Here is a 47,671-nt window from a genome sequence, read left to right as displayed (position 1 = left end):
CGTAGGGGGGGGGGGGGGGGGGGGGGGGGGGGGGGGGGGGGGGATGGAAGACAGATTAAAAATAAGTTTATCAAATTTGTGAAGCTAGGAGAATATGCTCCTGTCATTAAGGATTTGAAGTTAGACGAAACGATTCCCAAATACGCAACCAATTTAGCCTTTCTAAGTCGAGCAAAAAGAGCAGATGAAATAGAATCTAAAATCATCTATTCGATCCTTCGCAAGCAGCCGAAAAGAGCAGACCATTATTTTTTCTTGAATATCATTAACCAGGAAGATCCCTATACATTCAAGTATGCGGTAGAAGAGGTGGTTCCCGGAACCATTTATAGTGTGAATTTTTATTTAGGGTTTAAGATTGAGCGTCGTATCAATGATTATTTTGATAGTGTTCTGGCGGATTTGATGGAACAAGGCATGATCCCTTCGAGAAGTGCGCATCCCTCCCTTCGAAGTCATAATATCCCCCCAGATCTTCGGTACGTGATTATCGATAATACCTATATCAACGATACCCTACTTACCGTGAAGGAGAAGATTACACTCAATATTTATAATTTTGTAAAATCGATTGGGAGTGATGATTTCAAAGCGTGGGGAGTCTCTCCACACAACGCGGTAGTCGAGTCTGCGCCTCTTTTGAATCAAATGGTACGAATTAAAAAGATAAGCCAAATCAATTCAAAAAATCTTTAAAATAGGAACGAGAGCCTAAACCTTTCAGTTGGTTTTGAAGCCGGCTCCTTAGAGCTACTCTCAATTTAATTTAATAGATTTGTAGACAATTATTATTAATGGACGCAAAGCAAACAGACTCGAACAAACAAGTTATCAAAGAAGTTTTAAAACAATATCTTCAAGATAAAGGGTTTCGAAATACGCCGGAACGTTATACGATCTTAGAGGAGATTTACAATATGGATCACCACTTTAATGTGGATGATTTGTATTTGCTAATGATGCAGAAAAAGTACCATGTGTCCAAGGCTACAATTTACAATACCATTGAAATCTTTTTAGACGCTGGACTTATTCGAAAGCATCAGTTTGGAGAGAAGACTTTAACGTCTTCTTCCTATGAGAAGTCTTATTTTGACAAACAACATGACCATCTTGTCATATACAAACAGAATTCTGACCGCGAAATTGCTGAAATAATCGAGTTTTGTGACCCACGTATTCAGGGGATTAAAGAGGCCATTGAAGAAGCTTTTGGAGTTGCCATTGACTCACATTCTCTCTATTTCTACGGTAGGAAAAAAGAATAATGCAAAAAGGGCTCCTTTTTATTTTACTTATCTGTGCCCAGTTCTTTTCTGCGCAGATTACTACCCAGCCAAAGACTCCTTTGGTGAAAGACCCTTTTTTTACCAAGCCCTCGCGGCAAACGGTGAGTACCGAGAATGTGCAGCTTGTCCATTCGGATCGTTTTCAGGTAGACCAAAAGAAATTTGAGGGCAATCCTTTTTTTACGGGGAATGTCAAGTTTTCCCACAAAGGATCTATTCTGACAGCGGATGAGGTCATCTTGTATCAGGACGAAAATTTCGTAAAAGCCATTGGTAATGTTCGTCTTGAGAACGCAGACGGATCCGTGATTACCGCTAAGGAAATGGAGTACGATGGGAATACGGAGAGAGGAATCGCAAGAAAAAATGTGGTTTTGACGGATCCGAAACAAACTATCAAGACGGAAACTCTTTACTATGATCGTCGAATTAACCAGGCCTATTTTAATACCGGAGGTACGATTATTAGTGACCAAAGTATCATGTATACCAATGCTGCCACCTACGATGTATCTACAAAAATCATTGATTTCACTGGGAATGTGAAAATTGACAATCCTGAGTATACGGTAGAGGGAAGCAATATCAAACAATATCAAAACACCAATACGGCTGAGTTTTTTGGACCTACCCGTGTGATTAATAAGGAAAACCCTTCTAATTATGTGTACACAGAGCAGGGAAGGTATTTAATGAACAGCAAGGAAGTTTATCTAAATAAAAATTCGAGAATCCATTACAATGGAAAAGTCCTTACGGGGGACACCATGTATTATAATCAATTGACAGGTTTTGGACGTGCGAAAGAGAATGTAACGCTGGACGATCCACAAGAGAATCGCTATATCAAAGGAGGGTATGGAGAAATATACGAAAAGAAGGACTCGGCAATGGTTACCGAAAGCCCGTACGCGGTTAAGATTTTAAAAGAGGATTCCATGTATTTTTCCGCAGATCGAATTTTAGCTTATCAAAAATTAGATTCCACCGGCATTAAAAAAAGTTATTTACGCGCCTTCCATAAGGGACGAATGTTTAAGTCGAATGCGCAGGCAAGAGCTGACTCGATCTCATTTGATGAAACGGACGGAGTTCTTCATCTGAATGGAAATCCGATCCTATGGAGTGGGGCTAAACAAGTGACAGGTGATAAGATTGAGGCTTATTTCAATACCCAAAGCGAAGAAATTGACTCCATAAAGGTCCTTGGAAATGGATTTGCGATTAGCAAAGCAGATTCTCTAAATCTAAAAGATGAGTTCAACCAAATTAAAGGACGAATCCTTACCGTGTACTACGAAAATAATGAGGTGAAATTGGCACAAGCGTTAGGCAACGCCCAAGCCATTACCTATGCGGATTCTGAGGATGAAAAGACCAAAGAGATGGAACGTCTAGGCGTTGTGCTTTCTACGTGTGGAACCATTGAAGTATTGTTTGCAGATAGACAGGTTCAGGTGATTTCCTGCAATGTAGGAGCGAGATCTGACACCTATCCCATGTCCTTTATTTCAAAGGAGAAGCGGTTTTTTCCTGACTTTAATTGGAACACAAAAGATCGATTAAAAACGTGGAAGGATATCTTTGTGGATTCTCCGAACTACGAGCCTATTCAATACGAATCGGATGATTCTCTCTATGAACAGGCACAACTACGCCGACGAGACGAAAATGCGAAAAACCAACCCAAGGTGGAGAAGCGCACTCGTAAATAAGTCTGCTGAATGATTCGTCTCCTAATTTCAGAATTTTCATAGTCATTTTTAGAGCAATATTTCCGAAATTTGCATCATGCAAAAAGAATTTTTCAAGTACCAAGCACAAACAACTCCTTTTGCCTCTGGCTTTGAGGTGGAGCGCGCCGAAGGTTCCTATATTTACGACACAAACGAAAATAAATACCTTGATTTTGTGGCGGGTGTTTCTGCCAATACCTTAGGACATTCTCATCCCAAAATTGTCGAGGCCATCAAAACGCAAGCGGATAAATATTTGCATGTCATGGTCTACGGGGAGTATGCACAGCAAATGCCGGTTCAACTATGCGAACTCCTTGCACACTCCACGCCAGAACCTCTAGAAGTGACCTATTTGGTCAATTCTGGAGCTGAAGCAATAGAAGGTAGCTTAAAACTTGCCAAGCGCTACACGGGAAGAGAAGAAATTGTTTCTTTCAAAAATTCATATCATGGGAATACCCACGGAGCGCTTTCTGTTTCTGGGAATGAATATCACAAAAGAGAGTTTAGACCCTTACTCCCACTCGTGCAGTTTATTGAATTTAACCGCCTAGAAGATCTCACTAAAATCACGGAAAGCACCGCCTGTGTTTTACTTGAAACGATTCAAGGAGCTGCGGGATTTTTGCTGCCAGAGCCCGCGTATTTGAGACAATTAAAAGAGCGCTGCGAAGAAGTGGGTGCCCTTTTGATCCTAGATGAAATCCAGCCTGGATTTGGACGTACGGGGAAGCTTTTTAGTTTTGAACATTATGGAATTGTGCCAGATATCCTTGCTATGGGCAAAGGAATGGGAGGAGGAGTGCCGGTTGGGGCCTTTATGAGTTCAAAAGAAATCATGAAGTCTCTTACGCATTCTCCGAAACTTGGACATATTACCACCTTTGGAGGAAATCCTCTTATTGCCGCGGCATGCCATGCAACGTTAAGTGAAGTTCTCACCAGTGGTCTGATGGATGAGGTGCACTCCAAAGAATCGCTATTTCGAAGTCTGCTCGTGCACCCAAAAATTAAAAATGTAAACGGGCGTGGACTTATGCTCGCAGTCAATTTACAAGATCCCGACTTTACCCTACGTGTTGCGAAAACTTGTATGGAACTTGGACTCATCGTTTTTTGGCAATTGTATCGCAATGAGTACCTTAGGATTTCTCCACCCTTAACGATTTCAGAAAGTGAAATTAAAGAGGGCTGTAAGATCCTACTTCAAGCTCTTGATCAAACGGCAGATTCAACCCTATAAAAATCATCTTTTTTCTATTGTGTAAATAAGAAATTAATTTATATATTGCGGCACATTAGAAAACATAGAATATGGCCAAGCAGAAAGTGCAGTATGAATATCCAATGCACTGTCTTTCCGAAATTTTGTACGAATACCTTGCGAGTGCTGAAGGGCTTTCCGAGTGGTTTGCAGATGAAGTGATTGAAAGAGGGGATGATTTTTATTTTAGTTGGGGTGGCGGTCCTGCAGAGAAGGCTACGCTAATAAGATATAAACCAGAGAGTTTCGTACGTTTCCGTTGGGAAGAAGATGAGGATACAAAGAACTATTTCGAGATGACCATTGTCATTGACGAGATCACTGAAGATTTGGCTTTGAATATCACGGATTTCTGCGAGAAAGGAGACGAGGATGAGAATCGCCTTTATTGGGAGAACTTAATCGAAAATTTGCAGATCAAATTAGGAGCTGCATAAGAATATATTTTTCCTTCACTGAGTTGCAGAGGAAGTAAGAAATGAGATGAACGAGTGATTCGTTCATTTTTTTTTGGTCTATTCTTTCGGTAAACCTCTTTAAAATGCTTAATTTTGTTCGCTTTATTTAGATAAATATGAATGATATGGGTCTTTCTACGTCCACGCCTTCGCGTGCTTTTTTATACGGAGATGCAGTAAGTGTTTCTTTTTTTGTGCGAAATTCAAAACTTGTCTTTGCAGAAGAGAGTTATTTTTTTCTGATGGCCTCGATGCGAAAAATGCGAATGAGAATTCCTTTAAGTTATACGCTTGAATTTTTCCAGGAACTCTTTCAAAACGAATTGCTCAAGGAAGATTCTAAAGAAGGCATTATTCATTTTATGGTCTACCGCGAAACGGGTGATGGGCCCCTTGAAAAGGCAGATGTAAAATATTGGTTTGGCTTTTCACCGCTTCCGGAGCTGATCTCGCTTCAACAGCCCCTTAAGATGGATCTGATTAAAGAGATTAATGTAAATACAAATCTCTTAAGCAACATTCGAGTCCATTGCAGCGAGAACATTTATGGGCAAATTTACGCTCTTGAAAATGACTTAGACGATGTGATTTTATTAAATCCCAACAAACGCATTGCACGCTCTACTTTAGGCAATCTATTGCTATTGAATGACGAAGTGATACGGGTGCCTAAACAGACTGAAGGGGCGTATATCTCTCCTTTAATGGAGGCCTTTGTAACTTTTATCCATAAAAACAATCTTGCTCAAATTGAACAGGCAGAACTGGTCGCATTTGAAAGTCAGAAAGCAGAAGAAATTCTTATGATTTCAGAAGAGAAAGGAATTTTCAGTGTAGGCAAGATTCGAAACAAGGAATTTTCAAATCTGCGCTTTAAAGAATGGATTCAGAAATGGAAAGAATCGATGCTTGACTAAAGGATAAATGTTTTATTTCATGGCAGTACTTTGCGTTCGTCCTTAATTGACAAACCCAACAAACAACCGTTTAGTAAGTCATTTGCCGGGTTTTTAAACTTTGCTTAAAAGTCTCTCAAAGAAGTCTCAAAACGGATACTTACTCTGATTTTTATACTACAAAGTAAGCCATATTTTCTCTTAAAAAGTCCCCATAGGATTGCTAAAAAAATGTTAATGTTTAGTAAGTCAATTCATGGAGATGTCCTCAGGTGCATTGGCCCACAAAAGGTAATCTCCTCCTAGCTTTTGCATCAGTTTTTTCCACAAATTATCGTCGTATCTGGCGGTGTAATCTAAATTAGGCACATCGACAGGAGTCCAAGCTTTGCGCGCAATTTCAGATTCGAGTTGTCCAGCAAACCATCCGGAATATCCTGCGAAGAACTTGATATTGAGTAAGTCGATTTCTTCATCGAGAACTCCTTTAATAATAGATTTATAGTTTTCAGTGGCATAGTAGTTCTCGTTAATCCAGATACTGTCCTCTTGTTCTGTTTGTCCTTTAATGATAAAGAATTTTCGATCCGGTTCCACAGGACCCCCCTCGAACCAGACTGAATTTTTCGTGACCTCTGAGGAATCCGTTATGAAAAATGATTCGTCTTTTTTCTTGTTTAATATTAGCCCAAATGCCCCGTCAGAGGTATGTTCTAGTAAGAGGACCAAAGATCGAGAAAAAACATCCCCGCTTAGATCGGGCGTGGAAATTAATATTTTACCTTTGTAGGAGTAACTCATAGTCAAATGTAAAAAATAATATGGAAAATCTACACGATTGGCGTCAGAATTATAAAAGATCCGAGCTGTTGGAGACTGAATTAGAAAAGAACCCTATGCAGCAATTCAAGACTTGGTTTTTGGAAGCGCAAAGCCTTGAGAGTCTTTCGGAGCCTAATGCTATGGCTGTATCGAGTCTTGAATCGGATGGGACCCTTAGGACTCGAATGGTCTTACTTAAAGAGTATACCTGGGAGGGATTTGTGTTCTACACGAATTACAACAGTAGGAAAGGACATGCCATACAGGAGCATCCTCAAATAAGTCTGCATTTTTTTTGGCCGGCAATGGAAAGGCAAGTGCTAATTAGTGCAAGGGCAGAAAAAGTAGCGGAAAGTCAAAGTGATGGCTATTTTTCTCAACGACCCAAAGGAAGTCAATTGGGGGCTTTGGTATCGAATCAGAGCTCCGTTATTCCGGATCGGGATTACTTGGAGAACCAAATGCACAAGTTGGAACAGCAGTATGAAGGAAAGCAAGTGGAAAGGCCTAGCTATTGGGGTGGGTATTTAGCAAAACCTTATGAAATGGAATTCTGGCAAGGACGTCCTAACCGATTGCATGATCGTATTCTTTACCGGCTAGATGAGCATTGCGATTGGGTACAAGAACGATTAGCCCCCTAAATTCTTATAGAATTAAAACAAAAAGAAGCGAACCCCGAAAGAGTTCGCTTCTTTGCTTTGAATCGAAATTGATTATTTCTTCTTTTGACCAGAAACCGCAGTGGCTAAATCCGCTCCTGCTTTGAATTTTGCTACTTTTTTCGCTGCAATTTTGATCGGTTTTTTTGTTGCAGGGTTGATTCCTTGTCTTGCAGCTCTTTCCGCTACAGAAAATGTACCGAAACCTACTAGGGAAACTTTCCCATCCTTTTTCTTAAGGGTAGATTGTACATTAGACATGAATGATTCTAAGGCTGCTTTCGCAGACACTTTTGTAATTCCGGCATCTTTTGCCATCGCGTCGATTAGTTCAGACTTGTTCATAACGATATTTTGTTTTAAAGTTAGTTGTTACTAGAGCAAATATAATACAATTTTCATATTGTGCAAATTTTTTTGAAAAATTTCATCAAAATTGTATTTTTCGCATGGTAAAGAATGAAACTTGATAATTCAAGCCTCCCTGCTAAATGCGTGTTTTATGGTACTAAAATTATGCCAAAGACCCTATTGTTCAGTGTTTTCAATATTACTTGTGATTGGATATTTGAATTGCGAATTATTAAATATAGGGCATACTATGAAGCTATTTTTCCTAAAGTTTGTGATAATCCTAACAAAATAAGATAATTTATGCAGTATGGGTAATGTTAGCTTCTCTTATTTGCCTTGTATTCAATTGGTTATTTTTAAAAGGTTTTTAGAATTAAATTAATAAATTTGCGGCTATGTTAATTGAACTATTTAAATCGAAAATTCATCGCGTGAGGGTTACGGCCTCCGATCTCGATTATATTGGGAGTATTACGATAGACGAAGCACTTTTGGTAGCTTCGGGTATCATAGTCGGAGAACGAGTCTACATTGTAAATGTAAACAACGGAGAGCGCTTTGATACTTATGTGATCAAAGGGAAAAGGAATTCCGGTGAGATTTGTCTTAATGGTCCTGCAGCCAGAAAAGTACAGAAGAACGATATAGTGATCATCATTGCCTATGCGCAAATGACACCGGAGGAAGCAAAGACTTTTCAGCCTAAGATTATTTTTCCAAACGAACAGAACAATCTGTTAACCTAAACGAACAGACAAGTTGGAAACGAAAAGAAAAACTCCGCTATTAAAAACCTTGGTGACCATCGGTATCTCTGTGGCAGTCGCTGTTTTTTTTCTTTGGCTTGCCTTTCGAGGTCTTGATATTCACGCGATTCAAGGGTATTTTGCTGAAGCTAATTATTTGTGGGTTTTATTTGCCGCCGTGTTTGGACTGTTGGCGTATTGGATTCGAGCCATCCGATGGAATCTCCTCCTTGAGCCAATGGGGTATAGAATCTCCAATTCCAATGCCTTGTGGACAATTTCTTTTGGTTATTTAATGAACCTTACGGTGCCTAGAAGTGGAGAACTAGCACGTTCCACCGCACTGTACGGAGTAGAAAAGGTACCCGTGGACCAGTCCTTTGGTACCATTATACTTGAGCGAGTAATCGATCTGCTTTGCATGATGCTTTTCCTGTGTTTAGCCCTGATTTTAAAATACGATGCAATTCAATCGTTTTTCAACTATGCATTTAGCCAGCAAGGTGCAGAATCTAGCTCAAGCGGCTACTGGATCCTGGTGATCGGCTTGATCTTGGTTTCTGGAGCAGTTTTGTTTTTCAGTCTTCGCAGTAAATTGCAAGCAATTGCATTTTTCAGCAAATTGTATGGGATCGTAGATGGACTTATCGAGGGCATGACAAGTATTTTTCGCCTGAGAAGACCAGGACTCTTTCTTCTTTATTCTCTTGCAATTTGGATTTGCTATTATCTCGCCGCGTACATTGTGTGTTTTGCGTTACCAGAAACGGCAGGGTTTTCGCCCGCCGACGGACTCTTTATTATCGTGATTGGGACCCTTGGGATGATTGTTCCTGCCAGCGGTGGGATCGGTGCTTTTCACCTCGCCGTAAAATTGGGTATTGGGGCCTTGTTTGTAAGTGCGGGAGGTTCCTTCGAGAAAGGTGCAGAAATTGGATTAGCGTACGCGTTTATATCCCATACCCTTCAACTCGTGATTATGGCTGTAATGGGTTTCATTTCCATTCCTTTGCTGGCGAAAGCGAGAAGCAAAAGTCCAGCGCTAGCAAAATAGAATTCTACTACCACTGGACTTTCGTTCTAGTTCGTTCCAAATGCTCTTTTTAGTAGGCTTTCTACTTTAGGTTCTCGACCTCGAAACCTTTTGTATAAGACCATCGGGTCAATGGAGCCTCCTGCAGAAAGCAGTTTTTTGTATTTTGCTGCCGTTTCTGGGTCAAACAATCCTTTTTCTTTGAAGAGATCAAAGGCATCGGCTTCGAGAACTTCTGCCCACTTGTAAGAGTAGTACCCTGCGGCATATCCGCCTTGGAAAATATGCGCAAATGCAGGGCTCATAGCCGTTTTCTCGTGCGTTGGGTACAGGTTTGTGCCTAGCGTTGCATTGGTTTCAAATGTTTTGACATCGTCTACCGGACTCGAAAGCGAATGGTAGGCAAGATCTAAAAGTCCAAATCCTACTTGTCGCAAAGTTTGATAGCCCTCCATAAAACTTTTGCTTTTGGCTAGCTTCTGGATTTGATCTAAAGGAAGGGGTTCCCCTGTCTTATAATGTTTGGCAAACGATTGAAGAAATTCCGGTTCATAACAATAGTTTTCCAAGAATTGAGAAGGAAGTTCTACAAAATCCCATTTGACTGAGGTTCCCGACAAATTAGGGTAATGGGTGTCGGCCAGAATGCCGTGAATCGCATGCCCAAATTCATGAAAAAGTGTAGTGAGTTCTTGAAAGGTAAGTAAGCTAGGAGTCGTTTGTGTAGGTTTTGTGAAATTGCAGACCACAGAAATGTGTGGCCTTTGCTCTCTAGCTCCCTTTTTAAATTGACTCTTGTAACTCGTCATCCAAGCGCCAGAGCGCTTTTCCTTACGAGGGTGAAAATCTGTATAAAGGATTGCTTTTTCTTTTCCGTTTTCGCTAACTAGATACGTTTGAACATCGGGATGGTACAGCGGAATGTCTTTTATGAGTTCAATTTTAAGTCCAAACAGACGATGAGCAAGATCAAATACGGCCTCAAGCGAACTTTGTAAGGGGAAGTAATCACGAAGCTCTTCTTCGTTTATTTCCAATTCCTTTTGTCTTCTTTTCTCGACATAGTAGGCGTGATCCCATGCTTCCAGAGGCTCAATTCCATCCTCTTTCGCATAGGATTTTAAAATTTCAATTTCTTTTTCAGCATACGGTGTTGCCTTGGTTAGCAGCTCGTGCAAAAAGCTTGAAACTTCTTTTGGGCTTTTCGCCATACGTTCCTCAAGAACGTATTGGGCAAACGAATCATACCCTAAGAGTTTAGCTTTCTCTTCTCGTAAGGCGGTTATTTCCTTGATTAAGCTTTGGTTGTCGTAAATTCCATCGTCAAATGATTTGGCTGAATTGGCAAAATAGAGTTCTTTTCTTAATTCACGGTCTTTTAGGTAAGTCATCGCAGGTACATAACTTGGGTACTGCAGGGTTATCGTATATCCTGTTTCTTCTCGTTCCTTAGCTTCAATCGCATAGGGCTCAATTTGACTTTTCGACAAGCCTTCAAGAGCAGATTCTTCTTGAAGATTCTTTGAGTAGGCATGGGTTGAGGCCAATAGGTTTTCCCCAAATTTTAGGGACTTTTGCCCAAGATCTTTGTTGATGTTTTCGAGCTTCTTTTTATCTGAGTGGGATAAGAGCGCTCCCCCTCGAACAAAGTCCTTGTAGGTTTTGTCCAAGAGCGTGGTCTGTTCTGGGTCAAGCGTAAGCGTTTGCTTTGCATCATAGACAGTTTGAATTCGCTTAAACAACGTTTCGTTATGCGATATTTTAGCAGAAAACTCTGTGAGTAGGACAGAGACGCTCTGAGCGGTCTTCTGCAGTTCTTCAGAGGTCTGAGCGGAATTTAAATTAAAAAAGATTGAGGAAATCACCTCAAGTTTTTCCCCACTGAAGCTAAGCGCCTCGAGCGTGTTGGAAAACGTAGGAGATTCCGGGTTTTGCGCAATTTGATCAATTTCTTTTTCTGCAATTTTTACCTCGGCTTGAAACGCAGGTAAGAAATCACTGGTTTCAATTAAATCAAAAGGTGCGGTCTCATATGGGGTTTTGAATATTTCTAGTAAAGGATTTGTCATAAGTTCGATTCATTTGGATCAAATTTAAGAAAATATTGACAGGAATCCTTCCGATTTAAATCCAAATTCAAATTTTAGGAGGGGCAAGGAGCTAGTTAAGGAGGGGAGGATCCCCGAGAAAAATTAACCAAGAGAACCTTAACAAAAAGCGAACCTTATTTGTTGAATACAATCTGTCGGAAGGGTTTGCACAAAATTGGTTAAATTCACAAGTTCAAACCTAAAGTAAAAACGATGAAATATACAGAAGGAATGCTTCAAAAAGAGGCACTAAAAGGAAAAGTAATTCTTGTGACAGGAGGAGGGAGTGGCCTTGGAAAGGCGATGAGTAGGTATTTTCTAACCCTGGGAGCGAAAGTCATAATTACTTCCCGTAACTTAGAAAAACTGGAGAAGACAGCCCTTGAACTTGAGCACGAAACGGGTGGAAACGTTCTCGCCTTAAAATGCGATGTCCGAAATTACGACGAAGTGGAGAAAATGCAACAGGACGCTGTGAAAGGCTTTGGACAAATTGATGTCCTGGTCAACAATGCAGCGGGTAACTTTATTTCTCCTACAGAGCGCCTTACCCACAGCGCATTTGATTCGATAGTAGACATCGTGCTCAAAGGCACCAAAAACTGCACCTTATCGGTTGGAAAGTATTGGATTGAGAATAAGATCCCCGGAACCGTATTAAATATTGTCACCACCTATGCATGGACAGGATCGGCGTATGTCGTACCATCTGCCTGCGCGAAAGCAGGCGTTCTTGCGATGACTCGAAGCCTGGCGGTGGAATGGGCAAAATACCAAATTCGCTTTAATGCAATTGCACCGGGCCCTTTCCCGACCCAAGGGGCTTGGGAACGTCTACTTCCCGGAGATTTAGCGGATAAATTTGATATGCGTAAAAAAGTTCCGCTTCGTAGGGTAGGAGAACATCAAGAGCTTGCTAATTTAGCGGCCTATTTGGTTTCCGATTATTCAGCCTATATGAATGGGGAAGTGGTCACTTTGGATGGAGGAGAGTGGCTCCAAGGAGCAGGTGAGTTCAATATGCTGGAACAATTGCCTACCGAAATGTGGGACATGTTAGAAGCGATGGTGAAGGCGAAAAAGAACGGATAAGGATTTCTAGGATAAGGATTTGGTGAAATTCGGCAAAATTCACTTAATTTGTAATGCGATAAATAACATTAAAACTATGATAATTCAACCAAGAACAAGAGGGTTTATTTGTCTGACTGCGCATCCAGAGGGAGCTTTGGAAACGCTTAAGAATCAGATTAAGTACGTGAAGTCGAAGGGTAAAATTGAAGGGGGACCCAAAAAAGTTTTGGTCATTGGGGCTTCCACTGGATTTGGAATTGCCTCACGCGTGACGGCCGCATTCGGCTCGGATGCAGCGACCATTGGTGTGTTCTTTGAAAAACCAGCCTCTGAAGGAAAGTTAGGAACAGCAGGTTGGTACAATACAGCCGCCTTTGAACAGGAAGCGAAGAAGGCAGGTCTTTACGCCAAGAGTATTAACGGCGATGCATTTTCCGATGAAATCAAAAAACAAACCATTGATTTGATCAAGAAGGATTTAGGGCAGGTCGATTTGGTAGTCTATAGTCTAGCCTCTCCAAGACGTACCCATCCCAAGTCAGGAGTAAGTTACTCCTCTGTACTTAAGCCCATCGGAGCTCCTTTTACTAATAAAACGGTTGATTTTCATACAGGAGTCGTAACTGATATTACCATTGCACCCGTGGAAGACTCAGTAGATATTGACAATACAGTTGCTGTCATGGGAGGAGAAGATTGGAAATTCTGGATGGAAGATTTAAATGCAGCAGGCGTTTTAGCCGAAGGGGTGAAAACGGTTGCTTATTCTTATATAGGTCCTGAACTTACGTATCCAATTTACCGCAACGGAACCATTGGACAGGCGAAAAACGATTTAGAAGCAAGCGTCGAGTATCTTAACGAACTTCTGAAGAATCTTAACGGTAGTTCTTATGTTTCTGTGAACAAAGCTTTAGTTACGCAGTCTAGTTCTGCAATTCCTGTGGTACCACTTTACATTTCATTACTCTTCAAAGCGATGAAAGAGAAAGGGGTTCATGAGGGAACCATTGAGCAAATTCAAAGGTTATTTGCCGAAAGACTTTATACAAAGGACGGCGTGGTACCTTTAGATTCTGAGGGCCGCATTCGAATCGATGATTTAGAAATGGCAAGTGATATCCAAGACGAGGTCGCAAAACGTTGGGCAGAGGTTAGCACCGAAAACCTAAGTGAGATTAGCGACATTGAAGGATACCGAACTGATTTTTTCAATTTGTTTGGATTTGAAGTGCCAGGCATAGATTACGAGCAAGACACGAACGAAAATGTTGCGATTCCAAGCATATCGGAAGCTTAAATTAACCCAAAAACTTCTCCCTAGCGGAGAAGTTTTTCCTTAAGGCATAACTTATGAGATACAGATTTTTATGGACTTTTCTTCTGGTGGCGAATCTAACATGGGCGCAAGAACTAGAGGTCATGACGTATAATATTCGGCTTTCGATAGAGTCCGATGCAGAAAATGCATGGTCAAAACGCGCAGCAGATCTTGTGGATCTATTGAATTATTATGAGCCGGATATACTAGGCGTGCAAGAAGCTTTACCTGAACAAATGGATTACATCCAAAAAGGCCTCCCTTCCTATCGCTATGTGGGTGTGGGTCGTGACGATGGAAAGAGAAAAGGAGAATTTTCAGCGCTCTTTTATGATGCCTCCAAATTTAAACTTTTGCAAAGCGGTACATTTTGGCTGTCGCCCACACCAAAGGTTCCCTCCAAAGGATGGGATGCGGCGTATCCCAGAATTTGTTCCTACGGACTCTTTAAGTCTAAAGAGCATGGGAAGTCATTTTGGGCATTGAATGTCCATTTTGATCATGTCGGAAATACCGCTCGTGAGGAATCGGCAAAGTTGATTCTTGAAAAGATTCGTCAATTGAATACGAAGGGATATCCTGTAGTGTTAACCGGTGATTTTAATCTAGAAAGTGATACGGCTCCCATTGCGCTGCTTTCAAAAGAACTCAGTGATTCTTTTCTTCACTCTGAGAAAAAGCCCTACGGTCCTGAAGGAACCTTTACAGGCTTTGATACGAAGGAGCCTGCAAAGGTGAGAATCGATTATATCTTCTCTCGAGGGTTTAAAACTTTAAACTACCGAGTAATTGAGGATCGAAGAGAGAATTTCTTATATCCCTCCGACCATTTTCCGGTGGTAAGCACACTTCTTTTTTCAGGGAAATAAACCCATTAAAAAACGCTCGAAATGGTTCGAGCGTTTTTTGTTGAGCAAGTTGCATTACTGTTCGGTAGGTCGAAAGATAAGACCACTTTCTTCAAAATAATCGAGCGTGATTCTCTCCCCGTCCTTAATGGTGCCCGCAAGGAGTTCTTTGGAAAGTCGATTCAAAACTTCCTGCTGCAATACTCGTTTTAGAGGTCTTGCACCAAACGCAGGATCGTACCCTTTGTTTAAGATGTAATCCACTGCATCCTCGGTTGCCGTAAGGTATATACCTTTTCGCTCCAAAATTTGATTCAGCCCTCTAAGTTGATACTGAACAATTTTTCCAATTTCTTGTCGGTTCAGAGGTTGGAAAAGAACGATCTCGTCAATCCGATTCAAGAATTCAGGCCTTAACGTTTGTTTTAAAAGGCTAAAGACTTCGTCTTTGGTTTTCTCAAGCACTTGCTCGTGGTTTTGTTGATCTAGCGTGGCAAAGTTTTCTTGAATGAGGGGCGAACCTAAATTCGAAGTCATGATGATAATCGCATTTTTAAAGTTAACCACCCGTCCTTTGTTGTCGGTAAGTCTTCCATCATCCAGTACTTGCAAAAGAGTATTAAAGACGTCAGGGTGCGCTTTTTCAATTTCATCAAGGAGTACGACAGAGTAGGGTCTTCTTCTCACAGCCTCTGTAAGCTGACCGCCTTCGTCGTAGCCGACGTAGCCTGGAGGCGCTCCCACGAGTCTTGACACCGAATGGCGCTCTTGGTACTCACTCATGTCAATTCTTGTCAAGTTACTTTCGTCATCAAAGAGTAATTCGGCCAGAGCTTTGGCTAATTCTGTTTTCCCAACCCCGGTAGAACCTAAGAAAAGAAAACTTCCGATTGGTCTTTTTTCATCGTTAAGTCCTGCTCTGTTTCTACGAATGGCATCCGCAACGGCCTCAATGGCTTCGTGTTGTCCTACCACACGCTTGTGCAGTTCGTCCTCTAGGTGCAAAAGTTTTTCTCGTTCGCTTTGCAAAAGTTTTGTCACAGGAATGCCGGTCCACTTGGAAATCACCTCGGAGATGTTTTCTGCTGTCACTTCCTCTTTAATGAGTTCATTTTGGTGGTTTTGCATTTCGAGCTCCAAGGTTTTAAGTTCCTCTTCTTTTTCTCGCAATTGACCGTATTGAATCTCCGCGACTTTTCCGTAGTCTCCAACCCGAGCCGCACGTTCGGCTTCTAATTTCAAGGTTTCAATTTCTTTTTTGATACCTGTGAGATCTTCGGATTTTTGTTTCTCTGCCAACCATTTTGCATTGATTTCGTTACGTTCATCGCTTAGCTTAGCAATGTCCTCTTTCAAGTGTTGAATTTGTATCTCATTACTCTCTCTAGAAATGGCTGCAAGTTCAATTTCCATTTGCATTAGTTTTCTGTCTAAGACATCCAACTGCTCAGGTTTTGAATTGATTTCCATTCGCAGCTTTGCAGAGGCTTCATCAATTAAATCGATAGCCTTGTCCGGTAGAAATCGATCCGAAATATACCGCTGAGATTGTTCGACAGCGGCAATAATCGCTTCGTCTTTAATTCGAACCTTATGATGGGCTTCGTATTTGTCTTTAATCCCTCTCAGAATGGAGATAGCCGACTCGGTGTCCGGTTCTTGAACAAGAACTTTTTGAAACCTTCGCTCTAAGGCTTTGTCTTTTTCAAAGTGCTTTTGGTACTCGTTAAGGGTGGTGGCTCCCACAGCTCTTAATTCTCCTCTTGCCAGTGCAGGCTTAAGTATATTGGCGGCGTCCATAGCGCCTTCGCCACCCCCTGCGCCAACAAGTGTGTGAATCTCATCGATGAACAGAATGATCTGTCCGTCAGACTTAGTGACTTCGTTTACCACATTTTTGAGTCTTTCTTCAAATTCTCCCTTGTATTTTGCACCCGCGATTAACGCGCCCATATCCAGCGAAAATAGGGTTTTGTCCATCAAGTTTTCAGGTACATCGCCGTTGATGATTCGGTGAGCAATCCCTTCGGCAATGGCTGTTTTACCTACGCCAGGTTCCCCAATGAGAATCGGGTTGTTTTTGGTTCTTCGCGAAAGTATTTGAAGGACTCTTCTTATTTCTTCGTCTCGTCCAATTACCGGGTCTAATTTGCCTTCGCTGGCTAGCTGGTTTAAATTTTTCGCGTATTTGCTTAGACTTTGGTAGGAATCTTCCGCACTTGCGGAATTGGCCGTGGTGCCTTTTCTTAATTCTTTAATGGCACCTTCGAGAAGAGATTTTCGAACGCCCATGTCTTTTAGTAAACTTGAGACACTGGAATTCACCTCCAAAAGGGCTAACCATAAATGTTCTAGGGTCGCAAATTCGTCTCCCATTTTTTTGGCAAGGTTGGCCGCCTCCATCAAGATTTTTGTCGTCGTATTAGAAAGGTATTGACTGCCTCCTTCCACTTTCGCAATCGATTCTAAGCTTTCTCTATTTCTTTGTTTCAAAAGAGTTAATTCCACTTCTGATTTTTTCATAAGAAAAGAAGAAATGGAATCCTCGATTTGCAAAATGCCCTCAAGCAAATGCTGAGGCTCTATACTTTGGTGTCCAAATTCCATCGCGATCTGCTGCGCCTTTTGAATCGCTTCTTGGGATTTGACGGTAAATTGGTTTAAATTCATTTGGTATTGGTGTTGTTTGCAAAGACTCCATCAAAAAGCGTTCAAATTAAATAATGTGGTCATTTTTACCGTATTTTAAAATTGATTTGCAAGTTTTTAGGCCATTTTTACCGAAATTTCCTTGTAATTATTTTCCGTAAACAGCCTGAGATTCTCTGTATTGCCACCACCCTGTTTTGCCAAAATGGATGCAGAGAATCCACAGATCGAGCTGGTGGTTGAAGACATTCACAGTCGATTGACCGTCTGTTTTCTATGCCCATCGCTTGTGGAAGCAGGAGCAAAGTAGAAATCTTTATTTCGTATAAAAAGCTGACTGTAAGGAGGTTGTTTTGAAACGGGCAGATTAGGTTTTTTTTTTATATTTGTTTAGTTCCTCAAAGGAACTGAATTTACCTATTATGCATCATTTTCATTCTCTAAAAGTGACCCAAGTGTCACGGCAGGCAAACGACTGCATTCACCTATCGCTTGAAGTGCCAAGTTCACTTGCGCCTCTTTATCGATTCAAACAAGGTCAATACCTGACCCTTCGAATTCTTCAAGACGGGGAGGATCTTCGTCGATCCTATTCGATTGTCAATGCACCGTCTGAAAACAACTCGGAGCTCGAAGTTCTTATCAAACATTTAGATGAGGGGAGAGTTTCTGGGTTTTTGAATACGCATCTAAAAGTAGGTGATTCCTTGGAAGTTATGCCTCCTTTAGGGCATTTTTATACCCATTATCATCCGAGCAACCAGAAGCATTATATTGGGATTGCTGCGGGAAGTGGAATTTCACCGGTGCTTTCCAATTTGAAAGAAGCACTTTATCAAGAGCCTGAATCGCGTGCATTCCTTTTTTTTAGCAACAGAAGCTATGATCATATTTTATTTAAAGAACAACTTGAGCAGCTAGAAAAGCAATTTGAAGGTCGGCTAAAAGTAGTTTACCTTCTGTCTCGAGAGCGTCACTTGGAGGGCGAATTGTTCGAGGGTCGGATCACCTCCTCAAAATTAGGAGCGCTGCTTGAAAAATACGACGAGATTCCAATTTCTGAGAGTACCTATTTTCTTTGTGGACCCAGTGAAATGATTAAAGACATTTCTACCTATTTAAAAACGGAGAAGAAAGTACCTTCCTTGCAAGTGCTTTATGAATACTATACACCTCCTGACGAAGAAGGGAGTTCAGAGATGAGTGAGGAATTCAAAGCCATTGCTAATATTGAGAGTATGGTCACCGTTATTATAGATGACGATGAGTATTCCTTTCATCTTAATTCAAAGAAAAACAGTATCTTAGACCAGGCTTTAAAAGATCAACTGCCCGTGCCGTTCGCGTGTAAAGGAGGCGTTTGTTGCACTTGCAAAGCCCAGGTATTGGAAGGGGAAGTCTTTATGGAAAAGAATTTCGCCCTTACCGAGCAAGAGGTGGAAAACGGGTTTGTTCTCACCTGTCAAGCGCATCCCGTCACAAACGTTGTGATGTTAAATTACGACGTGTAGTAAGTTTAACGATAAAAGAAGTCTAATCATGAGCGAGTGGAAATTTGCATCCCTAATTGAAGTGGATAAAGAATACAAAGTCGAGGGGTTGAATATTTGGAACCATTATTGGCATTGCACCGATAGAAAAATTGAAGTTTGGGGTCCTACCGAAGGGCAGCCTTACTTTTTTAATGAATACGAGATACGAGGAGATTACAAAACCATCACCTTTGTCGTGGGCGAGTTTGTCGACGGAAAATTGGGTTTGTACGTGAAGGACGATTGGAGTATCGCGTAATAAAATGAAACGAAGATGGATTTAGAACGATTTGTACATTATGTACAGGAAGAAAATAAAGTGGAACCCAAGGATGTCATGCCGGAAGATTATCGCAAATTACTCGTGCGGCAAATTTCGCAACATGCGCATTCGGAAGTGGTGGGAATGCTGCCAGAGGCCAATTGGATATCCCGGGCACCTAGCTTACGACGAAAAATGGCACTTTTGGCCAAAATTCAAGACGAGGCAGGTCATGGACTATATCTTTATGCAGCAAGCGAAACTCTAAACGATGGCTCCCTTCGAGCAGACAGGGATTCTACTTATTTGGACATGCTTAGTGGGAAAGCAAAATACTCGAGTATTTTTAATTATCCAACTTTAAGTTGGGCGGATATAGGCGCCATTGGTTGGCTGGTAGACGGTGCAGCCATCATGAATCAAGTCATGCTGATGGGGAATTCCTATGGTCCCTACGCAAGAGCCATGGTCAGGATTTGTAAGGAGGAATCTTTTCACCAAAGACAAGGCTATGAAATCTTAATGACTTTATGCCGAGGAACCAAGGAGCAAAAGCAAATGGCCCAAGAGGCGCTGAATCGCTTTTGGTGGCCCGCGCTAATGATGTTTGGACCAAACGATAAGGATTCGACAAATTCACAAAAATCAATGAATTACCGCGTGAAACGCGAAAGCAACGATGATTTAAGGCAGCGTTTTGTCGATGTCACGGTGCCCCAGGCTGAATTCTTAGGTCTTGTGATTCCGGATCCGTCCCTTTGCCTAAACGAAGAGTCAGGGCATTATGAATTTTCTGAATTGCCTTGGGATGAATTTACGGAAGTCTTAATGGGCAATGGACCGTGCAACAAAAAGCGCCTAGAAACCAAACAAAAAGCATGGAATGAGAATGCGTGGCTGCGAGAAGCCGCGAGCGAGTTTTCAAAAAAGCAGAACAGCTAGTAATATCAATATTGAAAAAAGTTTACGATGAGTCAGTTAGATGTATGGGAAGTGTTTATTCAAACCAAGCCCGGACTTTCGCATAAACACGCCGGCACCGTACAGGCGGCAAGCGTGGAAATGGCATTGCAAAATGCGCGCGATGTATATACAAGAAGAAAAGAAGGGACTTCCCTATGGGTGGTTCCAAGTAAGTATGTTTTTACCAGTGAAGGCGTAGACAAAGAATCCTTTTTCGATCCTGCAGACGATAAATTATACCGTCATCCGACCTTTTATCAAATCCCGAACGATGTAAAAAACATGTAATTACGTAAGAATGAGGGATTTTAACCCTTCGAATTCTTACGCTAAATGAAAACAATGAAGAACTATTTATTAAAGCTTGCAGACGATACCCTTATCATGGGACAAAGACTCGCCGAATGGTGTGGGAAGGGTCCCTATTTGGAAGAGGACATTGCCCTGACAAATATTGCCCTGGACTATTTAGGACAAAGCAATCATCTTTACTCGTACGCGTCGGAACTCAATGGAAACGGAAAGACTCCGGATGACCTCGCTTTTTTGAGATATGAGAGCCAGTATCTAAACGCTCAGTTCGTAGAGCTTCCCAATGGCGACTACGCACAAACGATTTTGAAGGTTTATTTTTTTGCTCTGTATCAGAAAGAACTCTATACGGCTCTTTTGTCAAGCGAAGACGCCAGCTTAGCTGGAATCGCTGAGAAATCCCTGAAAGAAGTCCGCTACCATTATTCTCACGCCCGTATGTGGCTCGAGATTATGCAACAGGGAACCTCAGAAAGTAAGAAACGATTGGCTCAGGCGCTAGAGAATCTTTGGGAATATACGGGAGGACTGTTTGATGAGACGCAAGGAGAACAAAATCTTTCTGATTTGAACTTAGCGGCCGATCGCCACAAATTGAAATCCAATTGGTCGCTTGAACTTGCTAAGGATTTTAGTACATTGGGACTGGAGGTTCCGGAGAATGAATTTATGCAAAAAGGAAGTCGGAAGGGAGTCCATACGGAGCATTTCGGCTATATCTTATGTGAACTCCAATACATGCAAAGAGCCTATCCGGGTTGTGAATGGTAATCCACCTTAAATGAAGTTTGAATCCATGAAGATGACGCCCCAACATATTACGACTCTACTTGAGGAGATTCCAGATCCAGAAATTCCGGTGATTAGTATTGTCGATCTGGGAATCGTTCGGCGCGTTTCAATTTCCTCGGACACGCACGTAGAAATAGAGATTACCCCCACCTATTCCGCCTGTCCAGCGATGTTTACCATTAAGGAGGATATTGAAGCTTTGTTTAAGTGTCATGGAATCTTAGCGGAGGTGAAAAATGTCATCTCGCCCGCTTGGACTACGGATTGGATTAGCGACCGAGGACGAGAAAAATTATTAGAATATGGAATTCTTCCACCTGAAAAAGGAGCTGAATTATCTCATTTGCATACAAGCAAACCTTGTCCAAGATGCTCTTCGAGAAATACCGAGCAACTCAGTCGATATGGATCGACCTTGTGCAAAGCGACCTATCAATGTTTAGATTGCTTAGAGCCATTTGATTATTTTAAATGCCATTAGCGAGACCTTGTACGGGATCGGATTCCTTCAAGTTGAGCTACAAATATTAAATTTCATTACTATGACATTTTCACAAATTAGAACTGAGACTCATTTTGAAGGGAAGCTTTTGCTTTTGGTCTTAGACCAGCCGCAAAGCTATAACAGTCTTACCATGCAAATGCTTCAAGAACTTAAGCATGCGGTCCAAGAAGCCAGCAAAAGCGATCAGATTCGTTGCATTGCCGTCAAGGGAGAGGGAAAAGCATTTTGTGCTGGGCAAAACTTAAAAGAAGCATTAAGTTTTGGTGACATAAAAAACGAAAGAAGCGTTCAGCGCTTTATAATTGAATATTACAATCCACTTGTCAAAGAAATTGCGCAGTGCAAAAAGCCGATTGTGGCTCTTGTGGATGGTGCTGCCGTAGGTGCTGGAGCCAGTTTGTCTATCCTATGTGATTTTTCACTTTGTAGCAAAGCGGCCTATTTTTCCTTTGCTTTTGTGAAAATCGGGTTAATACCTGATACAGCAGCCACCTATTATTTGCCCAAACTGGTAGGTCCACAGATGGCTAGTTATTTAGCCTTTACAGGTAAAAAAATAGATGCAGATTACGCACTTAGCTTAGGGCTCACACAAGAAGTTTTTGAAGAGGACGAGTTTGAACTGAAATCCATGGAAATTTTAGAGTCCCTTTGCAATCTTCCAACCAAAGCAATTGGGCTTACAAAAAAGGCATTTCATGAATCCTTTGAGAATAAATTAAAAGAACAATTAGACGTAGAGGGTATTTTGCAACAAGTCGCGGCCGAGTCCGAGGATTTTAGTGAAGGAGTCAACGCATTTATAAACAAAAGAGAACCTGATTTTAAAGGAAGGTAAAAGGTAAGAATGAGGAAATTTGAAAAAGTGGGCGTCGTCGGCGCAGGGGCCATGGGAATTGGAATTGTACAGGTAGCTCTTGCCGCAGGGAGTAAAGTTTTTATGTACGACACGAGTCCAGATCAAATGCAAAAATCCATCGAAGGATTGGATCGTCAATTAGGCCGTATGGTCGAAAAAGGCAAGCTAGAAGAAGAGAGCAAAAAGCAAATGCTCCAAAGACTTCAGCAAGTATCTGAATTGTCCGAATTAAAATCTTGTGACCTGATCATCGAAGCGATTGTGGAGAATGCGCAGATCAAAAAAGAAGTTTTCAAAACACTGGAACATGAAGTGGCTACCTCCTGCATACTCGCAAGCAATACCTCCTCGATTTCCATTACCTCCTTAAGTTCGGTTTTGCAACATCCAGAGAGGTTTGTAGGTATCCATTTTTTCAACCCTGCTCCTCTAATGCCACTCGTGGAAATTATACCGGGTTTACTAACCGAGCCCACGCTAGCGGATGAGCTCGTTGAGACCTTAAGAAGTTGGGGGAAGGAGCCTGTGATTGCAAAAGATCTTCCGGGTTTCATTGTCAACCGCATTGCAAGACCTTTTTACGGAGAGGCCCTTCGCCTTGTGGAAGAAAACCTCGCAACGCCAGAGGAAATCGACTTTGTTATGAAGTCCAAAGGAGGATTTCGAATGGGACCTTTTGAACTGATGGATTTAATCGGGATTGATGTGAATTTTGCCGTGACGCAAAGTGTTTATCAGGATTTCTTTTACGATCCAAAATACAAACCCTCACTCTTGCAACAGCGCATGAGTGAAGCCAAGCGCTTAGGTCGCAAAACAGGAAGAGGCTTTTATTCATATCCACGAGAAGAGTCTTCATCGACCCTAAGTCTGGAGGGCTCAAAGGCAGAGGCTATCTTTCTTCGTATTTTGTCCATGCTCGTAAATGAAGCCCTTGAAGCCAAGCGTCTTCAAGTAGCAAGCGATGAAGATTTGGAACTGGCTATGCTTCGCGGCGTGAACTATCCCAAAGGACTCCTCGCTTGGGGAAAAGAAATTGGGTATAAAACCTTGCACGATACTCTTAATCAATTGTACATTCGGTATCAAGAAGAACGTTACCGTTCGAGTCCCTTGCTTCAAGATCTTGCAAAATTACACTAACACTTCCTTACACTTTTCACTATGTCAAGTTCATTAGAAAATGCTACGAAAATGCTCGCTCAAGATTTCTTTTCCCAATGGTTGGGGATTGAACTCCTAGAAGTGCGAGATCATTATTGCCTACTTGAAATGCCAATTCGAAGCGAGATGATTAACGGACTTCGTACCGTGCATGGAGGCGTTACTTTTTCTCTTGCTGACAGTGCTCTTGCTCTTTCGTCCAACAATTTGAACGAAGCAAGTGTTGCACTTAGTTGCCATATTAATTTTACGCAACAAGTAAAGCTCGGGGATGTGCTTAGAGCAGAAAGTAGGCAAATTCACGAAACAAGAAAGACGGGTATCTATGAAATTGAAGTAAAAAACCAAAACCAAGTACTCGTGGCGAGTTTTCGAGGAACCGTGTATAAAATTGGAAAGAAAGTTTCAGAATTATAAGAAGAGAAAAAATGAAATTAAAAAATTATATCAAAGACCAATGGGTTGAGGGAGCAGGCGAAGGTATTGAACTTCTTAGCGCTGTGGATGGTGAATTAATCGCAATTTCCGATACGGATGGGATTGATTTTGAAGAGGCCTTGGAGTTTTCACGCCATGCCGGATACCGAAATTTGTCTCGATTAAGTTTTTACCAAAGAGGAGAAATGCTGAAAAAGATTGCAATCTATCTTTTGGATCGCAAGAAAAAGTATTATGAACTGTCCTACAAGACCGGAGCCACCCATGCGGATTCTTGGGTAGACATTGAAGGCGGTATTGGAACCTTTTTCACCTATTCAGGGCTTGCTAAGAGAATGCTGCCCAATACACCTTTTTGGGTAGATGGAGAAGTGCAAAAGACTTCTGCCAATGGGACTCATTTAGGAACCCATATTTTAACTCCAAGTGAAGGGGTTTCGGTTCAGATCAATGCGTACAATTTCCCCGTTTGGGGAATGCTGGAAAAACTCTCAACTTCTCTTTTGGCGGGAGTTCCGAGTGTAGTAAAACCTGCAACACCGGGTTGTTATTTAACCCATGCGGTTTTCTCAGATATAATTGAAAGTGGAGTCCTCCCTAAGGGAGCCTTGCAGCTCGTTTGTGGAGAGCCGGGTGCTATTTTAGAGCATGTTCAAGACGGAGACAGTGTTCTCTTTACGGGATCCGCCTCGACTGGGAAATACCTAAAGACTCTGCCGAGTATCTCTAGGCAGGCGGTAAGGTTTAATATGGAGGCCGATAGTTTAAATTGTTCGGTTCTTGGTTTGGACGCACAAGTAGGAACTCCAGAGTTTGAATTGTTTATTAAAGAGGTTCAAAGAGAAATGACGACCAAGGCCGGTCAAAAATGTACGGCCGTGAGACGAATTTTAGTTCCTGAGGAGCAACTTAAGTCCGTTCAAGAAGCCCTTACTCAGTCTCTTGATCGAGTCAAAATTGGAAACCCTCTGAACCGAGAAACGAGAATGGGAGCCCTAGTTGGAAAAGAGCAAAGACGCGAGGTTGAATCTCGAATTGAGCTCTTAAAAGAAAAAACAGAATTAATCTACGACGGAAAGCACAGTTTGCTAGATGCTGATTTTGATACGGGTGCATTTATGACTCCGAAAGTTTTCCTTAATGTAGATCCTTTTACAAATACGATTTCCCATGAAGTAGAAGCCTTTGGACCGGTTTCAACCCTCATGCCTTACAAGGATATCGACGAGGCGGTATCGCTAGCGAAAATGGGAAAAGGTAGTTTGGTGGGTTCCGTGGTCTCTCATAGCGAATCTTTTGTTAGTGAGATGGCTGTAAAAATGGCTTCGTCCCATGGACGAATCTATGTTTTGGATCGGGACAATGCAAAAGAGGCGACCGGACACGGATCTCCGCTTCCGACACTAAACCATGGAGGACCGGGCCGAGCGGGAGGAGGAGAAGAACTAGGAGGTTTGAATGGACTCCACTTTTTCCTTCAAAAAACGGCAATTCAAGGATCTCCGGATATGCTTCGTGCAATTACCAAAATCCATGCACCAGGAGCAAAACGAATGATGAGCGACAAGCATCCCTTTCAAAACTATTTTGAAGAGGTTCAGATTGGCGATTCTTTAGAAACTCAGGGCCGAACTGTGACTCAGGCCGATATTGTCAATTTTGCAAACGTATCCTGGGATCATTTTTACGCTCATACGGATCAAACAAGTTTGAGCGGAACGATCTTCGATCAAACCGTGGCGCACGGGTATTTTATTTTATCTGCAGCAGCAGGACTTTTCGTATCAGGGAAAAAAGGGCCGGTCATTGCCAATTATGGACTTGAGAATGCAAATTTCTTTAAGCCGGTGTACGCAGGAGATACCATCCAAGTGTATTTGACGGCTAAAGAAAAGGTTAACAGAGGCGTAAAAGGCCGAAATGTTCCGTCAGGAGTCGTTAAATGGCTTGTGGAAGTCGTGAATCAAAGAGAGGAAGTTGTTTGTGTAGCCACAATTTTAACTTTGGTGGCCAAAAAATCGCCGTTTGTTTCTCTGAATCGCGATGCAATCAAAGAGTTACTATCGGGTCTTTCTCCAGAGCGTGAGCCTTTATGGGGGGAAATGAAAGCCCAGCACATGTTAGAACATCTGGAAGAATTTTTAAGAATGTCAACCGGTGAAATTATAGCAGGAGATACGTCAGAATCCGAGGAAATGATTGAGGAGTTAAGAGATTGGCTTTACCGATTTAGTCCGATTCGTAAAGGCCTTAAATACCCGGGACTTCCACCAGAAGGTCTTGCTGAATTGAAATACAAAAACCTAGAACAGGCTAAAGAGAAATTTATGGAGGCTTTTACGGCGTATCAAATTTATTACAAAGAAAATCCTCAGGCGGAAAAGGGGCATCCGAAATTTGGACTCCTTAATAAGGAAATGTGGGAGCTTTTCCATCAAAAGCATTTCACTCATCATTTTTCCCAATTTGGACTCATTCCTGAAATTGAAATTCTATAGTCTCATTTTGAGAAATAAGTTATATATTACGTCTTAAATCAATTTATTTATGACTCAATCGATCACTTTTAAAGCTTACTTAGTTAGTTTCCTTTTGTGTTTTTGTTTTGCAGCTGCGCAGAAACCCTCGCTTAAAACCAACTACATTTATGTAGATGGGCAGAATTTGTATACACCAGACCATCAGAAGTTTTTAATTCAAGGAACCAATGTGGGAAACTGGCTGAACCCAGAAGGCTATATGTTTTTCTTTGAACAAGTGTCTTCTTACCGCCTAATTAATCAGGCCTTTAGTGAAATGGTAGGTCCTGAATTCACGAAAGAATTTTGGCTAAAATTCAAAAAGAATTACATCACTCAAGAGGATATTAAATACATTAAATCCACAGGAATGAATACCGTTCGTGTGCCCTTCCATTACAAGCAATTTACCGACGAGGATTATCTGGGACTGACGGGGAAGCAAGATGGTTTTGAAATTTTGGATGAGGTAATCCAATGGTGCAAGCAAAATGACCTCTATGTAATTTTAGATATGCACGTGGCTCCAGGGGGACAAACAGGAGATAATATAGACGATAGTTACGGGTATCCTTGGTTGTTTACTGAAAAAGCGTATCAAGATCAATTCGTAGACATCTGGAAGCAAATTGCCGCACGCTACCAAAACGAGACCAGCATTCTGGGCTATGATTTATTAAATGAACCTATTGCCCATTACTTCGAAAAGGATTATGGAGTCTTGAACACGGCGCTTGAACCTCTATACAAAAGAGCCGCTGCAGAAATTAGAAAAGTGGATAAGAACCATATTTTAATTCTGGGAGGCGCTCAGTGGAACAGTAATTTTTCAGTTTTTAAAGATTGGAAGTTTGACCGCAATTTAGTGTATACGCCCCATCGTTATTGGAGTGGAACGGACAAGAAAGACATTCAGGATTTTCTTGATTTCAGAGAGAAAGTGAACTTGCCCATGTTTATGGGAGAGACCGGAGAGAACACAGACGAATGGGTAGAGAAATTTCGAATCACACTTGAAGAGAACAATATAGGATGGACGTTTTGGCCCTATAAAAAGATGGTTCCCAAAGCAGGGATGGTGTACATTCCAAAACCGAAAGACTGGGACTTGATCGTAGAGTACACGAAAAAAGACAGAAGTTCCTTTGAGAAAATTCGCGAGGCAAGACCTGACCAAGAAAAGGTGAAAGCAGCGCTTAACGAACTTCTCGAGAATATGAAATTTAAAAATAACGTAAAACTGGAGGGCTATACTAAAGCACTCGGGATGAAACCCTAGAAATATGAAGCAAGAACCAAAAGGAACTGTTGAGGTTGAAATCAAAAATTCAATTGCCACAATTACATTTGCCACTGAGAAAAGCAACTCCTTACCTGGAGAGATTCTGCAAAACCTAGCCGAGGAAGTTTTAGAAGCAGCGTCCAAAAAGGAGGTAAAGGCAATATTGATTCAATCGGGGGGAGAGAAAGCATTTTGTGCAGGGGCTAGTTTTGAAGACCTACTTGCCGTGGAGGACTTAGAAAGTTCAAAACGGTTCTTCGAAGGATTTGCTAAAGTCCTTGATGCGATGCGTAATTGCGGGAAAATCACGGTGGTTCGTGTGCAAGGAAAAACCACAGGGGGGGGGGTAGGCATCGCTTGTGGAGCTGATTATTGTTTTGCCACGAAACAGGCAAGTTTTGCTCTGACCGAAATCAATTTGGGAATTGGACCTTTTGTGATTGGACCTTATGTGGAAAGAAAAATAGGGAAGTCCCAGTTTGCTGCGATGGCGATTGATGCAGAATTTCGAGATGCGCAGTGGGGACTCTTGCATGGTGTTTACCACAAGATCTTCGATACGATCGAGCAAATGGATATGCATCTGAAAGGATTTTTAGAAACTTTAGCCTCTCGAAGCCCAGAGGCACTTTCGTTAATCAAGAAAGTTTCCTGGGAAAATACTGAGCATTTTAAAGACTTAACGCCTGAGCGGGTTCAGATGAGCGCTTCTTTAATCCTAGAACCCAGCGCTAAACAAAGTATCGAAGCCATTAAGATGCGTTTAAGAAAATAGACATAAACCCAATAGAGGCCAACCTATTATGTACAAGGAGTTAACGCATAAACGCTAGAAAGTTTAAAGCTCATTTTAATTGCAATTAAAATGAGCTTTATTATAAATTAAATTCTTCTCTCTTCTTAATATGCTCTGTGCCAATCGGGTTGTAAGGAAAAGAAGGAATTTGATGCGTACGCATTAGATTGGAACAATTTTAGTTGTATCTTATTTAAGACCTATTTCAGTGTCCTCTCATGGGGGCTGTTTAGGGAGAAGTAGTCAACTAATCAAGTGAGAGAATGAAGAAATTTTGGATAGTAATTCCCATTTTCCTTTGGTCCTGTACCAAAGAATCAAAAATTGAAAGCACTTCTACTATGAAGGTAGATTCCACATCCATTTCGGACTCGGCTCAGGTTGAGGATTCGCTTTTAAAATTACCCGATTCTATTGTGAACAAGGCAGACGATGTACAGAGAGTTCTAGCAACGGGAGTCAATAGAGAGGAAACAGATCGACAAATAATTCGTTCTGCGGATGCGAAAATGCTTCCATTTACAATAGGGGATCAAATTAAAAATGACAACCAACAGTTTGTTTTAAAACTAGCCCATATGCCTAAAGGCAAATTGAAAGTTCAGATTCAGACAAAAGAGAAGGATATGAACATTCGAGTCAACCAAGTTCGGTATCCTGACGGAACCCTCGATGGTCCTTTTGGACGGACAGCGGAGCTCGAAATTGCTAGTGAAGGTGAGGTTTGGTTAATGGTAGGAAAAAGCAATATGGCTTCTAGTTCACCACAAGGGAATTTTACAATTCACGTGGAGAACGAAACTCCCTAGAGGTTCAAATTTATAAAGAGGAGTGGCCCTTATTTTTTAGCTTTGTGCCGTTTTTTACTTTATTTTTGCATTTAATATTAAAAACATTTTTGTTATGAAATCATCTATTATATCCGCACTTGTAATCAGCGCAACTTTGGTGAGTTGCTCAACGGTTTCCTCGGTGCTGCAGAATACGCTGCCTTTTAATTCTTCTTTTACAGTCTCTAAAGGGTCCCCAGTGGCAACTCAGTTGTCGGCAGTAGGGGCAGGAACTGGACTGAACCAAATTATGGGAGTGAGTCAGAATGTAAAAGACATTCGTGCCAATACAGCAAAAGTCTCTGTCTCCGCCGGAGATCAGGGGATGGGAGTATTTAAATCCGTCTCCGTTTATTTAATTTCTGGCAACAAAGAAGTATTGGTAGCTTCAAGAGATCAGATCTCTGACAATATTGGAACGACCTTAAGCCTTGATATTGCCAATAAGAATTTAGATGCGATTATGAAATCGGGTGGAACCATTCAACAAAGAATTGTGTATGTACTGAAAAGCAGTCCTACAAGTGATTTGAACATGAAGAGCTCACTTACCTTTAGTAGTGTTCCCGTAACGAACTAAGATTTTAGATGTTAATCGAAAGAAGCAGCCCCCACATTTTGGGGGCTGCTTCGTATTTAAAGATTATTGTTTTGTTTTCGAATCCATGACAATGGTCACTGGGCCGTCATTGAGCAGAGATACCTTCATGTCTGCACCAAATTCTCCGCTTTCAATTTTGAGCCCCGTTTTCTCTAGCTCGGATTGGAAATAGGCGAAGAGGGGTTTAGCAAGTGGAGGTTTCGCAGCATTAATAAAGGAAGGACGATTGCCTTTTTTGTATTCAGCGATGAGTGTGAATTGGCTCACACACAGGATTTCTCCCTCGATTTGTAAAATAGAGAGATTCATAAGGCCTTGGTCATCTGAAAAGATCCTCAAGTTTTTAATTTTGTTGACAAGATAATCCGCATCCTTTTCATTGTCAGATTCATCAATACCTACCAAAAGTAGAAGTCCTTGTTTAATGGCACCAATAATCTGATCGTTAACTTTCACTTCTGCATGGGAGACTCTTTGTATGACGATTTTCATTTTACAATTTAATTAAATAAGGTTAAGGATTCGTTGTCTGCATTGTATTGGTATCGGTATAATTTAGGATATACACTGGTTCCGGATAGGGGTTCGGCTGAAAATAAATTCCACTGTGCATGGTCTGCGGGACAAAGCAATTTGGAATTGTCCTCCACCACGAGCGTGGTGTGGTTCCCCGGACAAATATGGGGTGGATTTCGGTCGTAAACTCTAAATCCCCCGCTCGTTTTTACGACAATTAATCCACTACTTCCGGATTGCTGTTCACTAACATATACCCATCCTCCCACATTTCTTAGCGTTTGATAATTGGGGTGGTTTAGGCTAATGGTGACTTGAATGGTCGCACTCGGAAAGCAAGGGATTGGGTTCTCTGAATCTCTACAAGACTGCAGAACTAATAAACTGATAATCAGAAATGAGATCCCTTTAAATCTGATTTTGATTCTTGGAATTAGAAAAAAATACATTATATTTGTTCTTTAATACGAATGAAAAATATTGTCCGGGCTGATGGTCGGATAATTTTTTTTTATCATTTTCAAAAATATAAAATTATGGCAACATACGTTACAAAAGAAGGCTTGAATAAAATGAAGGTAGAGCTGGAACAGTTAGAAAGTGTTGAAAGACCACGTGTTACGCAACAAATAGCGGAAGCGCGTGATAAAGGAGATTTGTCCGAAAATGCAGAATACGATGCAGCCAAAGAAGCGCAAGGCATGCTCGAGATGAAAATCTCAAAATTGAAAGACTTAATCGTTAGTTCAAAAGTTATTGACGAGACCCAATTAGATACCTCAAAGGTTTCCATTCTAACAACGGTTCGCTTATTCAATAAAGCGACGAAGAAAGAACAAAAATTCACCTTTGTGCCGGATAACGAAAGTGACCTAAAAACAGGTCGTATTTCGGTAAGTACACCGATTGCCAAAGGACTTTTAGGAAAGAAAGTGGGTGAAAGCGCACTGATTCAATTGCCAAATGGCAACGAACTTTCATTTGAGGTTTTAGAAATTACTTTGTAAATTGTAGCCTCAAAACGAATTTTAGGCTTAAGATCATTTTATGAGTTCCATTTTCACCAAGATAATCAACCGCGAAATTCCTGCCTACATTGTGGCAGAAGATGAGCATCACATTGCATTTTTAGATGCCATGCCACTTGTTGAAGGTCATACCTTAGTCATTCCTAAAAAAGAGGTCGATTTGATTTTTGATCTGGACAGCGAAAGTTATAAGGCTCTATGGAGTTTTTCTCAAGAGGTTGCAAAAAAAGTAGGCAAGGCAATTGACTGCGTACGAGTAGGAGTAGCGGTGGTTGGACTTGAAGTTCCCCACGCGCATATTCATTTAGTACCTTTGAATCAAATGTCCGATCTAAATTTCATGAACGAAAGGTTGCAATTATCTGCGGAGCAATACAAAAAGATGCAACAGCAAATTAAAGAAGCTTAATACAGATCGCTTCTCGATTAATTTCTAAGAAATCAAGCGAAATTTAGTTTCGAGAACCGAGTCTGGTTGTGGAATGCAGTCGGACGAGAAACAAAAACAAGGCGAGGCGTTGCTCTAGTGAGTCTAGGACCCTTGATGCCACACTCATTGAAAAACTCAGGGGGTAGGCAGTTCACACAACTAATCTTAAATAGATATAAAATTAATGAACCCGAACCAATGTTCATTCTGTGGAAGAAAACGAAGTGAAGTCCAAGTGCTAATTGCAGGACAAGATGGTTATATATGTGAAAGCTGTATTGAACAGGCCCATTCTATTGTAAAGGAGTCGGTTCATGGTGGCGGGACTTTTTCCACGACGAGTCTCGACGACTTAAAAAAACCAAAAGAAATCAAACTGTTTTTAGATCAATACGTAATTGGGCAAGACCAAGCGAAAAAGCAGCTTTCCATTGCCGTGTACAACCATTACAAAAGATTGCTCCATGCTGAGCAAAAGGACCGTGAGGTTGAGATCGAGAAGTCTAATATTATTATGGTTGGCGAAACAGGGACTGGAAAAACCCTATTGGCAAAAACCATTGCAAAAGAACTAAACGTTCCTTTTTGTATTGTGGATGCCACCATCCTTACAGAAGCAGGATATGTGGGAGAAGACATCGAGAGTATACTATCTAGATTACTAATGGTAGCGGATTACGATGTAGAAAAAGCAGAGAAAGGAATTGTGTTTATCGATGAGATTGATAAAATTGCAAGAAAATCAGACAATGCAAGCATCACTCGTGATGTTTCTGGTGAAGGCGTCCAACAGGGTCTGTTAAAGTTACTAGAGGGTAGTATTGTGAATGTACCGCCGCAAGGGGGTAGAAAGCATCCGGATCAAAAGTACATCCAAATCAATACTCAAAATATACTGTTTATTGCGGGAGGTGCGTTTGATGGAATTAAAGACATTATTGAAAGGCGACTTAATAAACAAGCGATTGGGTTTAGTTTGGATAAGCTTTCCAAATCAGAGGAAGATGAATATATTTTAAGTCAATTGACTGCTCTAGATTTAAGACGTTTCGGTCTGATTCCTGAACTTCTGGGTCGATTCCCTATCATTACGAATTTGGATAAACTTACCAAAGAAACAATGATTCGAATCATGAAAGAACCAAAAAGTTCCATTGTGAATCAATATGTAGAACTATTTAAAATGGACGGTATCGCTTTAGACTTTACAGACGGTGCTATAGAGCGCATCGTGGAGGAAACCATGGAGAAGGGACTCGGAGCGAGAGGACTTCGCGGAACGACAGAAAAAGTGTTAGAAGACTATATGTTCTCTATTGGCGAGCAAAAAACAATCAAATTGACCAAAAGCAACGTCCTTAAAGAAAAACCAGCTCGAAAGAAAGCCTAGAGAAATATCTACGCCTATTTATTTTTAGCTCATCTATTAAACTTACGGAGGAATCCGTAAGTTTTTTTGTATTTTTAACCCATGAAACAATTTGGATTACTCGTTGCTATTTTTGCGACTTCAATAGCCTATGGGCAATTTAATGTGAAAGTAAGCGCAAGTGGAGACTTTGCGCCTAAAGAAGCCTATTTTTACACAGTCAATGGCTCAAAAGATGTCCTCGTTTCCAAAGTAGTAAAAAGCGGAAATAACTGGATTCTTAAGTATCCGAACCACTATGTAGGAATGATGAAGGCCTATTTTCCAGAGATTAATTTTACCTTGAATTTTATTTCTGAGAATAAGGACGTGAGTATGAATTTGGATCCTGTGAAAGGACGCCTTCCCCAAGTTGTTTATGAAGACGCGCCTAACCAAGCGATGAGTCAAATTCTTAATTACCAGCGCAAGATCGAAAGTATTCTGCCGGCTCTTCTCCAAATGCAAGGGTTTTACACTTCGAATGAACCATTTTATAAGGCCATTAGTAGCGAAATTATCACCCTTTCGAAAGGGAAACCGGATGTAACGAATTTTCCATTCGTAAATTATTATTCAGAGAATTATGATCGATATGTGGACGATGCTCCTCAAGAAGGGAAAGCGGATGCGCAGCAGATTGTTCAGTTTTTTGTCAACTCAAATGAACTACTCGAAACTTCCACTTTAATGCGTCCCGTGCTTGTTAATTATTTGAATCTGTTTGATGCAAAGGGTGCAGAGAAAGCAATTGATGATTTATTAGCTGCACTTGATATTGAAAGCCCAAGAGGCCAAACGGTCCTATCCGAAGTGATTGATATCTTTGGAGCCTACAATATGCTAGATATGAAAGAAGTGTTTTTGGCGAAGGCGAAAAATCTGAAATGTACTTTGAATGAAAGACTTTCCTCTACACTTGAAATCAACCAAAATACAGCGATTGGGTCTGTAATGGAAGACTATAAATTTAATTCCCCGACGCATACCCAGGCAAAATCGATTCACGATTTAAAAGCAAAAAGGAAAGTAATTGTCTTTTGGTCCTCGAGTTGCCAGCATTGTGAAACCGATCTTCCTAAATTTATACCTTATTATAAGAAGTTCCAAGAGAATAATTTTGAAATCATTGGACTTTCACTTGACACAGAAGACAAAGCCTACCAGTCAAGAGCCACAGCTTATCCATGGGTAAACGATACAGAATTAAGAGGATGGTACAGTAGTTTTGCGGAAAAATACAATGTTTCTGCAACGCCAACTTACTTTGTATTAGACGAAAACAATAAGATAATTGGTAAGCCTGATTACGCGATGGATGTTGTTGAATTTTTAGGGGTAAATTAGTTTGCGATTTTTCAAAATATGCTTATATTTGCACCACTCAAATGGCGAGGTAGCTCAGTTGGTTAGAGCGCAGGATTCATAACCCTGAGGTCACGGGTTCAATTCCCGTCTTCGCTACTTAAAAGGACAATTGGAATTGATTTTCACTTGTCCTTTTTTTTTGAAGTGAATTTTTAGTACAAATTAAATTTTACAGGGAATTACAGAGTTTTACGTATCTGGAGTAAACTCTGGAGCGCTTTTAGCATAAATTTTCGCTTACCTCTTTTGCTATTTCGATGCCTACCGATACACGCTGGCTAGTTTAGGCAAACGCTCCGCGGTATTGTTTTTCATATCCAACATTTCTCAATTTCAAATTAGCCTTCAAATCACAGTCTCTTACAAACGATCCCTTTCGTTACCATTTCTATTTATTTCAATTGATTTTCACAAAACATCTCAGCAAAGATTAGGATTTGTAGATTATTTTTTTTGTAAGTAAGTTGTACTAAAATTATCAATTTTACTATCCATAATTTTAATTAAGCTTATTATTGTAATTTAGATCGATATTGGATTTAGTAATTCCTACTTAGAACAATTACGTAATCATTAACTAATTTGTAAATTCATTAGTAATTATTATTCATTTTAAAATTTAAAGTGCTACTATTGCATACACAAACCTCAAAATAATTTAATGATATGAAAAACAAAGCATCACTTTTAATGCTCTCCACTGCTCTGCTAGTGGGCTGTACAACTGAACGTGAGGAGCAAAATCCTATGCCTTTGGATGCATCATCCAGCGCCAAAGTTCTGGACGCACCGACAGGAAACGTTGTTGATAATTCAAGTCGCCCAATTGCGGGACAGTACATTGTCGTGCTTCATGATGGAGTACTTAACAAAAGTGGAATTTCCTTTGCGAAATCGAAAAATGAAAAACGAGCCAATTACCTTCAAAAAACGGGAGAACTCACCGCTAGTATGAAGAAAAGTAATGGGCTGAAATTAGGAATTGACAACGGTAAAATCACCACGTCATTCGGTTACGCACTCGAAGGTTTTGTTGCAAAAAACTTAACTGATGCTGAAGTTCAATCCTTAAGAAATGACCCACGTGTAAAAAGCGTTGAGCAAGATTATCTAATTGCCCTTGGAAAGCCAACTAAACCTGGAGGTGGCGAAACAACACCGACCGGTCAAGAAACGCCATGGGGGATTACCCGTATTGGAGGTTTCGGTGATGGCACCGGGAAAACGGCTTGGGTAATCGATTCTGGGATCGATTTAGACCACCCAGATCTAAACGTGGACACAAATCGAAGCGTATCGTTCACTGGGGATAATGATCCGAACGACGGGAACGGTCACGGCACTCACGTGGCTGGAACCATCGCTGCACTAAATAACAATATTGGAGTCGTGGGTGTCGCCGCAGGGGCAAATGTCGTAGCTCTTAAGGTGCTTGGAAATGACGGAAGTGGAAGTTTCTCATGGACGGTCCAAGCTTTGGATTTTGTAGCCGCAAGCGGATCGGCCGGTGATGTGATTAACATGAGCTTAGGGCCAAATTCACGGTACACTGATAATGCGGTGGACAATGCTACCGTAAATGTAGCTTCAAAAGGAATTAAAGTTGCAATCGCTGCCGGGAACAGCTATGACGACGCCAACTACTATTCTCCAGCCAGAGCCACACACGCCAACATTTACACAATTTCAGCCAGCACGCCGAACGATTACTGGGCTTACTTCTCAAACTACGGTACAGTAGTAGATTACGCAGCACCGGGGTACAACATCAAATCCACTTGGTTAAACGGCAGCTACAATACCATTAGTGGGACTTCGATGGCCTCTCCTCACGCTGCAGGAATGCTTTTATTAGGCACACCAAAAGCAGGAGGTGCGGTTAAATCAGCCTATTGGGAATATACCAAAAAAGGAGGAGGGACCTTAACGGGTAACTATTCTGGAACGAATACATATTCTCTATCAATTTACCGAGGGGACCAAGACGGTAAAATAGATCAAATCATGGTACGATAACATTCATATTAATTCTAGAGAAGGGAGATGGCTTTAGGCCATCTCCCTTTATTTATAATCTACGAAGGCAATTGTTTCAATATTACAACGTGGAATCTTGAATTTGAAGAGTCCATCACTGCAATTAACAGGCAGCTTGAATATTTGAACTTTTGGTTTTAGCCAATATATATACCGTATAGATCCTCTGCGAAATGGACTACTAAACTAAATTCTTCAGAATTGTAAAATCGTTTTTGATCCGATTGGGTTGTTAATCCCAAATCTCCTTTTCTGTATTGGCTTAAAGTAATTCACTAAGTTGTTCTAAAAGTGACATTTAATAATAATTCTACTGTCAAATACACTGGAGGATGCTTATTGAACAGGCGTCATAGAGCGGAACTCAGTGCAATATGGAATTTCTAAAATAATTTATTAAAATATTGTAAACTGAAAATATTTTATTATCTTTACCTCGCTTTTGAAGGCTAGTCTAGAGAAAGCAATAAATTTTTTTTCATCATTTGTGTTTTTAGAATCGTATCGTAAGGTACGATTCTTTTGTTTTAGGGCTCTAGGCTCCTGTACTTCACTAGGAGATTTAGGAAGTAACTGTAGGTGATTCGTCCTTCTTGCTGGTTTGATTTTAGAAATAGATCGTTGGTCCATTGAAAGAAATCATCCGAGATTCCTTCGTGTTCAACATTGAATTTATTAGCCGCATCGGCGTCTCTTCGCATACCCTCAGAATACATTTTGATTTTTTCTTCAACAAATTTAGGATCGTGGGAAGAAAGACTCCAAAGCAGATTGCGTAGCACGAAATAATTAGTGCTGTATTTTAAATCCAAATTTTTTGAATCACGCCCTAGTAGGTAACCAACGAAATTTGCTTCTTGCTCACGGGCGTAGCCTAGTTGGTGTGCACTTTCATGCGCAAGAGTAAAGGGAATCGTGGTGTTCGGAAGTTTGGCGTTGTACTGCGCTTCCGCTGTAAAAGGATTGTAATAACCAAGGATACCGGTATAACTCATTAGTGAACCAAATAAGCTTGGCTTGAAAAGGAGAACATTAGTAGGATCTTTGGGGGGTAAGAAGGCAGGAAGAACTCTTTGTTTGCTTAGAATTTCAATTTGGATGGAGTGGAGGTTGGTTATTTTAAAAACGCCTGAGCTATCTTCACTTACTTGATTTCGTAGATCCACGCATTTTTCTAAGTACTCGTTTGCCAACTGTTTTAATTCGGTCACGGTGGGCTCAGAAAGTTCACTATCACTATAGATAGGCTTTTGAAAATAAAGTTGTCCCCAAAAGATCTGGTAAATTAAATAGAGGCAATTCAGTAAGAGTAATAGCCGAGAAAAGGTTTGGATCCTTGATTCTTTCGAAAAGAGCTTACTTATTAGATAGAATAGATAAATTCCTAGCAATATATAAAGGACATCTCCTAAGGAAAAGGGAAAGACATTGAAGAGCCGCTGGTGACCTTCTTTTTGCCATTCGAAAAGTTCGTGCACTACGCCATTTGCCCAACTAACCTGAGATAAGGTATAGAACAAAAGAAATTGGGCTAGTAAAGTACTGGCCCAAATTCGTATTGATCTATATTTTGCTTTGGTCTGCATTGCTTACCACACGAGAGCACTTGCCCCCAAAATGGCGGCGTCTGCTTCATTTAAATTGCTTAATTCAATTCGTACTTTGTTTTTAAATACTTGCAGTAAATTGTCTTCCATTGCCTGTTTAGTAGGTTGAAGTAGCAGGTCTCCCGCTTTGGTTAGTCCTCCGAAAAGAACAATGACTTCCGGTGCTGAAAACAAAATAAAAGTAGCTAAAGCTTCTCCCAGAATGGTTCCAGTGAAATGGAATACTTCATTTGCGAGTTCATCTCCTTGCTCTGCACATTTAAAAACGGCCTCGCTCGTAAGATCGTCCATCGAGTAGCTTCTTAAAATGCTAGGCTTTTCGGGATGATCTTGTAGCATTTGAATGGTTGTATCTCTTACACCAGTGGCAGAAGCGTACGCTTCGAGAGAGCCTCGGAGTCCTGTGCCTTTGTGAAGTCTGCCGTTGTTTCGGACAATTACGTGTCCCAGTTCTCCGGCAAATCCATTATGACCCAAAACGATTTTCCCATCAATCACGATCCCACTACCGACACCTGTGCCAAGGGTTATAGAAATAAAGTTCTTACATCCTTTGGTAGCTCCGTATTGCATTTCTCCAACGGCTGCTGCGTTGGCATCGTTTGTCATTTTTGTGCTAAGTCCAAATTTAGCTTTTAGGAGTTCCGCCATGGGAATAATGCCTTTCCATTTTAGATTGGCGGCATATTCGATGGTACCTGCATAATAATTTGCATTAGGAGCTCCCATGCCGATACCGACAAAGTTATCGACGCCTCCATGCTTCTCAATCATAGGTTCAAGTTTTGAGGCTAAATCCTCAATGAACCCATCCACACTTTCACGGGCGTTGGTCTTGATTCGATCTTGCACCAAGATTTTTCCTTTGCGATCTACAATACCAAATTTGGTATTGGTTCCTCCCACATCGATTCCAATTGCGTATTGTGCTTTCATACTTAGTTTGCTTTAACCACAGTGTTAATTTCGGTGTTCACGTTTTTAGATCCCACAAGAGCATAGAATAAGATGTATCCCAGTGCAATTACGGCGAGCCAGTAGCTGGATGGAAAGCTCCCTGTGGTGTCTACAAGATATCCTTGCACGTAAGGCAGTACTCCACCTCCAAAAACCATCATCATAAAGAGACCGGAACCTTTTGCGGTGTATTTCCCAAGACCTTTGGTTGCAAGGTTGAAAATGCCTGGCCACATAACGGAAAGAAATAGACCGCAAAGTATTATTAGTAAGATGCTCACTGGAACTTCAGTCATTACGAACGACCCTGTTGCGCTTGAAAAAGCAGGAAGTAGGGCTTTGGTTTCTGTGCCTAGGAAGATTGATAGTGTTAAAAAGCTAATGGCCAGTAAGGAAACTGTGGTTAGCATTTGCTTACTGGAAAATATTTTTCCTAATGCTCCTCCAATTAATCGACCAACAAGCATTAATAGCCAGTAGGTCCCAACGATAGAGCCAGCTACACCTGCGTCAAAATTAAGGCCATTAATTAAGTAGTTTAAGGTTGTATTTGAGATAGAAACTTCCACTCCCACATATAGGAAAATCGCTAGCATTCCAAGAATGAAGTGACGGAAGGAGAGTGGACTATGTGAATCTTTTTCTTTGTTCCCTTCCACAATGTGAGGCTCTGGAATTCGTACAGCGCTTAAAACCACAAATACAAGCAAGAAAATCCCCATGGAAAGGTAAAGCAGTGGATTGGCATCGGCGATTTTTGGAGACACGACATTTCCTAAAACGATTCCTCCTAGCATAGGAGCAAGCGTTCCACCCAGAGAGTTGGTAGCACCACCAAAATTCAAACGCTGATTTGCGCCTTCTTCAGATCCTAAAACGGAAAGCATAGGGTTCACTACAGCATTTAATAGACACATCGAAAATCCGGAAATAAATGCACCAAATAAATACAAGTAAAAATTTTCTGCAGTTCCTGCTAAGAAAAGGATGAGAACTCCTGTGAATCCAATTCCTAATGCCGTCATTGCTGTTTTTTTATAGCCGAAACGTTCAAGCATAGTTCCTGCGGGAACCCCCATAAATAGATAGGCCAAGAAGACCATGGCATTGGCCAGCTGAGATTGTGCGTTGCTAAGTGTGAATTGTCCTTTCAAAATTTCAGCCATTGGGTTTTGCAAACCGGTAACGAAGGAAATGATGAAAAATAACAAGAACATCATAATTATAGGCAATGTATAATTAGGACGGGTAGTGTTTGAGTTCATAGTATTCTTTTTAATTAATTGAAACAAATATAATTAAATATTTGTCTTATTTGGAGGCCAACAAGGTTTTTTTTATCTCACTATGAGACATTAATTTGAGTTCAGATACCGAATGGTTCGGATTTAGAATTTCGTTTCTTACAATATGGATTTTCCCGGGGTACCCTTTGTTCCAGGCAAACGGAAAATGATCTCCTAGTTTTAAGAAGGTATAGACCACAATGGGAAACTTATGTTTCGTGGAAAGAACAAAGGCTCCATCTTTAAACGTGTCAAGAATCACATTAGGGTCCTCAGAGACGCCCCCTTCAGGAAAGATAACAATGTTCTGTCCATGGTTCATTTTTTGAGCTGCTTTTTGAAAGACGGCAGCTCTACTTCTTGGTGAATTTCGATCCACCAGGATACAGATGCGCTTATAGATGATGCTAAATAGTGGAATTTTGGCAAGTTCCGCTTTGCCTATAAAACAAACAGGGTGCTTGGGGTGCAAAATAACCATCAGCAAAACATCCATAATAGAGGTGTGGTTGGAAATGAAAATATAGTGCTCCTTGTCACTAAGCTTCTGCTGCGTTTTCGATATGAGCTTGTAAGAAAACCCCATTCCATAAAATACAATGTGGCACCAAAGTCTAATAAACTTGTAAGCATATTTAAAATGAGACTCCCTAAGGGAAAGTAAAAGAACCGGAATCCCAAGAATCAAAATGAACAGGAAAGAAAGGAAGATAAACCAAAGTCTCCATAGGACATTTGCGATTGTTTTCATTTAGTAAAATTTAAATAGGACTCTTTAACCCTTAAATACAATCCTTTTCTTAACGGAGTAATTTAGAATGGAAACCAAAATGATTGCAGATATTTTGCTGAGCATTTCCGCACTAAAGGTAAAGAAACCCAAATTAAACGATTCGTTTTGATAAATGAAATTGTAAAACAGCTGGAACACAAGTAAACTCAGGAGCATGGTAAGGACTGAAATGGCCATGAAGTACAAAAACTCACGAGATTTCGAATGCTTTCCTCTTGTAAATACGAACCAGATACTGAAGAAATAATTAGAGACAATCCCAAGGGTGGTAGAAAAAAGATTACTGAGAGGATAACTGATTCCATTAAAATTAGTTTCCTGCACAAACACTTTGGGTAGCTCCACACTAAAAAGTTTAAAAGAGCTGATTTCAATTAAGGCGCTTAGTGCACCTGCTACCATGAAAAACACAATTTGTTTATGCGATAGAATGAATTGCTTCATAGAGATATTTGTAATGTGCCAAATTTAAAACAAATGTTAAAGAAAGATAAATTTAACACAAAATATTTTTCCTATTCAAAATTAAATATATCTTTATTCTATAATTGAGATATCCTATTTTGCTAAAAACAAGTGGGTTATCCTTGAATTTAAAGCTCTATAAAGGGATCTATACCTTTTAAATAGACCTTGTTTTAACCCTTCAATCGGCATTATCATGAACAATACACCGTCGTACAGAAAATTTAAGCCGCAACAAAAGCGCATCGAAGAGTTAGAAAAATCTTCCCCTCGTTTTAAGCGTATTTATTCCGAGTTCCAAATTATGTCTGAAGAACTGTGGAATTTAGAGACTGCCGAAGGTCCAAGTGTTCCCGATGATTTTGTAAATGCTGTGAAGTTACAAACTTCCTATTTAGAAGATGAAATCGACGATTGGTTAATTGATCGAGCTTTGGAAGAGTAGGGCTACTTTCTTACAAATTTTTCCTAATTTAGCCTCTTGTAAATTTTTTAACTATGATTGTTATTGTTGACGGAGGTTCTACAAAATGCGATTGGGTACTTTTAGATGATAAAGGAGACCTTTTTGCCAAGACCGAAACGATCGGTTTCAATCCTAATATTATTGATTCTTCGCAGATTCCTCAGGAACTTTTAAACAATGAACTTCTCCATGAACATCGTTTTAGGGTTAAGCATTTGTTTTTCTATGGATCCGGCTGTGGCGTAGAACAAAACCGTCAAAAAGTGTCGGAGGCCTTTTCTACGGTCTTCACAAATTCGAAACTACATGTGAAGGAGGATTTAACGGCTGCTGCCTATGCTGCCTATAACGGTTCGCCTGCGATAGTTTGTATTTTAGGAACAGGATCAAATGCTTGTTATTTTGATGGAGAAATCATAAAAAGAGAGCTGCCCTCGCTTGGATTTTTGATCGGCGATGAAGGGAGTGGGTGTGCACTAGGAAAGATTTTAGTAAGAAATTACTTTATGAAAAAAATGCCAGAGGAACTGCGTAAAGAATTTCAAGCACAATACAATTTGGATATAGAATCTCTAATTGCAAATATGTATCATAGCCCTAGAGCGAATGCTTATCTTGCAGAGTTCAGTAAATTTATTGTGCCTAGGAAGAATCATCCCTATTTACAGCATTTGGTTTATGAGGAACTAAAAAACTATCTAGAGTATCAAGTGATCCCGTACGAGGAGAGCAAAACATCAGAAATTAATTTTATAGGATCCATTGCGTATTACTACGAAGATATTTTAAGAGCGGCCGCAGCAGATCTTCATTTAAATGTTGGAAAAATCGTACAAAAGCCCATCGAAAGTCTGGTAGATTACCATCGAGAATACATTCTACCTGAATTATAAAGAATACTTAATATTATATAAATACAGAAACATGCCAACCAATACACAGCGCGACGAAAAGAATTTTAATCAAGCAGCGCTCGATTACCATAAAGCAGAACCCAAAGGGAAAATAGAAGTGATTCCTTCTAAGCCCCATTCTTCAGCTCGTGATTTGTCTCTTGCCTACTCACCAGGGGTAGCTATCCCATGTCTAGAAATAGAAAAGAACCCGCAAACCGTTTATGATTACACAGGCAAAGGAAACCTTGTTGCTGTTATTTCCAATGGGACGGCAGTTCTTGGTCTAGGTGATATTGGAGCAGAGGCCTCCAAACCGGTGATGGAAGGGAAGGGTTTACTTTTTAAAATTTTCGCGGATATTAACGTGTTTGATATTGAGATTGATGAAAAGGATCCAGACAAGTTTATCGAAATTGTGAAAGGAATTGCTCCGACATTCGGAGGAATTAACCTAGAGGATATCAAAGCGCCTGAAGCTTTTTATATTGAACAACGTCTAAAGGAAGAATTAAATATTCCTTTAATGCACGACGACCAACACGGAACGGCTATTATTTCAGCTGCTGCACTTCTAAATGCATTAGAACTTGCAGAGAAATCCATTGAAACCGTGAAAATGGTAGTGAACGGTGCAGGTGCTGCGGCAATTGCTTGTTCGAAACTCTATGTGGCTTTAGGTCTTAAGAAAGAAAACATTCTTATGTGCGACAGCAAAGGGGTGATAAATGAAAGGAGAGACAATTTAACACCAGAAAAACTAGATTTTGTGGCTAAGACAGATCGAAATACTCTGGAAGAAGCCTTGAACGGTGCCGATGTGTTTGTCGGACTTTCCAAAGGAAACGTAATGACACCGGAGATGTTATTGTCTATGGCAGAAAATCCTATTGTTTTTGGACTTGCAAATCCAACTCCTGAAATAGATTATAACCTTGCGATTGAGACAAGAAAGGATGTGATCATGGCGACGGGTCGTAGCGATTACCCTAATCAAGTTAACAATGTTCTTGGATTTCCCTATATATTTAGAGGGGCTCTCGATGTGCAATCGAGTTGTATCAACGAGGAGATGAAGCTGGCCGCCGTAAAAGCCATTGCAGATTTAGCAAAGGAATCGGTACCCGAAGCTGTTGTCTTAGCTTACAACTTGACCAATTTGCAGTTTGGGCGTGAATATTTCATTCCGAAGCCTTTTGACAACCGTCTTATAACCAAAGTTTCTGTGGCTGTAGCCAAAGCGGCGATGGAAAGTGGGGTAGCTGCAAAACCGATTGTGGACTTTGATGAGTACGAAAATAGATTGTTAGACCGAATGGGTAGAGATGAGCGCCTAATTCGAATGATGCAGAATAGAGCCAGATCGAACCCGAAAAGAGTCACTTTAGGAAATGCAGAGGAATACAATGTACTTAAAGCAGCACAGATTCTATACGAAGAAGGAATTGCAAAACCGATACTTTTGGGTGATAAGAAATACATTTTAACTCAGATGGAAAAATTCGGCATTAATCTGGATTTACCAATTGTAGATCCATCGGATGCAGACCAAGAAGAAAACCGAAAAAGATACCGCGAGACCCTTTGGAAACTTCGTCAAAGAAAAGGTATGAATGAATACAAAGCAAAACGACTCGTTAGGCAACGTGATTATTTTGGTCCTTTAATGCTTACCCATGGAGATACCGATGCTTTAATTGTGGGCTTTTCTAAAAATTACTCCTCTAATATTAGACCTATACTTCAGGTGGTCGAAAAAGAAAGTGGTGTCAATAAGATTGCCTCTATGATGATGATTCTTACAGGAAAGAAAACCCCTATGTTTTTTGCAGACACGTCAATTACTCCGAATCCAAGTGCTGAAGATTTAGTGAATATTGCGAAAATGTCGGAAATAACAGTGAAGTCATTTGCGATCGAACCGCGTATTGCCATGCTTGCATATGAGAATTTCTCAGGCGTTTCTGAAACTTCGAAAAAAGTGGCTAAAGCAGTGAGCATTTTGCACGAAAAATTTCCTAAAATGATTGTGGACGGAGAGATCCAACCTGATTTCGCGATGAATGCAGACAATTTAGCAGATTATCCCTTCTCTAAACTCGGGACTACACCAGCCAATACTTTTGTTTTCCCTAATTTGGAGAGTGCGAACCTTTCTTATAAGATTATAAGAGGGATGAACAAAGCACAAGTCGTAGGCCCAATCTTGATGGGACTTAAACAACCGGTGCATGTGGTTCAGATGAGATCAAGTGTCGAGGAAATTGTAAACCTAGCAACCGTGGCTGTATTAGATGCGCAACGACGAGAAGAACAGAGCAAAACGAAATAAGAAAAGGAAATGATTTATTCGCTAAGAGGAAAAGTACAAGAACTCACCCCTACGTCCGTGGTTATGGAACTCTCAGGCGTGGGCTATTATGCTGGAGTAAGTCTTCAAACTTCCAAAGAATTGGCATTAGGAAAGGAGACCTTTCTATTCATTCAGCAAATTATTCGGGAAGATGCCAATCTCTTGTTCGGATTTCATACTCTACAGGAAAAGCAAATGTTCAATCATCTTATAAGCGTATCCGGTGTGGGACCTTCCTCCGCTATAATCATGCTTTCTTCGCTTTCTTTAGCTGAAGTTGCAGCTGCTATTCAATCAGGGAATAGTGCACAGCTGCAAAAGGTGAAAGGGATAGGGGTGAAAACAGCGCAGCGTATCATTGTTGATTTACGTGATAAAGTGGGCCACGTCGATCTGGAAAGTATAGAGGTTGGCAGTATTTCGTCAAGGGCAGCGAAAGATGAGGCATTGTCTGCACTAGAAGTTCTTGGAATTCCAAAAAGAACCTCAGAGAAAATTGCGGATAAGCTATTGAAACAAGAGCCTGAGATGGCGGTTGAGGATCTGGTAAAGCAAATCTTAAAGAGTCTTTAAGACGAAAATAAGTTTACGCCTTATTTGATTTTTTAGCATGCAAAATACATCACTATAATTTGTCGCATATAGATAATTAAAGTAAATTTGAAATCGATAATTAAATACTGGGAAAATGAATACACCATCAGAACTAAAGTACACAAAAGACCACGAGTGGGTTAAAATTGAAGGAAGCGTTGCGACCATCGGGATTACTGACTTCGCCCAAGGAGAACTTGGCGATATCGTATTCGTCGATGTGGATACCTTAGACGATGAACTTTCTGCAGGCGATGTGTTTGGAAGTGTGGAGGCAGTGAAGACTGTATCTGATCTTTTCTTACCTATGTCAGGAACCGTTTCAGAGTTTAACTCTCAATTAGAAGATCAACCTGAACTATTGAATTCTGACCCGTACGGGGACGGATGGATTATTAAGTTAACCATTGCAGACGATGTAGACAAATCTGAACTTCTAACTGCAGAAGAATACCAAGCTACACTTGGATAAGGTTTCAAAATTATTTAGTAAGATATTGCCCATTTATTGGGCATTTCTTACTTATATGCTTTTGCGTCCTGGGGTGGAGAACCCTGTCCAATGGTTTCTGTTCCCGGGAATAGACAAGGTGATTCATATGCTTGTCTTTTCTATGCTTGCTTTCTGTTTTCTTTGCGCCTTCCCAAAAATTAAATTCTTCACCTTTCTTCAGGTAATGATTCTATATGCTCTGCTCACAGAGATTTGGCAAGATGAGATGGGACTAGGGCGTTCACTTGAGTTTTATGATTTAGTCGCAGACTCTGTCGGGGTGTTACTAGGCGCTTTTGTTTTTCAAAAAGTAAAGTCAATTTCTTTTAGACTAAAATAGTCTAAGCTAGGAATGGCAATTTCATTTTAACTCTACTTCCATTTCTAATTAATGAAAGACGGCACACTATAATACTATACTATATAGTAAGCCTTCGCTACTTCTTCTAAACGTTTCTATTTTTTATATCCCTTTTCGTACAAAAGGAAATAAATTTCTCTAAACCTTTTGGTTCATTTTAAACTTTCTGCTTTCAAACCTGCACAAATACGAAGTAATTCTGTCTCAAATATGGGTTTAAAACACGCGTTTCACCTTTTGAATCTAGAAAAACATAGCGGTTTGACAGTCTGAAATACATTGTGGATAACTTCGTATAGGCAATAAAGAGTTGGTTGTCAGATCCTTTTAGAGGATGGTTCTCCACATCAAAAAATTGATGACGATTTTACTTGTTTGGCGTGGATTGTTTGACCTATCTTTGCAGTCACTTAACAGTGGAGCAGAAGTTATTTGAATGATGAAAAACAATCTAAAAATTTTATAAAATAAATTTGCAGATATGAAAATAACCCCTATCTTTGCAATCCGAAATCG

At 40.6% G+C, this 47,671-nt stretch carries 49 protein-coding genes and 1 tRNA gene; 38 read left to right on the top strand and 12 right to left on the bottom strand.

Going from position 1 to position 47,671, the window contains the following annotated elements:
- Positions 1–78 precede the first annotated feature (78 nt).
- The 6 genes from ACX3PU_RS08870 to ACX3PU_RS08845 all read left to right on the top strand — a co-directional run bounded on the left by ACX3PU_RS08870 (position 79) and on the right by ACX3PU_RS08845 (position 5,667).
- Positions 79–696: a KUP/HAK/KT family potassium transporter gene (locus ACX3PU_RS08870; protein ID WP_459084665.1), complete on the top strand. Its 618-nt coding sequence runs from the start codon at positions 79–81 to the stop codon at positions 694–696.
- 98 nt (positions 697–794) lie between these two features.
- Positions 795–1,268, top strand: a complete 474-nt coding sequence (locus ACX3PU_RS08865) for a Fur family transcriptional regulator (RefSeq protein ID WP_459084664.1) — start codon at positions 795–797, stop codon at positions 1,266–1,268.
- Positions 1,268–3,004: an OstA-like protein gene (locus tag ACX3PU_RS08860; RefSeq protein WP_459084663.1), complete on the top strand. Its 1,737-nt coding sequence runs from the start codon at positions 1,268–1,270 to the stop codon at positions 3,002–3,004. The genes ACX3PU_RS08865 and ACX3PU_RS08860 overlap by 1 nt, the downstream gene beginning before the upstream one ends.
- Before the next feature lie 76 nt (positions 3,005–3,080).
- Positions 3,081–4,271, top strand: a complete 1,191-nt coding sequence (locus tag ACX3PU_RS08855; protein WP_459084662.1) for an aspartate aminotransferase family protein — start codon at positions 3,081–3,083, stop codon at positions 4,269–4,271.
- A 71-nt stretch (positions 4,272–4,342) separates the two neighbouring features.
- Positions 4,343–4,729 carry an START-like domain-containing protein gene (locus ACX3PU_RS08850; protein ID WP_459084661.1) on the top strand — a complete coding sequence of 129 codons (387 nt, stop codon included), beginning with the start codon at positions 4,343–4,345 and terminating at the stop codon, positions 4,727–4,729.
- A 146-nt stretch (positions 4,730–4,875) separates the two neighbouring features.
- The gene (locus ACX3PU_RS08845) at positions 4,876–5,667 is read left to right on the top strand and encodes an aminotransferase class IV (protein WP_459084660.1); all 792 of its coding nucleotides are present in this window, start codon (positions 4,876–4,878) and stop codon (positions 5,665–5,667) included.
- 228 nt (positions 5,668–5,895) lie between these two features.
- Here ACX3PU_RS08845 and ACX3PU_RS08840 read toward each other — a convergent pair whose 3' ends face one another.
- Positions 5,896–6,447: a YqgE/AlgH family protein gene (locus tag ACX3PU_RS08840; protein ID WP_459084659.1), complete on the bottom strand. Its 552-nt coding sequence runs from the start codon at positions 6,445–6,447 to the stop codon at positions 5,896–5,898.
- A 20-nt stretch (positions 6,448–6,467) separates the two neighbouring features.
- Here ACX3PU_RS08840 and pdxH point away from each other — a divergent pair, with 20 nt between their 5' ends.
- Positions 6,468–7,112: a pyridoxamine 5'-phosphate oxidase gene (gene pdxH / locus ACX3PU_RS08835; RefSeq protein WP_459084658.1), complete on the top strand. Its 645-nt coding sequence runs from the start codon at positions 6,468–6,470 to the stop codon at positions 7,110–7,112.
- Positions 7,113–7,184: 72 nt separating this feature from the next.
- Here the strand turns inward: pdxH and ACX3PU_RS08830 are convergent, their stop codons facing one another.
- The gene (locus tag ACX3PU_RS08830) at positions 7,185–7,475 is read right to left on the bottom strand and encodes an HU family DNA-binding protein (RefSeq protein WP_459084656.1); all 291 of its coding nucleotides are present in this window, start codon (positions 7,473–7,475) and stop codon (positions 7,185–7,187) included.
- 404 nt (positions 7,476–7,879) lie between these two features.
- On the opposite strand from ACX3PU_RS08830, the gene panD reads away from it, so the two are divergent.
- Together panD and ACX3PU_RS08820 are read left to right on the top strand one after the other, a co-directional pair.
- Positions 7,880–8,230, top strand: coding sequence for an aspartate 1-decarboxylase (gene panD / locus ACX3PU_RS08825; RefSeq protein WP_459084655.1), 351 nt, complete (start codon positions 7,880–7,882; stop codon positions 8,228–8,230).
- Positions 8,231–8,243: 13 nt separating this feature from the next.
- Positions 8,244–9,284 carry a lysylphosphatidylglycerol synthase transmembrane domain-containing protein gene (locus ACX3PU_RS08820; RefSeq protein WP_459084654.1) on the top strand — a complete coding sequence of 347 codons (1,041 nt, stop codon included), beginning with the start codon at positions 8,244–8,246 and terminating at the stop codon, positions 9,282–9,284.
- 26 nt (positions 9,285–9,310) lie between these two features.
- On the opposite strand, the gene ACX3PU_RS08815 is transcribed toward ACX3PU_RS08820, so the two are convergent.
- On the bottom strand, positions 9,311–11,332 hold the full coding sequence (locus ACX3PU_RS08815) for a M3 family metallopeptidase (protein WP_459084653.1): 2,022 nt from the start codon (positions 11,330–11,332) through the stop codon (positions 9,311–9,313).
- Positions 11,333–11,566: 234 nt separating this feature from the next.
- Here ACX3PU_RS08815 and ACX3PU_RS08810 point away from each other — a divergent pair, with 234 nt between their 5' ends.
- The 3 genes from ACX3PU_RS08810 to ACX3PU_RS08800 all read left to right on the top strand — a co-directional run bounded on the left by ACX3PU_RS08810 (position 11,567) and on the right by ACX3PU_RS08800 (position 14,617).
- Positions 11,567–12,445: an SDR family oxidoreductase gene (locus ACX3PU_RS08810; protein ID WP_459084652.1), complete on the top strand. Its 879-nt coding sequence runs from the start codon at positions 11,567–11,569 to the stop codon at positions 12,443–12,445.
- 76 nt (positions 12,446–12,521) lie between these two features.
- Positions 12,522–13,727 carry an enoyl-ACP reductase FabV gene (fabV, locus tag ACX3PU_RS08805; protein ID WP_459084651.1) on the top strand — a complete coding sequence of 402 codons (1,206 nt, stop codon included), beginning with the start codon at positions 12,522–12,524 and terminating at the stop codon, positions 13,725–13,727.
- Positions 13,728–13,780: 53 nt separating this feature from the next.
- Positions 13,781–14,617, top strand: coding sequence for an endonuclease/exonuclease/phosphatase family protein (locus ACX3PU_RS08800; protein WP_459084650.1), 837 nt, complete (start codon positions 13,781–13,783; stop codon positions 14,615–14,617).
- Positions 14,618–14,671: 54 nt separating this feature from the next.
- On the opposite strand, the gene clpB is transcribed toward ACX3PU_RS08800, so the two are convergent.
- Both clpB and ACX3PU_RS08790 read right to left on the bottom strand, forming a co-directional pair.
- Positions 14,672–17,266: an ATP-dependent chaperone ClpB gene (clpB, locus tag ACX3PU_RS08795; RefSeq protein ID WP_459084649.1), complete on the bottom strand. Its 2,595-nt coding sequence runs from the start codon at positions 17,264–17,266 to the stop codon at positions 14,672–14,674.
- 96 nt (positions 17,267–17,362) lie between these two features.
- A complete protein-coding gene (locus ACX3PU_RS08790; RefSeq protein ID WP_459084648.1) occupies positions 17,363–17,494 on the bottom strand; it encodes a hypothetical protein in 132 nt (43 codons plus the stop codon).
- Between the two features lie 173 nt (positions 17,495–17,667).
- On the opposite strand from ACX3PU_RS08790, the gene ACX3PU_RS08785 reads away from it, so the two are divergent.
- The 14 genes from ACX3PU_RS08785 to ACX3PU_RS08720 all read left to right on the top strand — a co-directional run bounded on the left by ACX3PU_RS08785 (position 17,668) and on the right by ACX3PU_RS08720 (position 30,079).
- On the top strand, positions 17,668–18,756 hold the full coding sequence (locus tag ACX3PU_RS08785) for a 2Fe-2S iron-sulfur cluster-binding protein (protein ID WP_459084647.1): 1,089 nt from the start codon (positions 17,668–17,670) through the stop codon (positions 18,754–18,756).
- Between the two features lie 28 nt (positions 18,757–18,784).
- Positions 18,785–19,036, top strand: a complete 252-nt coding sequence (locus tag ACX3PU_RS08780) for a hypothetical protein (RefSeq protein ID WP_459084646.1) — start codon at positions 18,785–18,787, stop codon at positions 19,034–19,036.
- Positions 19,037–19,051: 15 nt separating this feature from the next.
- Positions 19,052–19,981, top strand: a complete 930-nt coding sequence (gene paaA, locus ACX3PU_RS08775; protein ID WP_459084645.1) for a 1,2-phenylacetyl-CoA epoxidase subunit PaaA — start codon at positions 19,052–19,054, stop codon at positions 19,979–19,981.
- A gap of 27 nt (positions 19,982–20,008) precedes the next feature.
- Positions 20,009–20,290, top strand: a complete 282-nt coding sequence (gene paaB, locus ACX3PU_RS08770) for a 1,2-phenylacetyl-CoA epoxidase subunit PaaB (RefSeq protein WP_459084644.1) — start codon at positions 20,009–20,011, stop codon at positions 20,288–20,290.
- A 54-nt stretch (positions 20,291–20,344) separates the two neighbouring features.
- Positions 20,345–21,085: a 1,2-phenylacetyl-CoA epoxidase subunit PaaC gene (gene paaC / locus ACX3PU_RS08765; RefSeq protein ID WP_459084643.1), complete on the top strand. Its 741-nt coding sequence runs from the start codon at positions 20,345–20,347 to the stop codon at positions 21,083–21,085.
- A 10-nt stretch (positions 21,086–21,095) separates the two neighbouring features.
- Positions 21,096–21,587 carry a 1,2-phenylacetyl-CoA epoxidase subunit PaaD gene (gene paaD, locus ACX3PU_RS08760; RefSeq protein ID WP_459084642.1) on the top strand — a complete coding sequence of 164 codons (492 nt, stop codon included), beginning with the start codon at positions 21,096–21,098 and terminating at the stop codon, positions 21,585–21,587.
- Positions 21,588–21,648: 61 nt separating this feature from the next.
- The gene (locus tag ACX3PU_RS08755; RefSeq protein WP_459084641.1) at positions 21,649–22,449 is read left to right on the top strand and encodes an enoyl-CoA hydratase/isomerase family protein; all 801 of its coding nucleotides are present in this window, start codon (positions 21,649–21,651) and stop codon (positions 22,447–22,449) included.
- A 9-nt stretch (positions 22,450–22,458) separates the two neighbouring features.
- Positions 22,459–23,613: a 3-hydroxyacyl-CoA dehydrogenase NAD-binding domain-containing protein gene (locus ACX3PU_RS08750; protein ID WP_459084640.1), complete on the top strand. Its 1,155-nt coding sequence runs from the start codon at positions 22,459–22,461 to the stop codon at positions 23,611–23,613.
- A 21-nt stretch (positions 23,614–23,634) separates the two neighbouring features.
- Positions 23,635–24,051, top strand: coding sequence for a PaaI family thioesterase (locus tag ACX3PU_RS08745; RefSeq protein ID WP_459084639.1), 417 nt, complete (start codon positions 23,635–23,637; stop codon positions 24,049–24,051).
- An 11-nt stretch (positions 24,052–24,062) separates the two neighbouring features.
- Complete coding sequence (gene paaZ / locus ACX3PU_RS08740) at positions 24,063–26,570, top strand: phenylacetic acid degradation bifunctional protein PaaZ (protein WP_459084638.1); 2,508 nt, start codon at positions 24,063–24,065, stop codon at positions 26,568–26,570.
- A gap of 49 nt (positions 26,571–26,619) precedes the next feature.
- Positions 26,620–27,870, top strand: a complete 1,251-nt coding sequence (locus ACX3PU_RS08735; protein WP_459084637.1) for a glycoside hydrolase family 5 protein — start codon at positions 26,620–26,622, stop codon at positions 27,868–27,870.
- 4 nt (positions 27,871–27,874) lie between these two features.
- Positions 27,875–28,648, top strand: coding sequence for an enoyl-CoA hydratase/isomerase family protein (locus ACX3PU_RS08730; RefSeq protein WP_459084636.1), 774 nt, complete (start codon positions 27,875–27,877; stop codon positions 28,646–28,648).
- A gap of 284 nt (positions 28,649–28,932) precedes the next feature.
- Positions 28,933–29,478 (top strand): hypothetical protein, encoded by a 546-nt coding sequence (locus ACX3PU_RS08725; RefSeq protein WP_459084634.1) that lies wholly within the window; start codon positions 28,933–28,935, stop codon positions 29,476–29,478.
- A 94-nt stretch (positions 29,479–29,572) separates the two neighbouring features.
- Entirely contained in the window at positions 29,573–30,079 is a 507-nt protein-coding gene (locus ACX3PU_RS08720) for a hypothetical protein (RefSeq protein WP_459084633.1), read from the top strand.
- A gap of 63 nt (positions 30,080–30,142) precedes the next feature.
- Here the strand turns inward: ACX3PU_RS08720 and dtd are convergent, their stop codons facing one another.
- The gene (gene dtd, locus ACX3PU_RS08715) at positions 30,143–30,592 is read right to left on the bottom strand and encodes a D-aminoacyl-tRNA deacylase (protein ID WP_459084632.1); all 450 of its coding nucleotides are present in this window, start codon (positions 30,590–30,592) and stop codon (positions 30,143–30,145) included.
- A gap of 8 nt (positions 30,593–30,600) precedes the next feature.
- Positions 30,601–31,065 (bottom strand): hypothetical protein, encoded by a 465-nt coding sequence (locus tag ACX3PU_RS08710; RefSeq protein WP_459084631.1) that lies wholly within the window; start codon positions 31,063–31,065, stop codon positions 30,601–30,603.
- Positions 31,066–31,152: 87 nt separating this feature from the next.
- On the opposite strand from ACX3PU_RS08710, the gene greA reads away from it, so the two are divergent.
- The 6 genes from greA to ACX3PU_RS08680 all read left to right on the top strand — a co-directional run bounded on the left by greA (position 31,153) and on the right by ACX3PU_RS08680 (position 36,866).
- Positions 31,153–31,623, top strand: a complete 471-nt coding sequence (gene greA, locus ACX3PU_RS08705; protein WP_459084630.1) for a transcription elongation factor GreA — start codon at positions 31,153–31,155, stop codon at positions 31,621–31,623.
- 40 nt (positions 31,624–31,663) lie between these two features.
- Entirely contained in the window at positions 31,664–32,053 is a 390-nt protein-coding gene (locus ACX3PU_RS08700; protein ID WP_459084629.1) for an HIT family protein, read from the top strand.
- A gap of 205 nt (positions 32,054–32,258) precedes the next feature.
- A complete protein-coding gene (clpX, locus tag ACX3PU_RS08695) occupies positions 32,259–33,464 on the top strand; it encodes an ATP-dependent Clp protease ATP-binding subunit ClpX (RefSeq protein ID WP_459084628.1) in 1,206 nt (401 codons plus the stop codon).
- A gap of 81 nt (positions 33,465–33,545) precedes the next feature.
- Positions 33,546–34,829, top strand: a complete 1,284-nt coding sequence (locus tag ACX3PU_RS08690; protein ID WP_459084627.1) for a peroxiredoxin family protein — start codon at positions 33,546–33,548, stop codon at positions 34,827–34,829.
- Between the two features lie 43 nt (positions 34,830–34,872).
- Positions 34,873–34,946 (top strand) — tRNA-Met (locus ACX3PU_RS08685).
- A 570-nt stretch (positions 34,947–35,516) separates the two neighbouring features.
- Positions 35,517–36,866 (top strand): S8 family serine peptidase, encoded by a 1,350-nt coding sequence (locus ACX3PU_RS08680; protein WP_459084625.1) that lies wholly within the window; start codon positions 35,517–35,519, stop codon positions 36,864–36,866.
- 548 nt (positions 36,867–37,414) lie between these two features.
- On the opposite strand, the gene ACX3PU_RS08675 is transcribed toward ACX3PU_RS08680, so the two are convergent.
- The 5 genes from ACX3PU_RS08675 to ACX3PU_RS08655 all read right to left on the bottom strand — a co-directional run bounded on the left by ACX3PU_RS08675 (position 37,415) and on the right by ACX3PU_RS08655 (position 41,974).
- Positions 37,415–38,407, bottom strand: a complete 993-nt coding sequence (locus tag ACX3PU_RS08675; RefSeq protein WP_459084624.1) for a DUF3810 domain-containing protein — start codon at positions 38,405–38,407, stop codon at positions 37,415–37,417.
- 69 nt (positions 38,408–38,476) lie between these two features.
- The gene (locus tag ACX3PU_RS08670; RefSeq protein ID WP_459084623.1) at positions 38,477–39,430 is read right to left on the bottom strand and encodes an ROK family protein; all 954 of its coding nucleotides are present in this window, start codon (positions 39,428–39,430) and stop codon (positions 38,477–38,479) included.
- 2 nt (positions 39,431–39,432) lie between these two features.
- A complete protein-coding gene (locus ACX3PU_RS08665; protein WP_459084622.1) occupies positions 39,433–40,716 on the bottom strand; it encodes an MFS transporter in 1,284 nt (427 codons plus the stop codon).
- Positions 40,717–40,762: 46 nt separating this feature from the next.
- A complete protein-coding gene (locus tag ACX3PU_RS08660) occupies positions 40,763–41,488 on the bottom strand; it encodes a lysophospholipid acyltransferase family protein (protein WP_459084621.1) in 726 nt (241 codons plus the stop codon).
- 24 nt (positions 41,489–41,512) lie between these two features.
- Positions 41,513–41,974 carry a GtrA family protein gene (locus ACX3PU_RS08655; protein ID WP_459084620.1) on the bottom strand — a complete coding sequence of 154 codons (462 nt, stop codon included), beginning with the start codon at positions 41,972–41,974 and terminating at the stop codon, positions 41,513–41,515.
- 217 nt (positions 41,975–42,191) lie between these two features.
- On the opposite strand from ACX3PU_RS08655, the gene ACX3PU_RS08650 reads away from it, so the two are divergent.
- The 6 genes from ACX3PU_RS08650 to ACX3PU_RS08625 all read left to right on the top strand — a co-directional run bounded on the left by ACX3PU_RS08650 (position 42,192) and on the right by ACX3PU_RS08625 (position 47,134).
- Positions 42,192–42,440: a hypothetical protein gene (locus ACX3PU_RS08650; protein WP_459084619.1), complete on the top strand. Its 249-nt coding sequence runs from the start codon at positions 42,192–42,194 to the stop codon at positions 42,438–42,440.
- 53 nt (positions 42,441–42,493) lie between these two features.
- Positions 42,494–43,354 (top strand): BadF/BadG/BcrA/BcrD ATPase family protein, encoded by an 861-nt coding sequence (locus ACX3PU_RS08645; protein WP_459084618.1) that lies wholly within the window; start codon positions 42,494–42,496, stop codon positions 43,352–43,354.
- A 31-nt stretch (positions 43,355–43,385) separates the two neighbouring features.
- Positions 43,386–45,686 carry an NADP-dependent malic enzyme gene (locus ACX3PU_RS08640; protein WP_459084617.1) on the top strand — a complete coding sequence of 767 codons (2,301 nt, stop codon included), beginning with the start codon at positions 43,386–43,388 and terminating at the stop codon, positions 45,684–45,686.
- A gap of 9 nt (positions 45,687–45,695) precedes the next feature.
- On the top strand, positions 45,696–46,280 hold the full coding sequence (gene ruvA, locus ACX3PU_RS08635; RefSeq protein ID WP_459084616.1) for a Holliday junction branch migration protein RuvA: 585 nt from the start codon (positions 45,696–45,698) through the stop codon (positions 46,278–46,280).
- A gap of 115 nt (positions 46,281–46,395) precedes the next feature.
- Positions 46,396–46,773 carry a glycine cleavage system protein GcvH gene (gene gcvH / locus ACX3PU_RS08630; protein ID WP_459084615.1) on the top strand — a complete coding sequence of 126 codons (378 nt, stop codon included), beginning with the start codon at positions 46,396–46,398 and terminating at the stop codon, positions 46,771–46,773.
- Positions 46,774–46,798: 25 nt separating this feature from the next.
- Positions 46,799–47,134 carry a VanZ family protein gene (locus tag ACX3PU_RS08625; RefSeq protein ID WP_459084614.1) on the top strand — a complete coding sequence of 112 codons (336 nt, stop codon included), beginning with the start codon at positions 46,799–46,801 and terminating at the stop codon, positions 47,132–47,134.
- Positions 47,135–47,671 lie beyond the last annotated feature (537 nt).

Source organism: Chryseobacterium sp. A301, from assembly GCF_054489425.1.
This window is presented reverse-complemented; position numbering and strand designations above follow the sequence as displayed.

Bases quoted from the DNA above. Each gene is read 5' to 3' on its own strand.
- ACX3PU_RS08865 (WP_459084664.1), top strand. From the start codon at position 795: ATGGACGCAAAGCAAACAGACTCGAACAAACAAGTTATCAAAGAAGTT.
- ACX3PU_RS08860 (WP_459084663.1), top strand. From the start codon at position 1,268: ATGCAAAAAGGGCTCCTTTTTATTTTACTTATCTGTGCCCAGTTCTTT.
- ACX3PU_RS08855 (WP_459084662.1), top strand. From the start codon at position 3,081: ATGCAAAAAGAATTTTTCAAGTACCAAGCACAAACAACTCCTTTTGCC.
- ACX3PU_RS08850 (WP_459084661.1), top strand. From the start codon at position 4,343: ATGGCCAAGCAGAAAGTGCAGTATGAATATCCAATGCACTGTCTTTCC.
- ACX3PU_RS08845 (WP_459084660.1), top strand. From the start codon at position 4,876: ATGGGTCTTTCTACGTCCACGCCTTCGCGTGCTTTTTTATACGGAGAT.
- ACX3PU_RS08840 (WP_459084659.1), bottom strand. From the start codon at position 6,447: ATGAGTTACTCCTACAAAGGTAAAATATTAATTTCCACGCCCGATCTA.
- pdxH (WP_459084658.1), top strand. From the start codon at position 6,468: ATGGAAAATCTACACGATTGGCGTCAGAATTATAAAAGATCCGAGCTG.
- ACX3PU_RS08830 (WP_459084656.1), bottom strand. From the start codon at position 7,475: ATGAACAAGTCTGAACTAATCGACGCGATGGCAAAAGATGCCGGAATT.
- panD (WP_459084655.1), top strand. From the start codon at position 7,880: ATGTTAATTGAACTATTTAAATCGAAAATTCATCGCGTGAGGGTTACG.
- ACX3PU_RS08815 (WP_459084653.1), bottom strand. From the start codon at position 11,332: ATGACAAATCCTTTACTAGAAATATTCAAAACCCCATATGAGACCGCA.
- ACX3PU_RS08810 (WP_459084652.1), top strand. From the start codon at position 11,567: ATGAAATATACAGAAGGAATGCTTCAAAAAGAGGCACTAAAAGGAAAA.
- fabV (WP_459084651.1), top strand. From the start codon at position 12,522: ATGATAATTCAACCAAGAACAAGAGGGTTTATTTGTCTGACTGCGCAT.
- ACX3PU_RS08800 (WP_459084650.1), top strand. From the start codon at position 13,781: ATGAGATACAGATTTTTATGGACTTTTCTTCTGGTGGCGAATCTAACA.
- clpB (WP_459084649.1), bottom strand. From the start codon at position 17,266: ATGAATTTAAACCAATTTACCGTCAAATCCCAAGAAGCGATTCAAAAG.
- ACX3PU_RS08790 (WP_459084648.1), bottom strand. From the start codon at position 17,494: ATGTCTTCAACCACCAGCTCGATCTGTGGATTCTCTGCATCCATTTTG.
- ACX3PU_RS08785 (WP_459084647.1), top strand. From the start codon at position 17,668: ATGCATCATTTTCATTCTCTAAAAGTGACCCAAGTGTCACGGCAGGCA.
- ACX3PU_RS08780 (WP_459084646.1), top strand. From the start codon at position 18,785: ATGAGCGAGTGGAAATTTGCATCCCTAATTGAAGTGGATAAAGAATAC.
- paaA (WP_459084645.1), top strand. From the start codon at position 19,052: ATGGATTTAGAACGATTTGTACATTATGTACAGGAAGAAAATAAAGTG.
- paaB (WP_459084644.1), top strand. From the start codon at position 20,009: ATGAGTCAGTTAGATGTATGGGAAGTGTTTATTCAAACCAAGCCCGGA.
- paaC (WP_459084643.1), top strand. From the start codon at position 20,345: ATGAAGAACTATTTATTAAAGCTTGCAGACGATACCCTTATCATGGGA.
- paaD (WP_459084642.1), top strand. From the start codon at position 21,096: ATGAAGTTTGAATCCATGAAGATGACGCCCCAACATATTACGACTCTA.
- ACX3PU_RS08755 (WP_459084641.1), top strand. From the start codon at position 21,649: ATGACATTTTCACAAATTAGAACTGAGACTCATTTTGAAGGGAAGCTT.
- ACX3PU_RS08750 (WP_459084640.1), top strand. From the start codon at position 22,459: ATGAGGAAATTTGAAAAAGTGGGCGTCGTCGGCGCAGGGGCCATGGGA.
- ACX3PU_RS08745 (WP_459084639.1), top strand. From the start codon at position 23,635: ATGTCAAGTTCATTAGAAAATGCTACGAAAATGCTCGCTCAAGATTTC.
- paaZ (WP_459084638.1), top strand. From the start codon at position 24,063: ATGAAATTAAAAAATTATATCAAAGACCAATGGGTTGAGGGAGCAGGC.
- ACX3PU_RS08735 (WP_459084637.1), top strand. From the start codon at position 26,620: ATGACTCAATCGATCACTTTTAAAGCTTACTTAGTTAGTTTCCTTTTG.
- ACX3PU_RS08730 (WP_459084636.1), top strand. From the start codon at position 27,875: ATGAAGCAAGAACCAAAAGGAACTGTTGAGGTTGAAATCAAAAATTCA.
- ACX3PU_RS08725 (WP_459084634.1), top strand. From the start codon at position 28,933: ATGAAGAAATTTTGGATAGTAATTCCCATTTTCCTTTGGTCCTGTACC.
- ACX3PU_RS08720 (WP_459084633.1), top strand. From the start codon at position 29,573: ATGAAATCATCTATTATATCCGCACTTGTAATCAGCGCAACTTTGGTG.
- dtd (WP_459084632.1), bottom strand. From the start codon at position 30,592: ATGAAAATCGTCATACAAAGAGTCTCCCATGCAGAAGTGAAAGTTAAC.
- ACX3PU_RS08710 (WP_459084631.1), bottom strand. From the start codon at position 31,065: ATGTATTTTTTTCTAATTCCAAGAATCAAAATCAGATTTAAAGGGATC.
- greA (WP_459084630.1), top strand. From the start codon at position 31,153: ATGGCAACATACGTTACAAAAGAAGGCTTGAATAAAATGAAGGTAGAG.
- ACX3PU_RS08700 (WP_459084629.1), top strand. From the start codon at position 31,664: ATGAGTTCCATTTTCACCAAGATAATCAACCGCGAAATTCCTGCCTAC.
- clpX (WP_459084628.1), top strand. From the start codon at position 32,259: ATGAACCCGAACCAATGTTCATTCTGTGGAAGAAAACGAAGTGAAGTC.
- ACX3PU_RS08690 (WP_459084627.1), top strand. From the start codon at position 33,546: ATGAAACAATTTGGATTACTCGTTGCTATTTTTGCGACTTCAATAGCC.
- ACX3PU_RS08680 (WP_459084625.1), top strand. From the start codon at position 35,517: ATGAAAAACAAAGCATCACTTTTAATGCTCTCCACTGCTCTGCTAGTG.
- ACX3PU_RS08670 (WP_459084623.1), bottom strand. From the start codon at position 39,430: ATGAAAGCACAATACGCAATTGGAATCGATGTGGGAGGAACCAATACC.
- ACX3PU_RS08665 (WP_459084622.1), bottom strand. From the start codon at position 40,716: ATGAACTCAAACACTACCCGTCCTAATTATACATTGCCTATAATTATG.
- ACX3PU_RS08660 (WP_459084621.1), bottom strand. From the start codon at position 41,488: ATGAAAACAATCGCAAATGTCCTATGGAGACTTTGGTTTATCTTCCTT.
- ACX3PU_RS08655 (WP_459084620.1), bottom strand. From the start codon at position 41,974: ATGAAGCAATTCATTCTATCGCATAAACAAATTGTGTTTTTCATGGTA.
- ACX3PU_RS08650 (WP_459084619.1), top strand. From the start codon at position 42,192: ATGAACAATACACCGTCGTACAGAAAATTTAAGCCGCAACAAAAGCGC.
- ACX3PU_RS08645 (WP_459084618.1), top strand. From the start codon at position 42,494: ATGATTGTTATTGTTGACGGAGGTTCTACAAAATGCGATTGGGTACTT.
- ACX3PU_RS08640 (WP_459084617.1), top strand. From the start codon at position 43,386: ATGCCAACCAATACACAGCGCGACGAAAAGAATTTTAATCAAGCAGCG.
- ruvA (WP_459084616.1), top strand. From the start codon at position 45,696: ATGATTTATTCGCTAAGAGGAAAAGTACAAGAACTCACCCCTACGTCC.
- gcvH (WP_459084615.1), top strand. From the start codon at position 46,396: ATGAATACACCATCAGAACTAAAGTACACAAAAGACCACGAGTGGGTT.